Source organism: Bartonella japonica, assembly GCF_040545385.1.
GTDB lineage: Bacteria > Pseudomonadota > Alphaproteobacteria > Rhizobiales > Rhizobiaceae > Bartonella > Bartonella japonica.
The window spans coordinates 1-57,671 of record NZ_JBEPLT010000002.1; the positions used below are offsets into that span (position 1 = coordinate 1).

45 protein-coding genes and 3 pseudogenes (1 of these 48 running past the window's edge) are annotated in these 57,671 nt (G+C 37.3%); 21 read left to right on the plus strand and 27 right to left on the minus strand.

All coding sequences use genetic code 11. From position 1 onward, the window contains the following. A pseudogene (locus tag ABID39_RS01630) lies at positions 1 to 291 on the plus strand (hypothetical protein); the annotation flags it as partial. Between the two features lie 9 nt (positions 292 to 300). On the opposite strand, the gene ABID39_RS01635 reads toward ABID39_RS01630, so the two are convergent. After that, on the minus strand, positions 301 to 924 hold the full coding sequence (locus ABID39_RS01635; RefSeq protein ID WP_354185619.1) for a hypothetical protein: 624 nt from the start codon (positions 922 to 924) through the stop codon (positions 301 to 303). A gap of 206 nt (positions 925 to 1,130) precedes the next feature. Here ABID39_RS01635 and ABID39_RS01640 point away from each other — a divergent pair. Further along, positions 1,131 to 1,318 (plus strand): annotated as a pseudogene (locus tag ABID39_RS01640) (hypothetical protein); the annotation flags it as partial. 5 nt (positions 1,319 to 1,323) lie between these two features. On the opposite strand, the gene ABID39_RS01645 reads toward ABID39_RS01640, so the two are convergent. The 3 genes and pseudogenes from ABID39_RS01645 to ABID39_RS01655 all read right to left on the minus strand — a co-directional run. Beyond that, entirely contained in the window at positions 1,324 to 1,524 is a 201-nt protein-coding gene (locus ABID39_RS01645; protein ID WP_007346825.1) for a helix-turn-helix transcriptional regulator, read from the minus strand. A gap of 209 nt (positions 1,525 to 1,733) precedes the next feature. Beyond that, the gene (locus ABID39_RS01650; RefSeq protein WP_354185398.1) at positions 1,734 to 2,900 is read right to left on the minus strand and encodes a tyrosine-type recombinase/integrase; all 1,167 of its coding nucleotides are present in this window, start codon (positions 2,898 to 2,900) and stop codon (positions 1,734 to 1,736) included. A gap of 172 nt (positions 2,901 to 3,072) precedes the next feature. Then, a pseudogene (locus ABID39_RS01655) lies at positions 3,073 to 3,288 on the minus strand (TrmH family RNA methyltransferase); the annotation flags it as partial. Between the two features lie 761 nt (positions 3,289 to 4,049). On the opposite strand from ABID39_RS01655, the gene ABID39_RS01660 reads away from it, so the two are divergent. Next, positions 4,050 to 4,958, plus strand: a complete 909-nt coding sequence (locus tag ABID39_RS01660) for a cation diffusion facilitator family transporter (RefSeq protein WP_354185400.1) — start codon at positions 4,050 to 4,052, stop codon at positions 4,956 to 4,958. A 79-nt stretch (positions 4,959 to 5,037) separates the two neighbouring features. Here the strand turns inward: ABID39_RS01660 and ABID39_RS01665 are convergent, their stop codons facing one another. The 5 genes from ABID39_RS01665 to ABID39_RS01685 form a co-directional block, all read right to left on the minus strand. Beyond that, positions 5,038 to 5,940, minus strand: coding sequence for a metallophosphoesterase family protein (locus ABID39_RS01665; RefSeq protein ID WP_354185402.1), 903 nt, complete (start codon positions 5,938 to 5,940; stop codon positions 5,038 to 5,040). Positions 5,941 to 6,184: 244 nt separating this feature from the next. After that, complete coding sequence (locus ABID39_RS01670) at positions 6,185 to 8,281, minus strand: glutamine amidotransferase (protein WP_354185404.1); 2,097 nt, start codon at positions 8,279 to 8,281, stop codon at positions 6,185 to 6,187. Continuing rightward, on the minus strand, positions 8,278 to 11,082 hold the full coding sequence (locus tag ABID39_RS01675) for a DUF4159 domain-containing protein (protein ID WP_354185406.1): 2,805 nt from the start codon (positions 11,080 to 11,082) through the stop codon (positions 8,278 to 8,280). Before ABID39_RS01675 ends, ABID39_RS01670 begins: the two co-directional genes overlap by 4 nt. Beyond that, positions 11,079 to 11,990: a DUF58 domain-containing protein gene (locus ABID39_RS01680; protein ID WP_354185408.1), complete on the minus strand. Its 912-nt coding sequence runs from the start codon at positions 11,988 to 11,990 to the stop codon at positions 11,079 to 11,081. Before ABID39_RS01680 ends, ABID39_RS01675 begins: the two co-directional genes overlap by 4 nt. Before the next feature lie 2 nt (positions 11,991 to 11,992). After that, positions 11,993 to 13,024, minus strand: coding sequence for an AAA family ATPase (locus tag ABID39_RS01685; protein ID WP_354185410.1), 1,032 nt, complete (start codon positions 13,022 to 13,024; stop codon positions 11,993 to 11,995). A 247-nt stretch (positions 13,025 to 13,271) separates the two neighbouring features. Between ABID39_RS01685 and ABID39_RS01690 the strand changes: the two genes are divergently transcribed. After that, positions 13,272 to 14,525 carry a CCA tRNA nucleotidyltransferase gene (locus tag ABID39_RS01690; protein WP_354185412.1) on the plus strand — a complete coding sequence of 418 codons (1,254 nt, stop codon included), beginning with the start codon at positions 13,272 to 13,274 and terminating at the stop codon, positions 14,523 to 14,525. A gap of 323 nt (positions 14,526 to 14,848) precedes the next feature. Here the strand turns inward: ABID39_RS01690 and ABID39_RS01695 are convergent, their stop codons facing one another. Beyond that, positions 14,849 to 15,325, minus strand: a complete 477-nt coding sequence (locus ABID39_RS01695; protein WP_354185414.1) for a tRNA (cytidine(34)-2'-O)-methyltransferase — start codon at positions 15,323 to 15,325, stop codon at positions 14,849 to 14,851. An 829-nt stretch (positions 15,326 to 16,154) separates the two neighbouring features. Here ABID39_RS01695 and petA point away from each other — a divergent pair. The 4 genes from petA (at position 16,155) to ABID39_RS01715 (ending at position 19,385) form a co-directional block, all read left to right on the plus strand. Next, positions 16,155 to 16,703 carry a ubiquinol-cytochrome c reductase iron-sulfur subunit gene (petA, locus tag ABID39_RS01700; RefSeq protein WP_354185416.1) on the plus strand — a complete coding sequence of 183 codons (549 nt, stop codon included), beginning with the start codon at positions 16,155 to 16,157 and terminating at the stop codon, positions 16,701 to 16,703. A gap of 4 nt (positions 16,704 to 16,707) precedes the next feature. Beyond that, positions 16,708 to 17,964, plus strand: coding sequence for a cytochrome b (locus ABID39_RS01705; RefSeq protein ID WP_354185418.1), 1,257 nt, complete (start codon positions 16,708 to 16,710; stop codon positions 17,962 to 17,964). After that, positions 17,958 to 18,836 (plus strand): cytochrome c1, encoded by an 879-nt coding sequence (locus ABID39_RS01710; RefSeq protein ID WP_354185420.1) that lies wholly within the window; start codon positions 17,958 to 17,960, stop codon positions 18,834 to 18,836. The genes ABID39_RS01705 and ABID39_RS01710 overlap by 7 nt, the downstream gene beginning before the upstream one ends. Before the next feature lie 108 nt (positions 18,837 to 18,944). Next, positions 18,945 to 19,385, plus strand: a complete 441-nt coding sequence (locus ABID39_RS01715; protein ID WP_354185422.1) for a PRC-barrel domain-containing protein — start codon at positions 18,945 to 18,947, stop codon at positions 19,383 to 19,385. A gap of 750 nt (positions 19,386 to 20,135) precedes the next feature. Here ABID39_RS01715 and ychF read toward each other — a convergent pair. After that, on the minus strand, positions 20,136 to 21,239 hold the full coding sequence (gene ychF, locus ABID39_RS01720; protein WP_354185424.1) for a redox-regulated ATPase YchF: 1,104 nt from the start codon (positions 21,237 to 21,239) through the stop codon (positions 20,136 to 20,138). Between the two features lie 238 nt (positions 21,240 to 21,477). Here ychF and ABID39_RS01725 point away from each other — a divergent pair, with 238 nt between their 5' ends. Then, positions 21,478 to 22,218, plus strand: coding sequence for a L,D-transpeptidase (locus ABID39_RS01725; RefSeq protein WP_354185426.1), 741 nt, complete (start codon positions 21,478 to 21,480; stop codon positions 22,216 to 22,218). Positions 22,219 to 22,356: 138 nt separating this feature from the next. Here ABID39_RS01725 and pth read toward each other — a convergent pair whose 3' ends face one another. Together pth and ABID39_RS01735 are read right to left on the minus strand one after the other, a co-directional pair. Continuing rightward, positions 22,357 to 22,932, minus strand: coding sequence for an aminoacyl-tRNA hydrolase (gene pth, locus ABID39_RS01730; protein WP_354185428.1), 576 nt, complete (start codon positions 22,930 to 22,932; stop codon positions 22,357 to 22,359). A gap of 121 nt (positions 22,933 to 23,053) precedes the next feature. Continuing rightward, entirely contained in the window at positions 23,054 to 23,680 is a 627-nt protein-coding gene (locus ABID39_RS01735; RefSeq protein WP_354185430.1) for a 50S ribosomal protein L25/general stress protein Ctc, read from the minus strand. Between the two features lie 278 nt (positions 23,681 to 23,958). Here ABID39_RS01735 and ABID39_RS01740 point away from each other — a divergent pair, with 278 nt between their 5' ends. Further along, positions 23,959 to 25,470 carry a helicase HerA domain-containing protein gene (locus ABID39_RS01740; RefSeq protein ID WP_354185432.1) on the plus strand — a complete coding sequence of 504 codons (1,512 nt, stop codon included), beginning with the start codon at positions 23,959 to 23,961 and terminating at the stop codon, positions 25,468 to 25,470. Here ABID39_RS01740 and ABID39_RS01745 read toward each other — a convergent pair. The 4 genes from ABID39_RS01745 to lgt all read right to left on the minus strand — a co-directional run bounded on the left by ABID39_RS01745 (position 25,467) and on the right by lgt (position 29,530). Next, complete coding sequence (locus ABID39_RS01745) at positions 25,467 to 26,399, minus strand: ribose-phosphate pyrophosphokinase (protein WP_354185434.1); 933 nt, start codon at positions 26,397 to 26,399, stop codon at positions 25,467 to 25,469. The two genes, ABID39_RS01740 and ABID39_RS01745, sit on opposite strands and share 4 nt — an antisense overlap. A gap of 344 nt (positions 26,400 to 26,743) precedes the next feature. Next, positions 26,744 to 27,520, minus strand: coding sequence for a peptidoglycan editing factor PgeF (gene pgeF / locus ABID39_RS01750; RefSeq protein WP_354185436.1), 777 nt, complete (start codon positions 27,518 to 27,520; stop codon positions 26,744 to 26,746). 68 nt (positions 27,521 to 27,588) lie between these two features. Further along, entirely contained in the window at positions 27,589 to 28,677 is a 1,089-nt protein-coding gene (locus tag ABID39_RS01755; protein ID WP_354185438.1) for a class I SAM-dependent methyltransferase, read from the minus strand. Then, positions 28,652 to 29,530, minus strand: a complete 879-nt coding sequence (gene lgt / locus ABID39_RS01760) for a prolipoprotein diacylglyceryl transferase (RefSeq protein WP_354185440.1) — start codon at positions 29,528 to 29,530, stop codon at positions 28,652 to 28,654. The genes ABID39_RS01755 and lgt overlap by 26 nt, the downstream gene beginning before the upstream one ends. 253 nt (positions 29,531 to 29,783) lie before the next feature. On the opposite strand from lgt, the gene ABID39_RS01765 reads away from it, so the two are divergent. Both ABID39_RS01765 and ABID39_RS01770 read left to right on the plus strand, forming a co-directional pair. Then, positions 29,784 to 30,047 (plus strand): accessory factor UbiK family protein, encoded by a 264-nt coding sequence (locus ABID39_RS01765; RefSeq protein WP_354185442.1) that lies wholly within the window; start codon positions 29,784 to 29,786, stop codon positions 30,045 to 30,047. Between the two features lie 381 nt (positions 30,048 to 30,428). Beyond that, on the plus strand, positions 30,429 to 30,929 hold the full coding sequence (locus tag ABID39_RS01770; protein ID WP_354185621.1) for a type III secretion system chaperone family protein: 501 nt from the start codon (positions 30,429 to 30,431) through the stop codon (positions 30,927 to 30,929). A 49-nt stretch (positions 30,930 to 30,978) separates the two neighbouring features. Here the strand turns inward: ABID39_RS01770 and ABID39_RS01775 are convergent, their stop codons facing one another. Together ABID39_RS01775 and ABID39_RS01780 are read right to left on the minus strand one after the other, a co-directional pair. Continuing rightward, a complete protein-coding gene (locus ABID39_RS01775; protein WP_354185444.1) occupies positions 30,979 to 32,319 on the minus strand; it encodes a sensor histidine kinase in 1,341 nt (446 codons plus the stop codon). A gap of 8 nt (positions 32,320 to 32,327) precedes the next feature. Further along, complete coding sequence (locus ABID39_RS01780; RefSeq protein ID WP_354185446.1) at positions 32,328 to 33,032, minus strand: response regulator; 705 nt, start codon at positions 33,030 to 33,032, stop codon at positions 32,328 to 32,330. Between the two features lie 137 nt (positions 33,033 to 33,169). Between ABID39_RS01780 and ABID39_RS01785 the strand changes: the two genes are divergently transcribed. After that, on the plus strand, positions 33,170 to 33,820 hold the full coding sequence (locus tag ABID39_RS01785) for an MBL fold metallo-hydrolase (RefSeq protein WP_354185448.1): 651 nt from the start codon (positions 33,170 to 33,172) through the stop codon (positions 33,818 to 33,820). 70 nt (positions 33,821 to 33,890) lie between these two features. On the opposite strand, the gene ABID39_RS01790 is transcribed toward ABID39_RS01785, so the two are convergent. Further along, positions 33,891 to 34,520, minus strand: coding sequence for a BA14K family protein (locus tag ABID39_RS01790; RefSeq protein ID WP_354185450.1), 630 nt, complete (start codon positions 34,518 to 34,520; stop codon positions 33,891 to 33,893). A gap of 1,666 nt (positions 34,521 to 36,186) precedes the next feature. Further along, a complete protein-coding gene (gene uvrB, locus ABID39_RS01795) occupies positions 36,187 to 38,334 on the minus strand; it encodes an excinuclease ABC subunit UvrB (protein WP_354185452.1) in 2,148 nt (715 codons plus the stop codon). Positions 38,335 to 39,265: 931 nt separating this feature from the next. Between uvrB and greA the strand changes: the two genes are divergently transcribed. Both greA and ABID39_RS01805 read left to right on the plus strand, forming a co-directional pair. After that, positions 39,266 to 39,739 (plus strand): transcription elongation factor GreA, encoded by a 474-nt coding sequence (gene greA / locus ABID39_RS01800; protein WP_354185454.1) that lies wholly within the window; start codon positions 39,266 to 39,268, stop codon positions 39,737 to 39,739. Between the two features lie 22 nt (positions 39,740 to 39,761). Beyond that, on the plus strand, positions 39,762 to 40,820 hold the full coding sequence (locus ABID39_RS01805; protein WP_354185623.1) for a glycosyltransferase family 4 protein: 1,059 nt from the start codon (positions 39,762 to 39,764) through the stop codon (positions 40,818 to 40,820). A 1,035-nt stretch (positions 40,821 to 41,855) separates the two neighbouring features. Here the strand turns inward: ABID39_RS01805 and ABID39_RS01810 are convergent. Further along, positions 41,856 to 43,250 carry a TrkH family potassium uptake protein gene (locus tag ABID39_RS01810; protein ID WP_354185456.1) on the minus strand — a complete coding sequence of 465 codons (1,395 nt, stop codon included), beginning with the start codon at positions 43,248 to 43,250 and terminating at the stop codon, positions 41,856 to 41,858. 306 nt (positions 43,251 to 43,556) lie between these two features. Here ABID39_RS01810 and trxB point away from each other — a divergent pair, with 306 nt between their 5' ends. Then, complete coding sequence (trxB, locus tag ABID39_RS01815) at positions 43,557 to 44,504, plus strand: thioredoxin-disulfide reductase (protein ID WP_354185458.1); 948 nt, start codon at positions 43,557 to 43,559, stop codon at positions 44,502 to 44,504. Between the two features lie 44 nt (positions 44,505 to 44,548). After that, entirely contained in the window at positions 44,549 to 45,454 is a 906-nt protein-coding gene (locus ABID39_RS01820; protein ID WP_354185460.1) for a LysR family transcriptional regulator, read from the plus strand. A gap of 826 nt (positions 45,455 to 46,280) precedes the next feature. Here the strand turns inward: ABID39_RS01820 and ABID39_RS01825 are convergent. Next, positions 46,281 to 47,483, minus strand: coding sequence for a pyridoxal phosphate-dependent aminotransferase (locus ABID39_RS01825; protein WP_354185462.1), 1,203 nt, complete (start codon positions 47,481 to 47,483; stop codon positions 46,281 to 46,283). Positions 47,484 to 49,276: 1,793 nt separating this feature from the next. Between ABID39_RS01825 and ABID39_RS01830 the strand changes: the two genes are divergently transcribed. Then, positions 49,277 to 50,632: an L-cystine transporter gene (locus ABID39_RS01830; protein ID WP_354185464.1), complete on the plus strand. Its 1,356-nt coding sequence runs from the start codon at positions 49,277 to 49,279 to the stop codon at positions 50,630 to 50,632. A gap of 14 nt (positions 50,633 to 50,646) precedes the next feature. On the opposite strand, the gene ABID39_RS01835 is transcribed toward ABID39_RS01830, so the two are convergent. Then, positions 50,647 to 51,531, minus strand: a complete 885-nt coding sequence (locus ABID39_RS01835; RefSeq protein WP_354185466.1) for a methyltransferase domain-containing protein — start codon at positions 51,529 to 51,531, stop codon at positions 50,647 to 50,649. A gap of 185 nt (positions 51,532 to 51,716) precedes the next feature. On the opposite strand from ABID39_RS01835, the gene ABID39_RS01840 reads away from it, so the two are divergent. Beyond that, on the plus strand, positions 51,717 to 52,514 hold the full coding sequence (locus ABID39_RS01840) for a ComF family protein (protein ID WP_354185468.1): 798 nt from the start codon (positions 51,717 to 51,719) through the stop codon (positions 52,512 to 52,514). Positions 52,515 to 52,561: 47 nt separating this feature from the next. Further along, complete coding sequence (gene grxC, locus ABID39_RS01845) at positions 52,562 to 52,819, plus strand: glutaredoxin 3 (protein ID WP_354185470.1); 258 nt, start codon at positions 52,562 to 52,564, stop codon at positions 52,817 to 52,819. Positions 52,820 to 52,826: 7 nt separating this feature from the next. Here grxC and ubiG read toward each other — a convergent pair whose 3' ends face one another. Beyond that, positions 52,827 to 53,570, minus strand: a complete 744-nt coding sequence (gene ubiG, locus ABID39_RS01850; protein WP_354185472.1) for a bifunctional 2-polyprenyl-6-hydroxyphenol methylase/3-demethylubiquinol 3-O-methyltransferase UbiG — start codon at positions 53,568 to 53,570, stop codon at positions 52,827 to 52,829. 196 nt (positions 53,571 to 53,766) lie between these two features. On the opposite strand from ubiG, the gene ABID39_RS01855 reads away from it, so the two are divergent. After that, complete coding sequence (locus ABID39_RS01855; protein WP_354185474.1) at positions 53,767 to 55,023, plus strand: aspartate kinase; 1,257 nt, start codon at positions 53,767 to 53,769, stop codon at positions 55,021 to 55,023. A gap of 966 nt (positions 55,024 to 55,989) precedes the next feature. Here the strand turns inward: ABID39_RS01855 and nhaA are convergent. After that, positions 55,990 to 57,345, minus strand: a complete 1,356-nt coding sequence (nhaA, locus tag ABID39_RS01860; RefSeq protein WP_354185476.1) for a Na+/H+ antiporter NhaA — start codon at positions 57,343 to 57,345, stop codon at positions 55,990 to 55,992. Between the two features lie 153 nt (positions 57,346 to 57,498). Beyond that, positions 57,499 to 57,671 carry the 3' portion of an aq_1923 C-terminal domain gene (locus ABID39_RS01865; protein WP_354185625.1) on the minus strand. The gene runs 1,528 nt beyond the window's last position, so the window shows 173 of its 1,701 coding nt (coding positions 1,529-1,701); its start codon lies beyond the right edge, outside the window; it ends in the stop codon at positions 57,499 to 57,501.

A 57,671-nucleotide genomic window follows, 5' to 3' on the forward strand; every position in this document is an offset into this window, starting at 1 on the left:
TATCTACAGATAAGAAATAATTACCTTTGTGCAAAGGGCTTGCCAAGCGCTGTTTATGACGAAATGCCGTCATCTTCTGATGATCAAGCAAGAGATAAGTGGGTAAAATTTGCAACAGAACAGTTTATCAATATGCAAGAGGCACTAAGAGAAGCGCAATGCCTCTATAGACAGTATAATCTTTATGCAGCGCTACAGTATCTAGTTATAGAAGATCAGATGTTGCCACATCTTGTGAATTCATTGCGCGTTGCTCTTAATGTGCTTCAGAAACATTTTGATCGTAAATGACAATTTCTATTACGGTTTCATCATATTGTATATCGTTTGTAAGTCCCTGCAAAATCGAGCGACTTGTTCAGTGTTTTTATAATCGTGAGTGCTTACGTCAGATACTACAACTATCATTTGTGTTTGTGGGCTAATGCTATGGTACTCCGAAGTTTTAAGCAATCGTTTCGCATAATAAATCATTGGATCTTTGTCGTTCTTTGACATGTTGTATGCCCAAATAAAATCTCTTTCACTCCAATTATGGTCACGGCGTAAAATACTTATTACAGTGGGTAGCATTGCCCATGACATTTCCTCATTATACTCACCCCGCAATAAATTCACAAAGCGTCCACATAAAATAACGAATACGTGACGATGCAATACAGGATCAAATTTGGAAGGCATCTTATGATGGCCACGGCTGTATACAAATTCTTGTGCTTGGCTTAGCTTATTAAAATGCGTAAAGCCAGTATATTCTTTACTCGCGTATTTATTGTAAAGTTGATTATACTTCTCTATAGTATCTACACTTGTAAACATACGCGTCAATTTGTCTATAAATTCAAATGACGCTGATGCAGGTAGCGCTGATATAGAAAAGAAAGCTATAAATGTTATGATGCGTGTTATGGATAATGATTTCATCATTTTAAACCCTTAATTATTCATAAGCGCTGTTTAACCGATTCCCTTTGAATGTATCAATATGTGTTATTATTATGTTGACAAAATGTAGCAAATCGTATTTAATGACAGTACTGTACTAAGGTGTATTGTATCTAAGTGAGGGTGAAGTACAGTTAAAAATCCCTGCAAATGTGGTTTTTTTTATTATTCGGAGGGTGTATTTTATGACATCAGAAAATACGGAAAAGGCTCCACAACCAATTAAAAAGCATGTACCTCCAAGAGCCGGTTTGGGCGGGTAAAAGGCATTCCGAACAAAATGACTCGTATTTTAAAAGAAGCCGTTGTGAGGGCTGCTGAGAATGCGGGGAATAAAATTGGCAATGAGAGGCTGATTTCTTACGTGACAAGGTTTTTTTATGCCGCGTCATTTTGACGTTGCTGTTTTGCTTGCTCGATAACATTGAGAAGATCCGATTGTAACCAACGCGATAAAAAACCAAATTTTAAAGGTTTTGGTAAAGATCCATTGGTGACATGACGTCGGAAAGTTGAGACACTCATATGAAGCAATTTTGCACTTTCACGGTCTGTTAAAAGAATATCATTTTCTGTCATTTTAAAATCCTTTCATTCTCAAAAAATAGAAACAAATCATAAGCATTTATTAAGCACATTTTGGTTCATTTTTGAAGGTATTTTATTTATAGAAAACAGTATTTTATCATACAATTTCTTATGTGATGATTTATGAGTCTTATTGAGAAAGAATGAGAGAGAAGAGAGAGAAAGTTATCCACAGATGATGGGGTAAATTACCCCATATCTTAAGATTGACCAGTGACATAAGCCGCCCATTTATCCATATAAACGCGGCGCTGTTCTAAATAGTCAGTACGACGATAGGCACGCTCTACTTTACCGCCGACCGTATGAGCTAGAATGGTTTCAGCGACCTCATAAGGGGCATCGGTTGTTTCAGCGAGCCAATCGCGTAAACTAGAACGAAAACCATGCGGGCAGGCGTTTAGTCCAGTCTGTTGCATATATTGAGCCATACAATTTGCAGCGAGGGGACCGCGACCAGTTGCAGAAAAAAAGAAATCATTACGAGAAAGCAACCGCGCTTGTTTTAAAATATCTAATGCCTCTGATGATAGGGGTACACGAAACTCTTTTGTTGTATCACGCTTTCCTTTCATATTTTCAGCAGGGATAGTCCATATATTACCATCAACTTGATCTTTATGAATATGACGCAAAGGATTTGCGCGAACACCTGTCAGAATAAGCAACCGCAGAGCCAGTTGTGTTAAGGTTGTTGTTTGACAAAGCGTTTTATAAAAGGCAGGGACATCTTTCCAATTCATAGCTGGAAAGTTTTGTGTTTTATGGCGTTGTTTGCCTAAAAGAGCGCGTGCTTTTTCTACTGCTTGTAAATCAACATCCAACCCTAATGCAGCTGCATGTTTGAGACAAAGTTTGAGATGTATCAATGCTGTCCGAGCAGTATCAGCTTTTGTATGCCATATGGGGGCAAGGGTGTCGCGTATCTCTGTTTGTGTAATCTCAGAAACGGGAAAGCAGCCTAATTTGGGGAGAATATGAAGTTGTAAAGGCGCAAACCAACGCCCATCTTTACCATCATTTTTTAACTCAGCTTTCCGAGTTTCAAAAGTATCTAGTGCAATATCTTTTAAGTAATGGAGATTGCTTATTGCTTCACGCTTTTGTTTCTCACGTTCTTTAATGGGGTCACGACCCTCATGCAAAACAGAACGCCATTGGTTTGCCAATTCACGGGCTTTTTTTAAAGAGACATGTCTTAATGCCCCCAAGCCCATTTCGCGACGACGCCCATGAATGGTATAACGATAAAGCCATTGAGCACCTCCATCTTTACGCTTATGAAGTAACAAGCCAGCACCATCATTATATTTGCCAGCCCCCAATGTTGCGACAGATCTTGCACTAAGACGGTTCATAAGAGCCATTTTTAGTCCTTTCTTGTATAAATTTTACCCACACACCAGCCCCGCTTTTGACGTGCAAGGGTATAGTTTTAATTGATTCAACATACACAGACTTGAAATGAGAGAATCTTACGATATTGGGACTCTCATTCAACATACAAAACAGTGAATTATCATTATAAATCAATGTGTTGCGCTCTAAAAGAGGCATAAGTCTAGGAAGGCGTTCTGTTACTATGAGCACGGAGAGGGGAGAAAATTTTTTTGAATGCAGTAATGCTGACAATATTACTTTTCCCTCAGCAATAAATTGTTGTTTTCGTCCGACAAGATCTTTTTCACGAATATTGTGGTAGTCTTTCAGACATGGATCATTAGCTTCGTAGATTGTTGTGATATTCAAGTGCATATGGAGCTTTTAATGCTGTTTTTTCTAAATTGCCAGATGTTAAACTGTTGCTTTATTTTTGAATAAAAAGATAAAAAAAATATTATTTAAACTTATAGTAGAAATTATGTTGACAAAGCACAACTATAGGTATAATATAAAAATGCCGAGTGCGTCATAATGTATTGTGTTCGTATCGGTTATAGAGTCTTGGGTCCCCGCTATTTCCTAAGCTCTGTATATCCTTAGTTATTAAGGGAAAAGAATCTGGGTCCCCAATGCCCAGATTCTTTTTTATAGGGGTGTTTTTTCATTTCTAAAAATGGATTTTTATGTTGTTTTAGCGATCGTGTTTTTTGGTTCGATCGCGGTGTAGGGTTGTGGCAGTGCACTGGGAAACCTTTTTATGCTATTTTCACTTGTTCATTGATTTGATGATCATAAAAATTTTATAAGAAACGCATAAATGTAAGCTATTTGAATAAAAAAACAGGTTATTTTTCAATCATCGGCTAGGTGTTCTGTAAGCTATTCTATTGATAATGGAGGTCGTAGATTTGCTTTCTTTCAAAGGTTATTCATATCTTGTTTGCATAATATCTACGTTATATATCCAGTTTATTCTATCATATAACAGGGGATCTTCAGGAAATGATCATGGTGAGTTGTGAGAGTCACTTTGCTATATTCCAGAGTTTTTGTGATATTAGCAACATATCAAAATATTGCTCTATAGTTAAAAGTCTTATTCCTTGTTGCGTGAAAAAGAAGGGTGTGTAGTTATGGACGTAAAGATCAATCTGCAAAGCTTAACTCTATACTCTATTTTTGTTGCTTGTATCGTTTTTGCTTTGAAATATTGGGCATATACCATTACTGGTTCGGTTGCACTTTATTCGGATGCTTTGGAATCAATCGTAAATATATTTGCAACATTGGCAGCATGGTGGGCCATTAAAGTAAGTATGAAGCCGGCAGATCACGATCATCCTTTCGGACACCATAAGGCAGAATATTTTTCTGCGATTCTTGAAGGGATACTGATTATTATTGCGGCAGTGATCATTTTAAGAGAAGCATGGATTTCCCTTTCTACAACTCAATTGTTGCAAAAACCTGGCATATGGCTCGTTATTCATCTTGTTGCGAGTGTTATAAATTATCTGTGGGGTTTTGTTCTTATTCAGCAGGGGAAAATTCATCGTTCACCGGCTCTTAAAGCTGATGGAGTACATTTTATAACAGATGTTTTTACGTCACTTGCTATTTTAATTGGTTTAATTGCTGGCTTTGTCGGGGGATGGGGCATTGTAGATCCAATTTTAGCAATAATCGTTTCTGTTAATATTCTTTTACAAGGATGGAAGGTGATTCATAGTGCTGTTCAAGGATTAATGGATGTGGGGGTTGAATTGAACGAAACTATACGGATTCGTGAACTAATTTCTGCAAATGCACATGGTGCACTTGAAGTCCACGATCTGCTCACGCGTGTTGCTGGTAGAGTTACGTTTATAGAGTTTCATTTGGTTGTACCAGCGGTAATGTCTGTAGGAGAAGCTCACCAAATTTGCGATAAAATTGAATCTGTTCTTCAAAAAGAGTTTAATAATGTGCGTATTTCTATTCATGTAGAACCGGAAGATGAGGCTAAGTTGCCTCCAGGTACAACGATCATTCCTTTTATATAAAAAGGCTTTTTCAATAATATTGTTATTGAGGATTAGCTAAAAGATATTTTGTTTTTTGTATTTTTAGAAAAACAAAGTGTTAAAGATCGATTGTTTCAGTACAGGCTATTTCATTTTTTGGATTGATAAGACTATAACGGCGCAACTGGCAGTGCCATTGATGGTGAACACGCTCAATAGCAAATAAATTGAAGCTTGCTGGTGGTTTTTTGTCACCAAAAGCTTGAGATATAGAAGAAACACCAACAATAGGAATATTTTTCATTGTTTTTTCGAGACTATTCAACGTTGGTAAATGGGTATGCCCATGAAGAATAAGTTCACAACCGTAATCTTTGATAACATTTAAAAAACGCTCGATTCCCCACAATTTTTTATGCCAAGAGGTTGCATGATAAAAGGGGGGGTGATGTATCATGACGATACGAAAGAGATTGCGTTCCGCTGCTTCTTGTAAAAGCTGTGTTAAAGCTTGTGCTTGCTTTTTGCCGAAGTAACCAGATGCTTGAAAAGGTGGTGTTGCAATGGCTGAAGAAGCACCTATAATAGCGACATTATTGCGGATGCGCATATAGGGAAAGGGAAAAGAAGACTTTTGAGGGAAATCACCTGTAATCCAAGGTTGAAAGAAAGTACAGGCTTTTTGAAATGCTCCACAAACATAGGCATCATGATTGCCAAATACCAAGGAGATATTTTGGGGCTGTCCTTGGTTAAGTAACCAATGACGTGCTTGTTCAAATTCTTTATCAAGAGAAAGATTAACAAGATCACCAGAGATCACAAGATGATCAGGATTGATCTTTTTTAAGGTATCCATTAAAATTTCTAGGACATTTGTTGCCATTTGTCCTTTACGTTTTTTTTGCCAATTAAGATAGCCAGTAAAGCGTTTTCCACAAAGTTCAAATAAGGAAGGTTGTGGCAGAGGTGAAAGATGTACATCCGATATATGGGCAAGATAAAACATAGATGGTAGCATAGCGCTGAAAACAATTTAGGCAATAAGAAACTGTAAGACAAGCTGCTGTATTTGGAGGAAAGAGGGGGAGGAAATAAAAAAATGATTTGTCGAAAATATAACAAAAATTTTCGAAATGTCCATGTTTCATTGATTTTTACATACAAAAACTAGCATGATATTGCACGTAATTGCTCAAATTATTTGTGTTCATTTTTTTGTACAACGAGGTGCCTTTTAAATTATAGGATAAATTTTCAGGGTTTTAGCGACTTTCACGATACCACATGCTGTTCAACAGTAAAAGGCAAACGAATAATGCAAAAAAACCAGAAAAGACCGAAAAATAGAGGGTATCAATTAAGCGGGTTTCCATTGTTTCTTTGAGAACAATCGAGTGAGCAAGAGAGGATTTTGGAATTTTCTGTGATCGAACCAGCTTGAGAGGAGGGAGGTGTATATCTTCTTTTTCTTTATTGTGTAAACGCGTGGTGTATCCGCCAGTATGTTGACTGATAGGAGCAAGCTTTTCTTGCGTTGAAATTAAGTCAAACAATTCGAGATTATCAAGCATTCCTGTAGAAGAAAGTGTTGTTAAATCACCATTTTTGATGGTAAAAACTCCTGTTTCATCGGTATTTATAGCTGCCGTAAAGACGCCTTCTTGTTCTTTTTTAAGAGCAACTTTTTCTTTTTTTCCAGAGGGAAAAGTGATTTCAACGGGTTCTGGATAATCTTTGAGTGTTTGGCGACGAATTGTTAAATGGTGATGGTCACTGGTGGCACTTAATTTTTCTTCTTCAAGTTCTGGTTCTTTCATAAGCCAATGGGCAATGCGACGATAAAGAGCTGCATAAGGACCTCCTCCCTCAAAACCTCTTGCCCAAAGCCAACTTTCGTCGGAAAGCAACATACCTACACGTCCTTTACCAACATGAGAAAGAAGCAAAAGTGGCTGTTCATCAGCACCTTTCATGAGAGATATGCCTTTATGCGAGTCTTGAATGGCAATTTGCCGTAACCATCGTCCCCATTGAGAGGTTGGATAAGAAGGTGTTGCAAGACCTTTTGTGACAGGATGACGTTCACCTTCTTTAGTCAACTGCGGGCGAAAAGGCTTTTGAAGAATAACACCATTGGGTAATGCGGGAAGGATGCTGATTAAAGGTGTTCTTGCAAGTGAGTTTTGTTGAGTAAACTCAGGTCCTGTTACCATCAGCAATGCACCACCCTTTTGTACATATTGAGCGATATAATCGTAATAGATTAATGGGAGAACATTAGAATGTTGGTAGCCATCAAAGATGATGAGATCAAAATTATCAATTTCTTCAACAAAAAGCTTTTTTGTAGGAAATACGACAAGTGATAATTGACTTAATGGCGTATTATCTGCTTTGTTGGGAGGACGTAAAATAGTAAAATGAACAAGGTCGATATTGGAGTCACCTTTCAAAAGATCACGCCATGTTCGTTCTCCATTGTAAGGGGCACCTGAAATAAGAAGGACACGTAAATTTTCTCTGATTCCTTCAATAATAGCTATTGCACGGTTATTTTCAAAGCTTAACTCACCTTTGTGCGTATCGGTGGCAACTTGGATGATGTTTTTTTCAGCGTGAGGAAGAGTAATTTCAGTTTGAAAAACGTTGCCAGGGGTTACGGAATAATGGCCTACTTCCTGTCCATTAACGCTTACAGTAATATTTGCTTGCGTTGGTAAAGCTCCCTGAGGTTGTCCTTTATCTTCTACTAAGATGGAAAGTTTTTGTGGTTTATTGATAAGGGCAAAGCGAGGGGGAGAAAGAATTTTAATTTGGCGGTCAAATTCATCTACGTGCCCTGTTATAAGAGCATTGACAGGGGCTTGATGATGAAGGTCTGAAATTTGTGGAATGTCGTGCACTTGCCCATCGGTGATAAAGATTGTTCCTGCATAACGAGACGGTGAGATATCTGATATTGCTTGTGTTAAGGTATGAAACAAATTCGTCGAGGGCGCATATTGATTGTCGTCAAGCTTTCCAGCATCAATAAAGCGTGGTTCAAATTGTGGATAATGTGCTAAGGCAGCGGTTAATTGCGCGCGCGCTTCGTCACTATCGTTTGTACGTGTACCAAATGTTTGGCTTTTGCTGCGATCCATGACAATGCCTACAGTACTTTTAAGCGGTTCTCGCTGCTCTTTTATAATCATTGGATTAAGCAAAGTGAGAATGAGTGAGATCAATGCCATAAGACGTAATAGAGATCCTTGGCGCTGTGTTACGAGCCCAATAATGGCAAAAAGGATAGATACCCCCCCTAATAAGAGAATCCAAGAAAGAGGTAAAAAAGGCTGAAAAGTTAAAAATGGTATCATTGCCTTCTTTCTCTTTTAAAGCGTTCTAAAAGTGCTGGAACATGAATTTGGTCAGCTTTATAGTTTCCTGTGAGTACATAAAGAACAATATTCAATCCTGCACGAAATGCCCATAGGCGTTGCATTGAATCATTTGGAATAAGCGGATATTTCCACATACCTTTTTCGTTTAGTGCCCAAGCACCAGAAAAGTTATTCGCAGTGATCAGGATGGAACTTACATTATCACCGCTGGCAAGAGAGTTTTTGTTTTTTTTATTCGTTGATGATGATTCAACCCACAAAGGTGAACCGCGGTAGAGACCAGGAAAATCTGGCATAATGTAAAAAGAACGCGCAACAACATGATCTGTTGATGCTGGTTCAATAGTTGGAATATTTAATCCTTTTATGATGGCTTGTAATTTTTGTGTTGCTGGAGTGGCTGTTCCTTCAAGATCAAGGTTGGTATTTATCTGATCGCGTGTGTCAAATAAAATTGTGCCTCCATGTTTCATAAAGTGATTTATTTTTTCAAGGCTTTTTTGCGTTGGTACAGGGCTGTTTGCATCAATTGGCCAATAAATAAGAGGATAGAAAGCGAGCTCATCTTTATCGAGATCTAGTGCTATCACGGAGCCGGGTGAAAGCATTGTACGTTCTGCGATAAATTGGCTGAGAGCCTCTAAACCACTTTTACTTGTTGCATCAATTTCATGGTTATGGGTGATGATATAAGCAAGATGCGTAGCACCAGCTGCTTGTACTATGGTCTCATCGTGATTTTCTAGGCTTTGTGCGTGAACTGTTGGAACATGTGAAAATAAGACGATGAGACTTATGGTAAGAGGGAGGAAAAGGAGCGCATGATTCCGTCGGTTGAAGAAAAAAGCTCTTCCCATCCATAAAGCTAAAAAGTTGTCAAAGGCAAATAATAAAAGCACTAACCCTAAAAGTGGACCAATAAGATGCTTTTCTTTTGTGTCGTAGGATAAAGGATTCTTATTCGGAAAAGGCAGCGACGATTGTTCCAACAAGCGCGATGAAGGATTGAAGAGATTGAGTGCATAAAAATTATTTTTTACACCGTATAGTCCAGGTGGGGTACGATAGGAGGGAAGAGGTGGGGATTGAGCATCAAGGACCAAGGGAACAACGTGGGAGAAAGGTGTCTGTAATTGTCCATCTGTGGTTATTGTCCGCCAAGGATTTTGTATTGTCGTTTCTTTTTTTATGTGTGTTGGGTTAGTGTTTTCATAGGCACTTAATGTGATTAGTTTTTGTAACATTTGTGCAAAAAATCCAGAAAGAGGCAGATTTGACCATGTGGGGTCTGGAGAAATGTGAATCAGAATGAGTGTTCCTTTGCCACGTCTATCTGCTGTAATAAGGGGTGTTCCATCAGAAAGACTGAGCCATGTTTTTTCAAAAAGGTCTGGGCTTGGTTCTGCTAGGATTTGACGTGAGACAGTAACCTCTTCTGGAAAAAAGAGATCAAAAAATAAGCTATTTTTTGTAAAAGGTGCAAGTTTTTGCGGTTTTGTCCAAGACATAATACTTCCAAGCAAACGTTTTCCAGGACGTAAAGGAACTGGAAGTAGACTATCATGGTGTTCTGCGGTACTCAGATTTTCTCCTGCAAAGCGGATCAGTGTTCCCCCTTTATTCACGAAATCAGAGAGTTTTTGTTCTGCTTCTTCTGACATGTTCACAATGTCGCCCATAATGAAAACAGAAGGATTTTGTTTGAGTAAATGATCTATATCTGTTGAAAGTTCTTTTCCATCAGCTGTAATAAGTTGTGTATGATTTTGTAATGCTTTGATAATGTAATAAAATGGAGAAAGCAAAGGCTGTGCCATTTCATTGATATTGGGTGAAAGAAGAGCAACACGGTTTATTCTGTTATGGCTATCTATTAAAAAAGTTGCAGCAGCATGAGCTTGGTTATTGATTTTTATCCAAGCGATGTCATTGCGCAGTTCAAGCGGTACATTGAAGGGAACAAGCGCTGTTGTTTCTCCTTCAGAGAAGTTTGTTGTAAATTGACCGAGAAGCTGATTGGTTGAATCGTAAAGACTTAATGTGGTTGGAGTTGTGCCGTGTGTTGTTGAACGGATGATGCGTGCTGCCATGTTTCCATTGTCATTCTCTATAGCTGTTATGCCGGTTAAACCGGAAATATCCGATGAGTACCATAAGAATGTTTTTGGTTTTAATTGTTCAATCAGAGCGAAAGTTTGATCATCTTCATTTGTTTGTAATCCATCACTTAAGTAAGCAACGTCAAGGGGAGTGTCTTTGGTTATTTCGATCAGCTTTTTCAGTGCATCTATACGGTTGACAGGTAAGGGGCGGGGGGACAGATGCATTAACTGTTGCTTTATGACCTTTGCAGGATATGGGCCTAGATGAGAGGTATCATTTTCAGCGGTCGCAAGAAAATAAACATCTTTCTGATATTTTTCTGCTTGTGCAAGGAGGGTTTGGGCAACCAAAACACGTTTTTTCCATTCTTTCGCAGATGCCCATCCATTATCGATCATGAGTACAAGGGGTTGAGATCCGGAAAGTATAATTGGTTTTTGATTCCAAATAGGGCGCGCCAAAGCGATAATAATTAGCGCTGCCATAGTTAACCGTAACAGCAATAACCACCAAGGTGTATGCTTTGCAGTTTCTTGTTGATTGGTTGGTTTTGGCAGAAAGCGCAAAGGAGGAAAGAGTTCTTTACGCGGAGATGGAGGTGTTATGCGCAATAACCACCAAATAATTGGTAGAGATAACAGTCCTAGTAATAGCAAGGGAGAGGCAAAACTCACAGCAACCTCCTAACATGAGATGGAGAGTTTTCCATTTTGTTTGCAAGATGCAAAATGGTTTCTGTGAAGGGTTTGTTTGTTATGCTCACGTGATAGGTCCATCCTTGGCGTGCGCAAAAGTTGGCTAATTCTTGTCGTCTTGCTTGATACAGCTTGCAATAGCGCTCACGAAGAGTCTCTGCTTTTCCGAAAATATGTTTTTCTTTTGTTTCAGGATCAAAAAATTCTGTACGCCCTGTGTAGGGAAAATTTTCTTCTGCTGGATCAGCAATTTCAATTAAATGAGCAGTGACTTTTTTTGTAGATAAAAGAGTTAAATGTTGAATGATTTTTTCGGGATGATCGAGAAAGTCACTGATAATAATGGCTTGTGAAAAGCGCGTAATCGTTGAAAAATCTGGAAATGGATTTTCATTTTGGTGTTTAGTCAAAGCAAGCGCTATGCGTTCTATAACATTGGATGCCATTGTGGGGGGCATGAGGTTAGGGATAGCGATATGTTCGCTGTTTCGTGCAAGCAGTAATGCCAATGCAAGAGTAAGAATGATGGCATGATCACCCTTAGAGATTGGAGAAAAACGTGAACAGTAATGCATAGATGCACTTTGGTCAGTCCATAGCCAAACCGTTTGTGTCATTTGCCATTCATGTTCGCGCAGATAAGTATGTTCATCACGTGCTGAACGACGCCAATCAATGCGTGTGATGGACTCTCCTTCAACATAAGGACGAAACTGCCAAAAATTTTCTCCGCTCCCCTGTTTACGCTGTCTATGTTGTCCAGTGATTACTGTATTGGCAATCCGACGCGCTTGCAGAAGAAAATTCGGCATTTTCACCGTATCTTTATGCAGTTTAGCTGCAAGTGACATTGGGGAATTTGTTGAAATTTTTTTGCCAATGGTCATTTCTAAAGAGCGTCTTTCACAAGATTATTGATAATATCTTTTACGGTTATATCCTCAGTACGTGCAGAAAAATTGAGCGCCATGCGGTGTTGTAATACAGGGTAAGCTAATGCTTCAACATCATCAAGGGAGGGCGCTAAACGTCCATGATAAAGTGCACGGGCGCGGACACAAAGTGAAAGTGCTTGCGATGCTCGCGGACCAGGTCCCCAAGAAACATAACTGTTTGCAAGAGTGTTGTCTTTATGAGGGCGGGCAGAACGGACGATCTTTAGAATAGCTTCTATAACATTTTCAGAGACCGGCATTTTACGAACGATTTTTTGAATTTTTTGCAGTTTTTTGGTTGATAAAATTGGTTTTACGTTTTGTTTTTTTTCTTTTGTTGTTTCTAAAATGATACGCCGTTCTGTTGTAAGATCGGGATAGTCAATATCAATTTGCATCAAAAAGCGATCCAGTTGTGCTTCAGGAAGTGGATAGGTCCCTTCCTGTTCGAGAGGATTTTGGGTTGCAAGCACATGAAAAGGTTGTGGTAAATCATAGTGAGTACCAGCAACGGTGACATGATATTCTTGCATGGCTTGTAAAAGAGCTGATTGTGTGCGAGGGGAGGCACGATTGATTTCATCAGCCATGAGAAGTTGGGTAAAAATGGGGCCTTGAACGTAGCGAAAAGAACGTTTGCCATTCTTATCTGAATCCATAATTTCAGAACCGATAATGTCTGATGGCATTAAGTCTGGAGTAAATTGAATGCGTTTTTCATCAAGTCCTAATACTGTTCCCAAAGTTGCAACGAGACGCGTTTTAGCAAGTCCTGGAGCCCCGACAAGAAGGGCATGTCCACCAGCAAAAATAGTTATTAAAGCATATTCAATCACGTGATTTTGCCCAAAAATAACTTTGTCAATTTCCTGTTGTAGAATATCTAATTCTTTGTAGGCTGTATCAATATCATCAATGACTATTTGAGCTTCATGATTGAGATGGGCCTTTTTAAGAGATTTGGGTGATGTATCGGGTTGACTCATATTTTTTCCTTAAGGCGTTTGTAGCAAAATCGATAATTTTCTCTGCATGATAATGAACATTTTATGATTTGTAGCAGAAAATGAAAAGAAAAGAAGAGTAATATGTTGTTTTTTTTATATTCGCACACATACAAAGCAATTCATTTGGAATAAACAGATTGTTTTGTAAGGAGGAGGCGTGAGAAGTATTATTTTCATGATGATACCTATTTTAATACAAAGAGCAAAATTTTTGAAAGGTTAAAGAGTGAGTATAAGACAAAATTTTAAACAAGTTGAGTGGTTACAACAGAGTGATATACAAACACTTCTTCACGTTTTGTCTTTGGATGGTGAAGAAGCTCGTATTGTGGGTGGGGCTGTGCGCAATCAGCTGTTAGGGCAGCCTCTTCATGATATTGATATTGCTACAACTTGTTTGCCTCAGCAAATTATAGCGCGTGTAGAAAAAGCAGGATTTAAAGCTATTCCTACAGGTGTGGCATTTGGTACTGTTACGGTAGTTTCTCAGTCATGTTCTTATGAAGTTACAACGCTTCGCTCTGATATTGAAACGGATGGTCGTCATGCAAAAGTGGCATTCGGTCGTGATTGGAAGAAAGATGCTGAACGGCGGGATTTTACCATTAATGCACTTTATTGTGATGCTTCTGGTCGCCTTTATGATGATGTGGGTGGGTTGGATGATATTGCCAGCCGAACAGTACGCTTTATTGGTATTGCAGAAAATCGTATTTGCGAAGATTATTTGCGAATTTTGCGTTTTTTTCGCTTTTTTGCTTGGTATGGAGAGGGACGACCAGATGCGCAAGGGTTAAAAGCATGTGTTTGTTTAAAACATGGTTTGCAAAAACTTTCATCTGAGCGTGTTTGGGGAGAGATGAAAAAACTTCTCACAGCTTTAGATCCAACGCGTGCTCTTTTATGGATGCGCCAAAGTGGAATTTTAACATGCATTTTTCCTGAAACAGAAAAATGGGGGATTGATGCGATCCATGCACTTGTGAAAGCAGAACAGGATCTCGGCTGGAAAATCGATCCGTTGTTGCGGCTGGAAAGTCTTCTTCCTTCTGATCCTACACGTCTTCATAAAATGGCACAGCGTTTGCGGTTATCTAATAAGGAAGCAAGGCGGTTAAAGGAATGGGCAGAGCTGGAAACCATTAGCCAAAATTGTTCAGAGAATTTTGTGCAAAGACTGATTTATTTTCACGGTCGACAGCCGGTTTTGGATCAATTATCTTTTTCTATAGCAGCATCACATGTTGATGCGTTCGAGAAAAGTGGGGTTTCGCAAAAAGCAGAAAATTATATTAGATTTTATCAACTTGCTCAAAATTGGCAGATTCCTACTTTTCCTGTTAATGGAAAGGATTTGGTGCAGAAAGGTTTGACGAAAGGAGTTTCGTTGGGAAAAAAACTCAAAGAGCTAGAAAAAATATGGATTGAAGGCGGATTTTCGATGGATCGTAGTGCATTATTAGAAAAAATTGATTTATAATACTGATTTTTGCAAAGATAATTTGATTATTATCTTTAATAAAACCGTTCTCTTATTATTTGCAAATTAGGAGTGGAAATAACACGGCGGTGTGTTATGTGGTCCAACCTTCATTTGTCTCTCTAGAGCTTGATATTTTGTGTCCGTAAAAGAGACTTGAAGCCTATTCTAGAAGTATAGCTGAATGTTGCAATGCTCTGTAAAAATAGGGTAGGAATATTTTTTTTGCAAACTGTAGATTATGTACAAAAATGAGTGTTTTTATCCATATGTTGAATCCATTTTATCGATATACTTAATCCATTAAGGGGAGGTAATATTTTTTATGAGGTGTTTGTTTTTCCACTCATAACAATCTGGCGAAGCGCTTCTCCTGTTGTTATAGCCACACTCATTGCAAGATTTAAAGAACGTGCATGTGGTTGCATGGGAATTTTCAATGCAAAATCAATGGATTCATGAACATAATCAGGAACTCCTGCCGATTCACGACCAAAAAGTAAGACATCGTTTTTTTGATAGCATATTTGCGTATAACATGTTTTGGCTTTTGTGCTCAAAAGCAAAAGACGACGGTTGAAGTGTTTCATGGTGGATACAAAATGTTGCCAATCAACATGTCTCTCTAGTGAGGCATATTCGAGATAATCCATACCCGCTCGTTTAAGATTGCGGTCTGATAGATTAAATCCGGCTGGTTCAATGATGTGTACATGTAAACCAAAACAGGCGCTAAGACGCAAAATTGTTCCAGTATTACCAGCAATGTCGGGTTGAAAAAGAGCAATGTGAAGTGTCATATTCCATGTAGTATGATTTTTTATTTATATTTGTAAAGAAGCTCTTTGGCTTATTCAAAAAATATAAATGCAAAATATATAATTTTTGCATTTATCTGTTATTCACTCTAGATTTCATGGAAAAAATTCCGACCAAGGCTTATTATGAGGTAAGCGGAAAAGATGATCATGGTCTATTCGTTCTATATACGAATTTGTTTCTCTATATACGGATTTAGATGATTACGAGAATTGCTTCTCGTCAAGGGAAGTTCAGAATGACTTTTCTCGTGAAATTTCATGATAGACACTAGATTTTTAGCAGTGTGAGAAGTTGGTTATGTTGATAAAGTGGCTTGTGAGGTTGTTTGGGTATAAAATGGATTTATTGTTTATTTTTGCCAAGTTTCATGGTTTTAATAAGGAGTTGAAGCGATTATAGGTGGAATTTGGATATTAGAATAGAGATAATTTCTGTATAAATTATTTCCTATGGATGAAGATTTTTAATATGGCATAAATTGACTGAAAACTGTTGTTATATTGCTTATTTTGAAAATATTTTTGCTTTTTGCCATGGGTGGCATGGTAAATAACAGATAATAGATTTGACGGTATTCTCTTACGAAATTTAAAAATGTTTAAGTTAGGAAACATGGAGAAGGGATGTGCTATTGTTTGTTGAAATTTTGTTTAGTGAGAAGAGATAAGAAGAGAATAAATTACATAGATGGCAGGAAATTCTTTTCTGAAATGTTTTCTATGGGTTTGGGGAACTGAATGATCATGGATTGTACAATGAGGAAGGGTATGATAGAAAAAATATTTTAGAAAATAGGCTCTTAAGATAATGAGTGATCAGAAAAGACGGGATTTTTTGTTTTTGCTGACCGGTGTTACAGGAGCAGTTGGGGCTGGTATGGTTGCTTGGCCTTTTATCCAGCAGTTGCGTCCTGATGAGGATACTTTGGCATCTTCTTCCGTTGAGGTTGACCTTTCAGGTATTGAAGAGGGGATGTCCATAACAGTTAAGTGGCGTGGACAGCCTGTCGTTATTCGCAACCGCACTGCTAATGAAATTTTTGAAGCACGCGCTACGAAATTATGTGTTCTTAAAGATAGTCAAGCACGCAATCCCAATCTTGAAGGTCAAGAAGAAGCAACGGATTTTGCACGTTCGGCAGGAAAAGGGCGAGAAAATTGGCTTGTTGTCATTAATCTTTGTACACACCTAGGCTGTGTGACACTTGGACAATCAGGCAGTTTTGGTGGGTGGTTGTGCCCATGTCATGGATCTGTTTACGATACGGCTGGAAGAGTGCGCTCAGGTCCTGCTAACTATAATTTAGCTATTCCACCTTATCAGTTCCTTTCTGATACTTTGCTAAAAATAGGATAAGGCGATGGTGAAATCTTGTCCCTATATTCCTAAAAGTTCTCTTGCCCGTTGGCTTGATAAGCGTTTGCCTTTCCCTCGTTTTTTTCACAATGCATTTGGTGTTTTTTCTGTTCCACGTAATCTTAATTATTTTTATACATTTGGCGGTATTTTGACCGTTATGCTTTTATCACAGTTTTTAACTGGCATTGTATTAGCACTCCATTATGTGCCAGATGTTCACTTGGCTTTTGAAACAGGGGAACGTTTTAGGCGTGAGGGGCAGTTTGGTTGGCTCTTTCGCCCATGGCATTGTGTGGGTTCTTCGTTCTTTTTTATTGCTGCCTATATTCATTTAGCGCGCGGACTTTATTATGGTTCTTATAAAAATATGCGTGAAGTGGTTTGGATTACCGGCATTTTTATTTATATACTCATGATGGCAATAGCGTTTTTTGGTTATGTACTGGTTTGGGGGATGATGTCCGTTTCTGCGGCTTCAGTGATTGCTGGTCTTCTAAAAGCTATTCCTTTGGTGGGGGGGTGGTTACATGAGGCACTTCTTGGTGGTTATAGCGTAGGACAGCCTACACTTAACCGTTTTTATGTGTTCCATTATTTTTTATCATTTATTTTACTTTTTCTAGTAGGGATTCACATTCTTGCAATTCACTATGTTGGACAAGGCAATCCAACCGGTCTTACAATACAATCAGATGAGGAAACTGTTCCTTTTGCACCCTATGCGTTTGTCAAAGATATTTTTGCTATCACTGTTTTTCTGATTTTTTTTGCTTGGTTTTTGTTTTATATGCCAGATTATATGGGGCAGGCTGAAAATTATAGCGCTGCCGATCCTTTAAAGTCACCTCTTCGTGTGGTTCCAGAGTGGTATTTTTTACCTTTTTATGCAATGCTACGTGCCATAACTTTTAATATTGGTGCTCTTTCATCAACTTTTTTGGGTGTTGTTATATTAACAAGTTCGGTTTTCGTTTTGTTTTTTGTTCCATGGTTAGATCGCTCTAAAATATGTTCGGCAAGATATCGACCTCTTTATAAAATTTTCTTTTGGGCATTCGTTATCGATGTTGTTTTTCTTGGTTGGTTAGGATCACAAGAAATAAGTGATAGCATTCTCTTATGGACGCGATTGGCTACGGTTTATTATTTTACATTCTTTTTGATTGTTTTGCCGATCTTACCCATTTTTGAAAAGAGTTATTTGCTTCCTTCTTCAATAACTGAAGATATGAAAAAGAAAAAAAATAAACTATGGTGAATGCTTTTATTGGATTGATTATTATAGTAGTGATGAGCTTTCCTTTTCAGAGTGTTGCTGGTAATATCTCTGATCAAAAGGAGGAGTTTGTTTCTTTTCCTTTACGTACCCCTAAAAAACAGGAATGGAGTTTTTCAGGTCCATTTGGGGTTTATGATAAGGCGCAATTACGGCGTGGATTAAAGGTTTATAGACAGGTTTGTTCTAGTTGCCATGGGTTAAAGTATATAGCTTTCCGTGATTTAAAGGCTCTTGGTTATAATCAGGAGCAAATTAAGGAATTTGCTAGGCAATATGAAGTGAGCGATGGTCCTAATCGAGAAGGAAAGTTTTTTAAACGCTCTGGTGTCTCAACAAATTATTTTCCTTCTCCCTTCGCCAATGAAGAAGAAGCAAGATTTATTTTCAATGGTGTTTATCCTCCAGATTTGTCATTGATGGCACGTGCGCGCGCCGTATCTTTGCCGTTTCCTGCTGTTATTTTTGATGTATTAACTCATTATAATACTGCTGGTCCAGATTATATTACAGCTCTTTTAACGGGATATCAGAAGGTGCCAGAGAACACAAAGATTGCTGATGGTTATTGGTACAACCCTTATTTTGTTGCCAGTAATACTTTAGCTATGGCACCTCCTTTGAGAAATGGTATCGTTTCCTATGATGATGAAGCTTCAGAAACAGTTGAGCAATATGCGCGCGATGTTTCTGCTTTTTTAATGTGGGCTGCTGATCCTCATATGGAGATTCGTAAAAAAACAGGTTTTCGTGTTATCTTGTTTTTAATCATTTTTGGAGGGCTTGTTTATATTTTAAAAATTTGCATCTGGCGTGGTTTAGAAAAGGAGTTTGAGAAGGAAATGAAAGACTAAAAAAGAGAAAGATGAGGGCGCTGGTCTTGAAAGAGTATAGGGAACAAATCTTGTTATAATGCATTGAGACTTTGTCAAGTAAAAGCAAAGTAAAAATGGAGATTTAAAATGAAGAAAATCGTATATACTGCTCTTATGTCAGTTTTGATGGTTTCTAGTACTTATGCTCAGTCTTTCGAGATTCCTTCTATGTCTGAGGTGATTTCTGCAACGGGTATCGTACAGGTAGGATCAGAGATGTCTGTGCGTTATGTTACACCTTTAGAAACAGATTTTGTTGCTTCAAGTCTTATCGGTGCAAATGTATATAATATAGAAAATGAAAATATTGGTGAAGTAAAAGATATTATTCTGCGTGAAAATAATATTGCAGGGTTTGTTGTTGCTGTTGGTGGTTTCCTTGGCATAGGAGAAAGCTATGTGGTTGTTTCTCCAGAAACAATTCAGATGACAAATGATTATGGTCAGTGGAAGCTGATTACGAATGCTACAAAGAATTCCTTAAAGGAAGCTCCTACATTTAAATATGAAGGGCGTTGGTCACGCTAATTTTTCCTTCCTCTATTAGGATAAAACAGCTGTTGTCATGATGAATGATAGCAGTTGTTTTTGGTAGAAAGCATTCTTTGAAGATTTTTTCATAATTTACTTTAAAATGCTGTTTTATTTGTGCTGAGAAATATATAATATTTAAACAGCACACATGCGAGATATTCACGTTTAGCAACATGATGTTTTTGTTTTACACCATGTATTTATCTTAGATATTTTTTTGTTTGAGAAAGACGTTTCTCGTTGCTCCAAAGCCCATTTCATTATGGTGTTTTCAAGGAATATTGTAAAAGTCTTTATAAGAATACAATGTAAAATTTATTATGTACTATTTATTTGGCATTTGTGAAATGCTGAGGTACCGTTATATTTTTCAACTGTCAATGTCGTGATAGATTTTGCATTGAAACGTTAAAAGCTATTATTTAAAAGCAATTTTTATTCAATACATTAATTCTCCTTGTGATAAGTACAAAGGAGATTGATCACAAAAATGGTTCTAGATGAGACAAGCTTACAGTGTTTACTGCTCTCGTTCAAGTTTGCTGCTTTCGTTCAATATGTGCGATACATTATTTTTATAAAAACATGCTATTTGCTTTTTTATTTTTTTATTTTTGAAATAATTGCAATCATTGTGCATAAGGATGCTGTTTTTATGAAGAACATTTTTTGAAGTCTTGGTGATAATTTCATCACAAAAACCTATTATTGCACAAGATATGAGATATCGAGATGAAGTGGATATTAGGTATTATGTTTAAACAACATGATATCACCGTCTTGAACAATATACTCTTTGCCTTCATCACGAGCTTTTCCTGCTTCTTTTGCACCGTTTTCTCCACCTAGAGCAATATAATCATCATAGCTGATGGTTTGGGCACGGATAAAACCACGTTCAAAGTCTGAGTGTATAACACCAGCTGCTTGAGGTGCTTTAGTGCCACGTGTGATTGTCCATGCTCGTGTTTCTTTAGGACCACAGGTGAAATACGTAATGAGATCAAGCAGAGAATAACCAGCGCGAATGAGGCGGTTTAGACTTGGTTCAAGGAGTTCTAAGGCATGAAGATACTCTGAGGCTTCTTCTTCATTAAGTTGGGCGATTTCAGCTTCAATGGATGCAGAAATGATAATACTTTGAGCATTTTGCTTTATTGCCATTTTTTCGACCAATTGGGTAAAGTTGTTTCCATGAGCGGCATCATTTTCGCTTACATTGCACACATAAAGCACAGGTTTAGAAGTTAAAAGATTCAGGCTATCAAGGGTGCGGCGTTCATCAGAAGAGATATCCTTGAGTAATAACCGGACAGGATTTCCCTTCTGAAGTAAATTTAATGCTGCTTCCATAATGGGAAGAATTGTGAGAGCCTCTTTATCCTTTCCACTTACACGTTTACGAATTTGTATGATTCGTCTCTCAAGGCTTTCAAGATCTGCAAGCATAAGTTCCGTTTCAACAGTTGTGGCATCAGAAACAGGATCAATACGCCCCTCTACATGGGTAATGTCTTCATCTTGAAAACAGCGTAAAACGTGAATAATGGCATCAACCTCACGGATATTGGCTAAAAATTTATTGCCTAAACCTTCACCTTTTGAAGCCCCACGTACAAGTCCAGCAATATCAACAAAACTGATGCGTGTGGGAATGATTTCTTTTGAACCAGCGATAGAGGCAATTTTCCCCATCCGAAAATCTGGAACAGCGACTTCACCAGTATTGGGTTCGATTGTACAAAAAGGATAATTAGCAGCTTGCGCCGTGGCTGTTTTTGTTAACGCATTAAAAAGGGTTGATTTACCAACATTAGGTAATCCCACAATACCGCATTTAAAACCCATGAGTTGTCTTCTTTTCTATTGTTTTTGATTAAGGTAACGTTTTTTATATTTTTATAGCATATTTTAAGAACAGTTATAGCATCCTGTTGTTACAGAGAAGAAAAAAGTCTACCTTGAGAGGGATAATAGACTTTTCATTATCTTTCTCATAAGGTAATTTCAAATTAACGTTAATAATATGCTAAGTTTTTCATAATATATTAAGTTTGCGTAAGAATTAATTGGAGAAAATATAAGAGTGTTATCTCGTCGTGCTTTTTTAATCGCAGCACCTTTGGCTTTGGTTGGATGTGCTACGTATCAGTCAGATTTGTCGTTTATTTCTTCTCAACAAGTGCGACGCATTCCAGAAGAAATACAGGCATTATATGGTCCTGTAACGAATGAGCCTTATTTATTACCGGCTGTTGATCTTTTGACAATTGATCCAAAATTTTGGCGTCAAGAAGTGATTTATTATACCTCTTATCCACCTGGAACATTGGTTATAGATACGCAGGAATGTTTTCTTTACCTTATTGGTGAAAATGGAAAGGCTTTGCGTTATGGTATTGGAGTTGGTAAGGAAGGGCTAGCATTTGAAGGTGAGGCAGTTATACAACGCAAGCGCCGATGGCCAAGTTGGGTGCCTACAACAGCAATGATGGCTCGAGAACCAGAACGTTATGGTCATTTGGGAAAAGGAATGCCACCAGGACCTGATAATCCACTAGGAGCACGAGCACTGTATCTTTTCAAAAATGGGCAGGATACGCTTTTCCGCATTCATGGTTCAAATGAGTCTTGGTCAATTGGTCATGCTATTTCAAGTGGGTGTATTCGTTTACTTAACCAAGATATTATTGATCTTTATAATCGTGTTTCCGTTGGTGCACGCGTGGTGGTACAAAACAACGAGAATACATCCAGATTTTTAAGTCAACAGTCAGAGAGTTATGATCCACTGCAGTCAACTATTCGTCCAAATGGATTTTATTAATTCCCAAAAGAATAAGCTTGGTTAGCTTTATGTAATTACGTTGATTTTCTGTATATGCTTTTTCTTCTCAAAAAGAGTAGCTATGCATAGAAATTGCACAAAACAGTGTTGATTGTTTTGTGTTAGAGAAGAGTACTATTATTGTATGTTTTTCATTGTTTGTGAGATTTCATTGATAAAGAGAGATTTATCACCTTTTAAGAGGAGATTCATGTTTTTTGCAAGCGTCTTTAAAAGAAGGGGTAACCATTCTTGATCGGATTTTGTGAAATTTCCTAGAACATGTTGGTGGACAAGATCTTTAGAACCAGGATGTCCGATTCCTAAGCGTATACGGTAGTAATTAGTACCGCAATGGGCATCGATGGATTTTATACCATTATGTCCATTATTCCCTCCGCCGATTTTTACACGTATTTTTCCTAGTGTTAAGTCTAGTTCATCATGAATAATAATCAAATGATTTAAATCTGATTTATAAAATCGCAAGGCTTCACCGATGGCTTGTCCGGAGAGATTCATGAAAGTTTGAGGTTTGATAAGAAAGGTTTTTTCACCATTTATGAGACCATTAGCGATTTCGGCTTGAAATTTTTTCGACCATGGAGAAAAAGAGAAAGACTGGTAAATGGCATCAATAGCCATAAAACCGATGTTATGACGGTTATTTTGGTATTGTGAACCAGGATTGCCAAGACCAGCAATAAGCCACATGTGCACCTTCAGTCAAAATGCGAGAGGTTGATTAAAGTAAAAGAAATTACTTTAAAAACGTGAGAAATTAGTAAATGTCTCATAAGTTAAGGCGGGAATTTTTCCCGCCTAGTAAAATTTATTAATTTGTTTCGTTGTTTTTGTCATTCTCTTGTTCGTGATTTTCATCACTGACATCCATGCCTACAGGAGCAGCAATGGTTGCGATAGTAAAGTCTCTATCTTGGATGACCGGAGTAACATCCTTTGGCAGTTGCACTGCTGAAATATGAATAGAATCACCAATGGAATAGCTAGAGAGATCAATCTCAATGGCTTCAGGGATAGCATTGGCTGGAGCAGTACATTCAATTTCGTGACGAACAATATTAAGGACACCTCCCTTTTTAAGTCCGGGAGCTGTATCTTCATTGAGGAAGTGTACAGGAATATTCACTTCCACAACGGATTTTTCTGAAATACGTAGGAAATCTACGTGTAAGGGAAAATCACGCACGGGATTCAATTGGTAATCTTTCGGCAGAACCATAATTTTTTGTTTGCCAATTGCAATAGTTGCAACGGTGGTACGAAAGCCACCAGCATGAATTTTGTAGAAAATGTCTTTATAGGGAACTGCGATTGCCAAAGGTGGTTTTTTATCACCATAAATGACAGCTGGAATAAGACCGTTACGGCGAAGTTCACGGGAGGACCCCTTACCAACCCGCTCGCGTATTTCGGCCTTAAGAGTATAGCTTTTGCTCATAATTTAAGTCCTTTTACATGATTGGAGATCCACCAAAAACCAACAACAGTTTTTGTATGAATATGAAGATATGCGTTGCCTAAGCAGCGATCGCTCCATTCTGCGTTGCCTCCAAGGGTGTCTACGCAGAAGTTCGTTTTATAATTCAAACCATTCACAGATGCAAGAGTTGTGGGAAAAATCGATGATTTCTACCGTTAAGAAAGAGAAAATGTTACAAGTATAGTTTGTTTGGTAAAGATAGAGCTGATAATTCAAAAGCAAATACTGGAGATGTTATGAAGGTTGAGGTTGCCTTGGGTGAGATGGCAGAACGGAATTCTTTGCGTCAGCCGATGCCAGCATTCGTTGATCTTGAGGAATTATTGGCGACACGTCTTCTTGTGCAAGGAAATTCTGGTTCAGGAAAATCACATCTTCTTCGAAGACTTCTTGAACAAAGTGCTTCTTGGGTACAACATTGTGTAATTGATCCAGAGGGCGATTTTATCACGTTGGCAGATAAATTTGGTCATGTTGTTGTTGAGGCTCAACGCAGCGAACTAGAATTGACACGTATTGCCCATAGGATTCGCCAACATCGGGTTTCGGTTGTATTTAATCTTGAAGGCTTGGATACTGAACAACAGATGCGTGCTGTGGGTGCTTTTCTTGGCGCACTGTTTGATGTAGAACGTGATCACTGGTATCCCATGCTTGTTGTGGTTGATGAAGCCCAATTGTTTGCTCCAACTGCTGCGGGAGAAGTATCTGATGAAGCACGTAAGATTTCTCTTAGTGCTATGACCAATCTTATGTGTCGGGGGCGTAAACGTGGTCTTGCCGGTGTTATTGCTACACAGCGTTTGGCTAAGCTTGCCAAAAACGTAGCTGCTGAAGCGTCAAATTTTTTAATAGGACGAACTTTCTTAGATATTGATATGGTGCGTGCTGCTGATCTTTTGGGAATGGAGCGTCGTCAAGCAGAAATGTTTAGGGATCTTGAGCGGGGGCATTTTATAGCTTTAGGTCCTGCTTTATCACGACGTCCTTTGCCTATTATTATTGGTTCTGTTGAAACATTGGCGCGTTCTTCTAGTCCAAAATTAATGCCACTCCCTACTGAACGAGTTGATGCAAAAGAGCTCGTTTTTACTGCTTCGCCAGAGGAAGTTTTAACTCCATTTAAACAATCGCGAGAGCCAGCACGAGAGCTAGTGAAAGAAAAATCAATTCATGAGAGGTTAGAAGAGGCTGTACATAAAAAACAAGAATTGTTAGAAGAAGTACCAAGCTTATTCTCTGAACTCTCTGTGGTGGAGCGTGATAGTCAGGTAGAGCATATTATTCGGGAAATTCTTGATGATCCTGAGGCTTTTTATCGTTCAACAGCGGTGCTTTATCAAGATTTTTTAGTTCGTTGTCGTATCCATGGTTTGTCAGGAAATCTTTTAAATCTCTCACAATTTCGGCGTAAATTGGCTATTGCTCAGGCTTGTGTTGATAAAGAAATCGCTGAAAGTGAAAATTGGAAACGCATTTTGCGTCTATCAGAAAGTTTGGAAGATGATGTTCAAGGTGTTTTCTTAAATGTAGCACAGGCCGCTTTGAGCGGGAGCCCATGCCCATCAGATGCATCTTTGGCACGTCTTTATGGAACCCATTCTTTAAGTCGGGCACGTCGGCTTTTAACCTACTTTGAAGAACGTGGACTCGTTGTTATACACGCACATTTCAGTGGTCAGCGTATTGTCGCTTTTCCTGATCTTTCTATAGAAACAGCACCAGGAGACCCAAAAGGAGAAATCTAACCAAACAAGCTTGAAACAGATTGTTCTGCTGCTGTTCTTGCAATGGCTTCTCCAATGAGGTCGGCAATTGGTAAAACACGAATATTATGTGCTTTTTCAATTTCTTGTGTTGGCATAATTGAATCCGTAATCACCAATTCTTTCATCTCTGAATTTGTAATGCGTTCGATAGCATTTCCAGAAAGAACACCGTGTGTGATGTAAGCTGTGACACTATTGGCACCATTCTTGAGGAGTGCACTTGCTGCATTGCAGAGTGTTCCACCTGAATCAACAATATCATCGAGCAAAAGACAATCTTTTCCAGATACATCGCCAATGATATTCATAACTTCTGATTCACCGGGTTGTTCACGACGTTTATCAACAATAGCTAGCAAACTGTTTAGGCGCTTGGCGAGAGCACGCGCACGCACCACACCACCAACATCAGGTGAAACAACAATAACATTTTCAAGAGAATAATGCATCTTGACATCTCGAGCAATCACTGGAACAGCATAGAGATTATCCGCTGGAATATCAAAAAAACCCTGAATTTGTCCGGCATGAAGATCTAACGTCAAAACACGATGTGCTCCTGCTTCAGTAATCAGGTTGGCAACAAGTTTTGCAGAAATAGGGGTACGCGGTCCAGGTTTACGATCTTGGCGAGCATAGCCAAAATAGGGTATAACGGCTGTGATACGGCGTGCTGAAGAACGGCGAAGCGCATCAATCATGATGAGCAATTCCATTAAGTGATCATTTGCAGGATAAGATGTCGATTGCAAAACAAATACATCTTGTCCGCGTACATTTTCATGTAATTCTACGAAAATTTCTTGATCAGCAAAACGCTTTACGGTTGCTTTGCCTAAAGTAATACTTAAATAATTGGCAACATCCTCAGCAAGGCATGGATTAGAATTGCCGCAGAAAAGCTTCATAGCAGAACCTCTGAATAGTTATGGTAGAGTATGGTACGATTTTTAACTTCTTATTACCAGATTGCAAGGCAACAATTACGAAAGCCTTACAATTTTATGACTCATTGTTAAAGAGGGATGCGTTTTGTTTTTTCTTTTTCCAAAATTTTATTGTTTTTAAAGCAGAGCTTTTTAACTATATTGATTAAAGTTATACTTAACTTAATAAAAAACAGCTTAAATAATCATTTGATGTTTTATGTATGAAATACGTGAATAAAACTCATATTACAGGAGTTTACTTTGTTTTCTATCGTAAGATGAAAAAACAAAAAATTCATATAGGGTAAAAAAAATATTTTTCGCTATTTCAGCATAATGGCAGAAATTTGCCGTCCATCATCAGGTTCACTACGGTGTATAGAACGCCGGTAGGAAAAAAAGCGCTGTTCATTTTGGTAGGTGCAAAGTTCTACACAAGAAGCATGGACACCTGCTTCTTTTAATTTATCCATAATGAATGCCCATAAATTAAAGTGAAAATGATTTATTTTATCTGTTTTTAAAAAATATTTTTGAAATTTTTTATGGGAATCCATGAATTGGTTGTAAAATTCGCTTGTTACTTCGTAATGGCAAGGACCAATACAGGGACCAAGAACTGCTGTTATTGTGTGCCGTTTTGCACCTTGTTCTTCCATAACAGAAATTGTTTTTTCTATAATTCCATTGAGACTTCCTCGCCAGCCAGCATGTGCTGCAGCGATAACACCTGCTTGTGCATCGGCAAATAAAATAGGCCCACAATCTGCTGTAAGAATACCAATGACCAGTTCTTTTTGGGTTGTAACGAGAGCATCTACTTTAGGTGGTTCTTCGGAAAAAGATTGATGAACTGTGATAACTTCACAAGAGTGTGTTTGATTAACAGTGACTAAATTTTGTACACCAACACCAAAATAATTGGTCATTAAAATGCGATTTTGTGCAATATATGTTGGTTGGTCGTTTGAACTTTTTCCTACATTAAGGCTTTGATAAAAATTTTTTGAAACACCACTTTGACGTGTAAAAAAACCATGTTTTATTCCATGTTTGTGTAAAGAAAAAAGATCTTTTGCAAGGATAGGATCAGTCTTCATAGAAATTCCTTACATTTGCACCACGAAAATAATGTGTGGAGAGGTTTATATTTGTCAATAGACGTTATCTATAGGGCATCAAAATTAGGAGATAATGGTATATTTTTATCACTTATATGCAAGACTTTAAATAATTTGCCCATTTGATTTGGACCGGCTAGTCGTTCGATATCGTGGCAGATTTTTTCTTGTAGTGTTGCACTTTTATTGGCTCCAAGTTGTCCTGCGCGCTCCAGAATTCCCATTTTTATAAGAAAATCTCCTTGTTCTAGGATTTCAACAAAACAGCCTTGTTCAAGGGCAATTTTTTTTAAAAAGAAAAAACCAACATGTGATGTTAAATCATGTTCACCTGGAGCATCAAAAATATCACGAAACTTGTGTTTTGAGAGTGCTTGCAGTGTATCGCCAAATGCAAGTTCAGAAGAGCCATAATCAATCATTAATGCAGAACCTTTTACTTGCATTAAATGGTTGCTGATTTGTTGTATGAATTGATGTCGTAAGGGCGCATGTTCAAAAATCGTTCCATCAGGAATTTCAGAACAGTAGGATTGTAAACAAGAAGAGGGAAGTTTATGTGGAGAAGCAGTAAAAACGAAGTCTCCACTTTGATTGATTGTAATGCAGCGTTCTTTCCATTCTCCATTGATTTTAATATACTGGTTGATAGGGAGGGTATCGAGAAATTCATTGGCTATCAAGAAGAGTGGTCTTGAGGGGATCTGATCAAAACTTTCAATGATATGGATCTGTTTTTGATAAGAGGTAAGATGCTTTTTTTGTTCTTCTGCAAGATTTTTGCTTATTTCAATGAGAAAAATTTCAGCAGCGTTAAATGCCGTTGTACATAATTTTTGAATGGTACGTAAAATATCATTTATTAGGGTTCCACGTCCTGGACCTATTTCAGCAAGAATGAAAGGATGAGGACAACCATGAGCTTTCCAGTTGGCGAGAGTCCAAATGCCAATCATCTCTCCAAATAATTGGCTTATTTCAGGTGCTGTTATGAAATCACCAGTGCGTCCAAAAGGCGTTTGTGTGTGATAATAGCCAAATTGGGGATCTGTGAGTGCCAATTTCATATATTGACTGACAGTCATTGGCCCATTAAGCGCAATTATTCCTTTAATTTTTTCTTTGAGGAGAGCCATTTGAGGTCGATTTATGTTTGAAAGATGGAAGAAGAAGATAAATACCTAAAAGAAACATAGGAAGAGATAGAGCCATGCCATAGGTAAATCCAGTAGCATGAAAAAGGTTAGAAAACCATTCTGGATCTTCTTGAGGAGCACGGTAAATCTCTGAAATGCTGCGTGCTATTGCATAGCCTATAATAAATGTTCCAGCTACGGTGCCAGGGCGTTTTAATGCTTTGAAAGTAAAAATAAGTATGGATAAGATGGCAAAGAGGAAAAATCCTTCCATGAATGCTTCATAAAGTTGGCTTGGATGGCGCGGTAGATAATAAGGATCGAGGAGAAAGCAAACAGCCCAAGGTTGTGTGGTAACATTTCCCCATAGTTCTTGGTTAACGAAATTGCATATGCGTACAATGCCTATACCGATTGGAGCACCTGCAGCAATGATATCAAATAGTGTGCGTATGGGTATATTATTTTTACGAGCAAACCAGATCATTGCAATGATGATGCCGATGAGACCACCATGAAAGGACATTCCTCCATCCCATACCGCTATGATGCTGCTTGGGTGTCTAAAATAATAAGCGGGATCCCATACAAGCACTTGTCCTAAACGACCACCAACAACAATACTGAGGGTAGACCAAGCAACAAAATCGCCTATCTTTTCTTTATCCACAGGGGAATGGTTGGCACACCATAGAGATTGTTTTGTTAACAATCTTTGTGCATACCACCAAGCGAAGAGAATACCTACGACGTAACCGAGTCCATACCAATGAAGGGATATAGGGCCTAAATGGAAAATTACAGGATCGAGAAAAGATGGAAAAGCAATGGCTGGGCAAGAAAGATTGTTCATGAGCTAAGCATTTTATGTTGAGGTTACATGATAGTCAGGAATGACAGATGAATGCACAATGGTCAAGCTAAGAAAGTTGTAGGTTGCCACTAAAATTTGGGCGCTAAAATTTTTATGGTAAAAAAAGTGTTAAAATAAAGTTTGTATGGTTAGGTAAAATCTATAGGGTAAAAGGAACAAATACAGTATCCAAATGTTATGGAAATGCGTTATAATGTGTGGATCAATAATTAAAAAATTTAAGGAAAATGTTATGCGTAATGGATCAAACCGTATTCTTGATGAATTGGCAAAATTAGCAACAGATGCCGCCGATGTTGCACAAGGTATACGACGTGAAGCTGGAACAGTTTTTCGTTTGCAGGCTGAAAAGATAGCCAATAAACTTGATCTTGTTTCACGCGAAGAATTTGAGACTTTTAAAGATATGCTACTGAAAATTCATGCTGATAATGCTGATTTGAAAAAACGTCTTGATGATTTAGAAAAAATGCAAATACAAAAAAAAGGAAAATAATTTTTATAAAAAATATGGTCTTAGAAAAAATATCCCCAATTTTTCAGTATGATGCATAAAACTGAAAAATGCTTAATCCTGAATCTATTAGAGTAGATTTTTTATTTTTTTCGGTTTGTTTTTTATAAAAAATGCTTTTTTTGAATTAGGGGGACTAGTACTATGAAATTGTATCAATACACTGAAAGAGCTTGATGATTCGTTTTATTGTTATCAAGCTTCTGTGGGAAGCGTTATTGACTTCTTAGTGTTGTGTACTGTCCATGTTCTTAATGCGTATTTGTTTGGTGTAAAGTCTTTGATTGTAGCAAAGTATATTGTTACGGTTGGGGCAGTTTATATTCTATTGATAACTTTATTCATGTTATTTGAGGGTTAATGATGAGGCTTGCATATTGCGCCACGATGAGAGAAGAGCATCCTGTTGACTTTATCGAACAGATTGCCTGCAAATATGATTGGTCATTTGAGCGGGATGCGCAAGATGAAATTAGTGTTTGTGTAGAAGGAAAACGGACAAATTATCGTCTTGCTTTCTCATGGATGGAAGAGCATGAGGCTCTTCATTTAGCTTGTGCTTTTGATCTTTCTATTGAAAATGGTCGTACAGCGGAAGTGCATCGTTTATTGCTGGCAATTAATGAAAAATTGTTGCTAGGACATTTTGATTATTGGCAAAGAAATAATTCAGTTATTTATCGTCAGGGGCTTCTTCTAGCAGGGGGAGTACATCCATCTCATATACAGGTTGAGACATTGTTGATACACGCGCTTAGAGTTTGTGAAAGCCATTATGTTGCATTTCAGATGGTTGCTTGTTGTGGGGAAAGCGCTAGCAAGGCTCTCCAATATACTTTGTTTGAAACTGTGGGAAATGCCTAAATCGTCTCGTTCATTGAATGTTTTTTATAGATGATGTGTAAATATTTTCTCATAGAGGGATATCAATAATAGCACGCAAACCTCCTAGAGGACTATCATCTAATTGAATATTGCCTCCGTGGCTACGCGCTATATCTTGGGCGATAGAAAGTCCAAGTCCTGTTCCGCTTGCATCTTGATTGCGCGCTTTATCGAGTCTAAAGAATGGCTTGAAAACTTCCGTACGCATGTTTTTATGGATTCCGGGTCCATCATCATCGATTGTTATGATGAAGGATTCTTGTTGAGATATGGCTGTTAGTCTGACAGTGTTGGCGTAATAAAATGCATTTGATACAAGATTACTGACCAAACGAGTGAAGGCTTGAGGTCGTGCTTGTATTTCTGTAGAGCCTTCAATGGTATAAGAGAATTGACGTTTATGAAGATGAGCGTCAGCAGCAAATTTTTGCATAAGGGCGTTTAAATCAAAGGTTTTAACACTTTCACTCCCTTCGCCACGGGCAAAAGCAAGATAATCTTCTAACATATTTTGCATGTCGCTTACATCCTGCTCAAGCGGTTTAATATCAAAGTCAGTATTTGCTAATGCTAGCTGAAGTTTAAAACGTGTAAGAATGGTTCTTAAATCATGGCTTACGCCTGAGAGCATCATAGTGCGTTGTTCGATTTGGCGTTCAATACGTTCACGCATACGTAAAAAAGCAATGCCAGCACGACGAACTTCATCAGCTCCTTGTGGTTGAAATCCTTTTGGTAGGGGACGTCCGCATCCAAAACTTTCTGCTGCTTCAGCCAATTGTTGGATTGGTTTGATTTGATTGCGCAAGAAGTAAATTGCTATCAGCAATAAAACAAGAGCGGTTCCTACCATCCAGCTTAGAAAAATAGTGGTATTGGAAGCATAGGCTTGGCTGCGCAGTGCAAAGACGCGTAAAATGTTATGACCAAGATGGATGCGAATTTCAACAAGATCAGAATCACCCACGGTATCAATCCAGAAGGGGCGGTTAATTTGACGTGTGATTTCTTCACTTAGAAAATAATCAAGAATTGCAAAAAATGGTTTAGGACTTGGAGGTGGGAGGGGGGCAGGGGGAAGGATAGAAATATTTAATCCCATACGTTGTTGTGCAATACGTTTGATGTCGTCATAGTTATCTTGTTGTGGGTATGTTTCAATAATATCAATAATGGCTGAAATATCATGGACAACAGCGGTTGAAAGACGCTCGGTCACCATTTGCCAATGGCGCTCCATAAAGACGTAAGCAATGACTGTTTGCAAGAGGACCATAGGAGCAATAATGATGATCAAAGAACGGGCATAAAGCCGCTTAGGCATTTTCTTCGTCAACCATCGGATAAATTTTTTTGAGGGTTCGACCATTGTCATGCCTATTCAATTGAGAGTTTATAACCTATTCCTCGTACGGTTTGGAGCCATATAGGGAGTGCTGGATCTTTTTCTATCTTACGACGAAGTCGGTTAATCTGTACATCTATGGTACGTTCACCAATATTTTTATCATCCATTGTAAATTTATGGCGTGGAATGATATCGCCTGCATTTTCAGCAAAAATAATCATCATTTTTTGCTCGTTATCTGTTAACTTAATAACTTCTCCTCCTTTTTTGAGCTCGCGCCGTGCAAGGGAGAATATATAAGGTCCAAAGACTATCTGCTCGATTTTAGGTTGATTGATTGGAGATCCCCGTCGTAAAATAGCGTTGATGCGAAGAAGAAGTTCACGAGGATCAAATGGCTTAGAAAGATAGTCATCTGCACCTGCTTCTAAACCATGGATGCGGTCGTCTGTTTCGGATAAAGCTGTGAGCATGAGAATGGGAACATTCTTGGTTTGACGAAGTGAGTGAGTGAATGAAATGCCATTTTCTCTGGGCATCATGACATCTACTATGAGAAGGTCAAAATCTAAGCTTGCAAGTTGCCGTCTTGCTTCATCGGCATTGGCTGAGACTGAAACACGAAACCCATTTTTAATGAGAAATTGAAATAAAAGATTGCGAATACGGGTATCATCGTCAATAACAAGAAGGTGATGTGCATCGTCATCCAAAACTTGAACATGATCGGTCATTCTTTAAAACCTTGACAAAATTTAGCTTCTACAACACTTTAAGTTTACATAAGTTGCATAAAGCTGTCGAGCAGGCTATTTTACTTCATAAAGAAGAATTTTTTGAATAAGCTTAATTTATTTTTGAAAAGGATATCATGAGTCGTTTTAGTGCACATATTATTCCGGTTACCTCTCTTCAACAAAATTGTACATTGCTTTTTGATTCTGAACAAAAAGAAGGAGTATTAGTTGATCCTGGTGGTGATTGGTTTCGCATTCAAGAAGTGATCCAAAAGATGGGCGTTACCGTTAAAGCCATTTGGATCACGCATGGTCATTTTGATCATGTGGGAGCGGCAATGCAAGCTAAAGAAGCTCTTGATGTTAAAATCATCGGTTCACATTGCGATGATAAACCTGTGATGGATGTTGTGAGAGAAAGCGCGGAACGCTATGGCATCACTGATGTACGCATTTGTGTGCCTGATCAATGGTTAGAAGATGGCGATAGCGTTCATTTTGCTGGACATGTGTTTAATGTTTTTCATACACCGGGGCATTCTCCTGGTCATGTTATTTACTTCAATGAAAAACAACGTTTTGCTCTATTGGGTGATGTACTCTTTCGTGGTTCTATTGGACGCACAGATTTTCCTTTCTGTTCTCATGAGGAATTGATGAAATCACTTCGAGAAAAAGTTTTGCCTTTAGGTGATGATGTCCGTTTCATTTGTGGGCATGGTCCAGGAAGCCACTTAGGTTATGAACGCCAGTGGAATCCTTTTCTTCAGGACCTCAACATATAACCGAAAAAAACACTTTTTGAAAGTGTTTTTTTCGGGTTCTTAAAGCTTCTTTAATGAAGTGTTATGAAAGTTATTTTACTGGAGCATAACAAAAATGGTCTAAACCGTCATAACCTCGAAAAGTACCCGTTTGAGGGTTAAATGAACGGTATCTTTTTTTGCAATATTGAAGCCAGCCATGAGTCCATGGTTTCTGAAGTTGTTGATATGTTGTTGTTGACTGAACTTCATAAATAACTTGATCTTTGGGTATTTGTTGATAGACAACTTGTGGTTGTTCTCGTTTTTTAAAGACATTGACAAGAATTGCAGCTGCTGCAAGACCTAAAATGCCTGCGGCTAAAGTATCTCCAGAGTTATTACGAGTTTCACGGTGCTCTTGTACATAACGATGTACTTTATGCTCCACATGATGGTGATGATGTTCCCGCCTTTGATGATGAACATGACCACGGTTGTGATTACCATCAGAATAATAAGGGTGATGCTTACTCAGAATAGAATGGGTACTATAACTATCAGAACGGATGTTAGAATGATGAGAAGGAAACTGAGATTCCATTTTCTTTCTCATTCCTGCTATTTTCTTCGTAATCTCATCAGAAATGAACATTGTATCTGCAAATGCTGTACTTAATGGCGTCAAAACAGTTTCTATCGATATTGCGGATAATACCGCTAATTTGGTAAACTTTTTCATAGCTGCACTCCTTAGTAAATTTGTATTGTTCCCATTTTACACGCATGAAACTGAACACAATCTGAATGATTTTTGTTCTTATTTTGACAAAACGAATAAAAAGTTCTGTATTTGAATATATACAAAATCATAGAATAAAGTCGCAATATTCACAATATAAGAGTATGTTTTTAAAAATGTGTTTATTTGAGTTTCATTTATAAGCTAGTTATTATCTATGCTATAATCATTCAATTTGATAGAATATAATATTTTTAATATTTCTTTATTTCACAAGATTTACAATATAAATTGTAAAAGTATGAAAAATAAATATATGATTAAATTATAACAGATTTACGGAATTGTAGTAAAATTTTATTTACTTGGTATAATTCATTAAAATATTTGTCTTGTTTCTTAACTTTTTACATTGAGCTATGCATTATCTTATGCAGGTTATTTCTGATACTATAGGAAAATATATTCTTTATGTGATCTGCTTTAGAGATGAAATGTTTTTGCTTATTTTAAATGAATTTTCGATATTTTAGAAAAAATATGTCGAACCAATAAGTTATTGTACCAATAAGTTATTATAGAAGTAAAGCATTATATGCTTCATGATTCTATAGTATCTTTTAATTTTTATTCTTAGCTTTTTTAAAAATTATTGATTTTGAGAGAGTGAATGTCTTGCAATCTGTGTTCATTCGTATAATGAGGTGGCGTAGCATTATTAATTTAGATAAAATGCTTTCAATTGTTATCTCTTGTATTGATTGAGTAGCGTGTATTACGGTTAGCATTTTTCAAATGGTATGCTGACTTTATTTATACTTGTTTGAATACACGTTTGATAAAATACAATATTGAAGCTTTTTTTAGGTAGTTTTATCCGCATTTACTCCAAATAGATTGTTTCTTTAGTTCTCGTTGGCGATGTGGTTAGTTCTGGCAAACATGAAGAAAGATATCTGTTTGGAATTTACTTTTTATTTCTATTTTAAAATGAATAATATTATCTCTTACATTTTTTCAATCAATGAGAGTGGTGTTTATGATACAAGCTCGTATCAAAAAGATATTAATCCAGAAGTGTTCGTGGGATTATAGAAGATTATTGTTGATAAGGTTTCTCAAAACTTTCTTCTACCTAAAAAGGAAATTTTTCTTTATTTTTGAGAGATGGTTTTTGGGTGTCTAAAGTTAGATTATGTCATAAAAGCTTTTGTTTATTTGTATTGCTTTCGAAAATGAGCTCTCTATGGGCGCCATTCAAACTGTGAGTACTGTTAAACCGTGTGTGAATAGATATTCGAATGAGACGAATTCTGTGAAATGACTATATAAGAAGTATTTTCTTGTGTAATTTCTTTTTTACATTGCTTTTAGTTACCTTTTTTACGTTGTTTTTTGTGAAATTGGAGCATGCAGGTACTTATTTTATGAAATGACGGTATTTACTGGCCCTTTTATCAGATTTAGAAGGGCTAAGATTGATTTTGAACATTATGAGAGTTTGAGGTTATTGATTGAGTAAATTTTTTTTTGTTTTATTTAAGAGTATTTTTGTGCGTTTTTTTGATATTTTTATTCTTCAAGACTTTGGTGTCTATGATTGGGTCTGTTTGAGCAATATTTGGTTTGGCAAAAATATTTGATTGTATCATGAGTTATGGATGGGCTATTCGCTGTGATGTTTTAACGGAGCATCTGCTATTTCTAGTTCTATTTTCTGTAGCTGTTTGATTTCATCACGCAATCGTGCTGCTTCTTCAAAGTTTAGATCATCTGCTGCTTCACGCATTGCTTTTTCAAGATTTTGAATATGGATTGCTAAATTTTTTCCACTCATATTGTTTTGCATGATAAAATCAGGAATATTGGTAGGAGTATGGTGGCTTTTTTCTCCTGAATTGAGAATATCATCGATATTTTTTTTGATACTTGTTGGTATGATATGATGTTCTTCATTGTAGGCTATCTGTTTTTGCCGACGTCGTTGTGTTTCTTGTAAAGCTCGCTCTATAGAGCCAGTCATTGTATCGGCATAGAGAATAACGCGACCATCCACGTTACGCGCAGCGCGTCCGATTGTTTGGATAAGTGAGGTTTCGGAGCGCAAAAAACCCTCTTTATCGGCATCTAAAATAGCAACAAAACCACATTCTGGAATATCCAAACCTTCTCGGAGGAGATTGATTCCGATGAGAACATCAAAGGTGCCAAGCCGTAAATCACGGAGAATTTCAATACGTTCTAATGTATCAATGTCGGAATGCATATAGCGCACCCGAATAGCTTGTTCATGGAGATATTCTGTCAAATCTTCAGCCATACGCTTTGTTAAGACAGTGACTAATGTACGGTAGCCTTTTTGAATTGTTTTGTGAATTTCATTCACAACATCATCAACTTGGCTGGAGGCTGGGCGTACTTCTGTCTGTGGATCAACGAGTCCTGTGGGGCGGATAATTTGTTCAGCAAAAATTCCATGAGATTGTTCTATTTCCCAGCGTCCAGGTGTTGCAGAGACAGCAATCGTTTGTGGGCGCATGGCATCCCATTCTTCAAAGCGTAAAGGACGGTTGTCCATACAAGAAGGCAAACGAAATCCATATTCTGCTAAAGTTGCTTTGCGTCGAAAGTCACCTCGGTACATACCATCAATTTGTGGAATGGTTACATGGCTTTCATCGATAAAAACAAGAGCATTGTTTGGAATATATTCGAATAAGGTTGGGGGTGGTTCACCGGGTTGTCGTCCAGTTAAATAGCGTGAATAATTTTCAATTCCGGCACATGATCCGGTTGTTTCCAACATTTCCAAATCAAAAATTGTACGCTGTTCTAAACGTTGTGCTTCTAAAAGCCGTCCTGCTGCGTTCAATTCATCAAGGCGTTGAGCCAGTTCCATTTTGATAGACTTCATTGCTTGGTTTAACGTTGGGCGTGGTGTGACATAGTGTGAGTTGGCATAAATTTTAATCGATCCAAGCTCGTCTGTTTTTTGTCCTGTGAGAGGATCAAATTCAGTGATTGTTTCTACTTCATCGCCAAAGAGTGAAATACGCCAAGCACGATCTTCAAGATGGGCAGGGAAAATTTCGATTGTATCTCCTCGGACTCGAAAAGAACCACGAATGAAGTTAATATCTTGTCGATAATAATGTTGAGAAACTAAATCAGCTAATAATTTGCGTTGATTGAGTTTGTCTCCTTTTTTTATTTGCAAGGTCATGGCAGTATAGGTTTCTACCGAGCCAATTCCGTAGATACAGGACACAGATGCAACAATAATGACATCATCACGTTCGAGCACAGCGCGTGTTGCAGCATGGCGCATACGGTCTATTTGCTCATTAATGGAGGCTTCTTTTTCAATATAAGTGTCAGAGCGTGCAACATAGGCTTCTGGCTGATAATAGTCATAATAAGAAACAAAATATTCAACAGAATTATGGGGGAAAAAACTTTTAAATTCTCCGTAAAGCTGTGCAGCCAAAGTTTTATTGGGTGCTAAAATGAGCGCTGGACGCTGTGTCTTTTCAATGATTTTAGCCATTGTATAGGTTTTTCCTGATCCAGTAACCCCCAGAAGCACTTGCGTACGTTCATCATTTTCAATTCCCTCAACGAGAGTTTTAATTGCTTGAGGTTGATCTCCTGCAGCTTCAAAAGGGGTTTCGAGTTGAAATGGAATACCACCTTCGGATTTTTCAGGACGAACAGGGCGGTGAGGTGTCCACAATGCACCATTCTTAAAAAGAGGATTGCCTGAAGAAATGAGGGCAGAAAGAGCTTCCACTGTTGCTGTGACACCATTTTTCATTGTTGCATCCTTTGATAGATAAGTGTTCGTAATTTTAAAGGAAATCCCAAACTTTACAACGACATCATGATAACGGCACAACGTTACTGAAAAGCTTCATTTCACTTGATTACCTATTGTATAGAATATTTGATCAGTTTGGGGGATAAGATTAATGCGTTGGGGATTTTAAAGTAAGGTGCATTACGGTTAATACCATTTTATTTAACGCTATAACGATGCTTAACAGGGGGCTTGTACAATATTCATTATGGCTATTTTCACCGCTGTTTTTATAGAGAATGATTGTTTTTGATTATAGTTTGTTATTGGAAACATTATGTATATGGGGTAAAGATCGTTGCTACTTTAAATAAGAGATAACAAGATGATATCCAACCTGTTTGGGTGTTATATTTGATGTGGTATTAATTTCCTTGATATGTGTGGACAAACACCAATTCTCCACGGGAATTAAATCATGAAGAGCATGCTGAATGCTTGGTCTTATTCTAAAATGAAGATTTCTTGTGACAAAGGCATTCGTTGCTTTGGAGGTTGTCGCGGCTAAAAAGAGAGGACTAAATACAAAAAAATATTAACTTTTTCATTTTTCTGTAGAGGAGTCTTTAAAGTTTTTTTCTTTCTTCATACAAGATGTCTTTCTCTAAGTTATGATAGATTCTAAGTTATGATAGAACATAAAAAAAATACAATTATTTCTTCTTTAGGATGTTCATGTTGGGAGCACAGTTTAACACTTTAAACACCAAAATATTAGATGATTTAACATAATTGGTGAATGCTTTATTCTCTTTTTTATTTTTATATGGAAAACAGGAATACTGTACTATATAATAGGGAATGTTGGTTTTTCGGATTCCAAAAGCAGTTTTGGGAGCCATTTTTTGTATTTTTATTAAACCTTCCGTGTAACAGAAAGGGACGGATTATGGAAAAAGTTCCGATGACTACAGCTGGTTTTGAAAGTCTTAAAGAAGAATTACGTTGGCGTCAACAACAGGAACGTCCGCGGATTATTGAAGCAATTTCTGAGGCGCGAGCACATGGCGATTTATCAGAAAATGCCGAATATCACGCTGCTAAAGAGGCGCAAAGTCATAATGAAGGACGTATAAATGAGCTTGAAGATTATATTGCACGAGCTGAAGTGATTAATGTCTCGCGTCTTTCAGGCGATAAAATTAAATTTGGAGCTACTATAAAGCTTCTAGACGAGGATACTGAAGAGAAAAAGGTTTATCAGATCGTTGGTGATCAAGAAGCTGATGTAAAAGTTGGTAAAATTTCTATTTCTTCACCTATTGCTCGTGCACTCATTGGTAAGCAAGAGGGAGATGTGATTGAAGTGAATGCACCAGGGGGTGCACATAATTATGAAATTATTGAGGTTCAATACATCTAAATTATTATGCCTGTGAATTATGATGCTTGTATCTTTGGAAGACACTGAAGTTATTGCTCCTCACTTTAAAAAACGTTTGTCAGGAGTAACCTCTACGGTTGTTCAGCTTATTCCATTACAACGAGAACAGGGCGTGCGTATATCCACTTTTGGATTTGGGTTGTCGAAAAATTTGCCATTTATTACCTTTAAAGATCTTTTCGGGCTTTGGAAAAGCCCGAAGAATAGACCATTTCGTATTTGGCATGCACGGCGCAATATTGAGATGCTTTGTGGAGTTTTTTTGCGTGATGTATTGCGAATGAAGCTTAAACTCATTTTTACATCGGCTTCTCGTCGTCAACATAAGCCTTTTACCAAATGGCTGATTCGCCGTATGGATAGGGTTATTGCTACCAGCACGCGTACAGGAACTTATTTAGAGGTGCCTCATTACGTTATTATGCACGGCGTGGATACTAGGCGTTTTTCACCACCAAAAACTGTTGATGATTGCTTTTCTTCGTCCGGATTGCCGGGGAAATATGCGGTAGGGTGCTTTGGGCGTATGCGTTATTCAAAGGGCACTGATTTATTTGTGGATGCAATGATAGCATTACTGCCACGCTATCCTGAGTGGACAGCGCTTATTGCTGGGCGGACAACAGAACAACATTATAGTTTTGAAAAAAAACTGCATCAAAAGATTGCTAAAGCAGGCTTGAAAAATCGTATCATTTTTCTTGGTGAGGTGCTGAATATGCCTCTTTGGTATCGTCGTTTGTCACTCTATATAGCGCCTTCTCGTACAGAAGGTTTTGGTTTAACGCCATTGGAGGCAATGGCATCACAAATAGCTGTTGTGGCGAGTGATGCGGGAGCTTATACAGAATTGGTCGTAGAAGGAACTGGAACAGTTGTTAAAGCAGGAGATGGGCCAGCTTTAACGGCGGCGATTGAACCTTATTTTGCTGATTTAGAAAAAACAATGGCAGCAGGGAAAAAAGCTTTAGCGCATGTTCGAACTCATTTTCCTTTGGAAAAAGAAGCGAAAGAGATTGGAAGCATTTATGAAGAAATATTTGCAGAAAAAACACTTTAAAAGATATCAGGAAGTTTTCTGAAAAGTGGGCGAATATTTGTTTTTTGAAGATTTCTTATCATCATTTAAGCAAACAGATTGATAATGCCTATTATTTCATAAAATTGATCATGTCTTCGATAAATCATAAGCTCTCAAAGCTTTTGATAAAAAGATACAAATTTTTAGGATAATGGCGCTGATTGTGATAAGAAAGATAAAGGGAGCATGGAGTGATTATTTTTGAACAAAGCAATCATTTGGAGGGGGCGGACATAATATATTAATCATTTCAAATACATGATTTTATGCATCTTGGTTTTGTATATGGTTGTGTTGCTGCTTATGTAATACCAAGTGTATGGGTTCCTTTTTTCGTTTGAGGGTATAGTGTGATACTTTATGGAAAGGAGCTGTTCATGTGAACCTTAGGGTTATTGTACATTTTTTAATGAGAAGACTATTGGTAAGATCTCTTGAGATGTCATATAAATCCATTTCTGCTTTAAAGAAAAGGAGCATAAAACAGGGTGGTGAGAACTTGTTTTTAAAAATTTTTGAATAATTCTTAATTCTTCGCTCTCATTGTAACAGTTGATGTGGTAAAAAAATGGTGCAGGTTTTTATTTAACCAATGTCAATGTTCACTAATAATTTTTGTGATGAAGCTGCTTATAAGAAGTATTCGTAGCTTTTTTTTAAAAGTAATTTTTATCTATACATCTATTCCTCTTATGAAATTTGTAAGGAAACGGTTTTTATTGATTTATCATGAGGATGGCTTAAAGTGAAAGGATTTTACGACATTCAAGATTCTTATTTTATATGCCAAACGATAGATTGTCATGTTGAAACAATATATTGTCTATTTTAGAGGTCGCTTTATTGGTTGTACAAGAGATTGCACGGATACAGATGGAAAGAGCTTTGTATTGTTAATATTATTATCTGCTTGAAGCTCTTTTAAAATTCTTCTCATAGGTTGAGTAAAGGTCCGATTTTATCATGTATACTGTTTTTATCAATTTCTTACTTATTAAAACTAAATGTCATGTCTTAAAATTGTTCACGCCAAAAGGCGGGGATAAACAGTACAAATATAGTTATAATTTCAAGACGCCCAGCCAACATCAGAAAACTCAAAATCCATAAAGCATTATCATTGATTGTAGAGAAATTACCAGCAGGACCAATAATATGTCCAAAACCTGGACCGACATTTGAAAGAGCAGTTAAAACGCCTGTAAAAGCAGAGGTAAAATCAAGACCAGTTGTGAGTAAAAGTGCAGTACCAATGATAAGACAGAACATATAAAGACATACAAAAAACAAAACTGCTTTGGCAACATCACTCGATATGTTTGCGTGATCGTATCGAGCTTTTACAACAACATTAGGAAAAAGAAGTTTTTCTATGTTTGTTTGTGTAATACGCCAAAGAATAATTAAGCGATTGATTTTCATACCTCCAGAGGTAGAACCAGCACAGCCACCTGTAAAAGAAACAATGAAAAAAATCCCCAGAGCAAAAGGTCCCCAAAGTTGATAATCTTCAGCACTATAACCAGTTGTGCTAATGATAGATGTAAGATGAAAAATGACATCAAGAAAAACCGAGTGGAAAGCGCGATGATCATGAAACCGCAGCCATGCGGCTAAAGCAAAGCTAAAGAGGAAAACAATATGGAGGAAAACAATCACTTGTTGGTCAATAAAGCGCTTGTAGTGGCCAGGAAGTACTAATTTAACATAAAAAATAAAGGGCAACGCGGAGAGTAACATAAAAATTGTTGAAATAATCAAGATGGCGGGTTTATCGGAAAAATAGCCAAAAGATGCATCATGGGTTGAGAAACCAGCTGTTGCTATCGTGCTCATTGCGTGATTTATAGCATCAAACAAACTCATACCAGCAGCGAAATAGGAAAGCATACAAGCAAGTGTTAGTCCAACGTAAGCTATGATAATTCCATTGGCAATTTGATTGATGCGGGGCAATATTTTTTCCGATTTATCTGATGATTCCATGTGAAAAAGTTGTACTCCACCAACACGCAGTGAAGGCAAAAGTAATAAAGCTAAACCGATAAAGCCGATACCTCCAATCCAGCATATGATGGAACGCCATAGCAAAATACTTCGCGATAAATTATCAAGGCCGGTTATTACTGTGGAGCCGGTGGTTGTAATGCCAGAGACGGATTCAAAAACTGCTCCTGCTAGAGAAATTGAGAGAGGAGAAAGATAAAGAGGTAAGGCGCCTACGATGATTCCAGTGAGCCAAAGACAAACGGTGAGCATAAAGCCAAGACGTGCTGAAAAATGGCACGTAGCACCTCTGGTTGCTAAAAGAAGCAGTGTCGCTAACATGGTCGTTATGACACAAGAATAAAGGAAGGTTATCCAATTATGGTTTCTGTCATGCAAATCCACAAAGATAGGCAGAAGCATTGCTCCTCCCATAATTAAAGCAAAACGTGCACAGACATTGATAATAAATTGAAAAATGATCGTTCCCTATCTCTGTATTTGTTTTTCTTACGATTTCGTACGCATAAGAATTTACGTTTTTCTTTTTATAGGATAAAAGTTAATTTCTATATTAAACAGAACTTAATTAAATCGATAATCTAGCCTTTCTATCATAATTGGGAAGAAATACGTATACATCATAACTGAGGTGGTTGAAAAATATTTTTTTTAAGTCTGCTCATGATAATTTATGGAATAATTAAATAAAAAAATGAAAGGGGTTCTATGACACAATCGCATATTCGGTTGCTTATTGTTGGCTCAGGTCCGGCTGGTTATACAGCGGCGATCTATGCGGCAAGGGCAATGCTTGAACCGGTTTTGGTTACTGGATTACAGCAGGGGGGGCAGTTGACAATTACAACGGATGTTGAAAATTATCCAGGCTTCGCTGATCCCATTCAAGGACCATGGTTGATGGAACAAATGGAAAAACAAGCTAAAAATATGGGGACAAAAATCATTCGTGATAATATTGCAAAGGTGAATTTGTTGAAACCTCCTTTTGTTTTATACGGAGATTCAGGAACGTCATATTGTTGTGATGCGCTTATTATTGCAACAGGAGCGCAGGCGCGCTGGCTTGGTTTGAAAAGTGAACAGACTTTTATGGGCGGGGGAGTTTCTGCTTGTGCTACCTGTGATGGTTTTTTTTATCGTGATAAAGATGTCATTGTTGTGGGAGGGGGAAATACAGCTGTGGAAGAAGCTCTTTACTTAGCTAATTTAGCGAAGAGCGTAAGCTTAGTTCATCGGCACAGCGATTTGCGTGCGGAAAAAATTTTGCAAGATAGATTGTTTTCTTGCAATAATGTTCGTGTTATTTGGGATCATGTTGTAGAGGAGATCGTTGGTCTGCCAGCTCAAGATTCCAGAGGTGCTATTGTTACAGGTGCACGTCTTAAAAATGTTAAAACAGGGCAAGAAAGTAAAGTGGATGCGGAGGGAATATTCATTGCTATTGGGCATGCTCCCGCTGTTTCTTTGTTTGAAGGACAACTAAAACAAAAACGAGGTGGCTATTTATGGACAGAACCGGATTCAACAAAAACAAGCATTCCTGGGGTTTTTGCAGCAGGTGATGTAACAGATGAAACATTCCGCCAAGCTGTAACAGCAGCGGGGATGGGATGTATGGCAGCACTGGAGGCAGAGCGTTTTTTGGATAGCTAAATATAAAAGCGCATTGCAAAAGTAAAAAAGTGAGAGGTAAAATTGTGACATCACCATTGGATTGGGATAAATTGAGAGTTTTTCATGCAGCAGCGGAGGCGGGATCTTTTACACATGCCGCTCAAAAGCTTTATTTATCCCAATCAGCGATTTCTAGGCAAGTTTCATCTTTAGAACAGGATGTTGGTGTGTCATTGTTTCAGCGTCATGCGCGTGGGTTAATCTTAACAGAGCAAGGTAAAATTCTTTATCGTACAACGCATGATGTTGTGATGAAGCTTGAAAGTGCACGTTCGCAACTCAGTGAAAGTTATGAAAAGCCAACAGGAAATTTGCGTATTACATCGACCTTTGGGATGGGAGCAGGATGGCTTGTGGAGCGCATGCCTGAATTTATTAGTCTTTATCCGGATATACGGATACAGCTCTTATTTGATGATAAAGAACTCGATTTGACGATGGGACATGCGGACTGTGCTGTTCGTTTACAGCCACCGCAACAGCCTGATTTGATACAAAGAAAATTATTTACAATTCATATGCATGTTTATGCTTCGAAAAGCTACATTGCAAATTACGGCAAACCAGAAACATTATCTGATCTTGATACACATCGTATTATTTCATTTGGTGAATCTGTTCCACCTTATTTATCTGGCTTAAATTGGTTAGAAAAGGCTGGTAGAAGTGATGGATCTTTACGTCCTTCAGTTCTGCAAATCAATAATATTATTTCAATCAGGAACGCAATTATGCATGATTTGGGTATCGCTGTGCTTCCCGATTATATAGTGAATAATGATGAACGATTTGTGCGTCTTTTCCCTGATATGGTTGATATTCCTTCCTTTGATACTTTTTTTTGTTACCCTTATGCTTTAAAAAATTTGGCTAAGCTGAGAGCTTTTCGAGATTATATCTTTTTAAAAGCGCGTCAGTGGTCTTTTTAGTAATGTGATTTTTAAGCTATGAGCTTATTGCATAGCAGATGCGCTTAAGTCTTTATTGTGCTTTTCCTTATAAAATGACATAAAATACCATCTCTTGATTATGTTGCCTCCCATCGCATTTTCTTGAGTGTTCCCTTATGGGAATCCATCAGATTGATTTTATCTCTGGGGATTTTCTGAACTTGCCGGGCGAATTGTCCGGCTTTTTTTTATTTTTTTAGCAGTCTTCTAAAATACAGATATCTTGAAAGATGATAAGAAAAAAATCTTAAAAGTTCCCAATATATCCAACAATTGTCTGCTGTCTACGGACATTCAGCTGTGATAAGGTATTTTATGACAAATATTGGATTATAATAATGCTTGTGGAATAGAAAAGGTTTGACTGAAAGGTTGTCATATTCGTAAGTATTGGATTTTTTCTAGTGTAATAAATTCATTGAAAAATATAAGTTTCATTTTTATTAAAGTGTAAGTTTTACGAATGTATAAAAACGTTTTCAGTGATCATTGTTTAATGTAACAGTTACAATTTGAAAATGATTTTGATTATAGAATTAAAATAGTGAAGGATTCAAGTTTCAATGTTTAGAAAGAAGTGAGCGATATGCTTTTATGAGAATATTATATTGATAATTTCTTGTACTTCTCTCGTATGAAGAAACTTATTTCATTTTTCTGTTTACAGTATATGCTTCTATATAGTTTTCTTGTTGCATAGTTTCTGTAGAAACCAGTTGTTTATGTTATCATTCAAGAGCCAAAAATCTCTTAACAAAGTTGATTGGCAATGAAACTAAAATATTACCGGAGGTGCTTAAAGTTTTTACAGTAAATTATTGCAAAACCGTTGGATACGTGAGCAAGCTTCTTCAAGCAATTCTTCTGAGGTTGCATAAGAAATACGAAAAGCTGGTCCAAGTCCAAAAGCAGATCCATGAACTACAGCGACTGATTCTGCTTCCAGAAGTGTTATTGCAAATTCTTCATCATTTGTGATGATTCTTCCGTCAGGTGTTTTTTTTCCGATAAGATTTGCACAGGAAGGATAAACATAGAAGGCACCCTCAGGCGTTGGGCAGGTAATGCCAGGAGTTTTGTTTAACATGGAAACGACGAGATCACGGCGTGCTTGGAAAGCACTTTTGTTTTTAGCGATAAAATCTTGAGGACCATTAAGTGCTTCGACGGCTGCCCATTGTGAGATAGAATTCGCACCAGACGTCTGTTGACCTTGAATGATATCCATGGATTTTATTAATTTTTGCGGGCCACCAGCATAACCGATTCGCCAACCTGTCATAGCATAGGCTTTAGAAACACCATTCATTGTGAGTGTGCGTTCATAAAGTTTTGGCTCTACCTGAGCTGGGGTGACAAAGGTAAAACCTTCGTAGGTGAGATGTTCATATATGTCATCACTAAGGATATGAACATGGGGATATTTTACTAAAACATTTGTTAGTTTTTTTAATTCGTCATGGGTGTAAGCTGCGCCTGACGGATTTGAAGGAGAGTTAAAGATGAACCATTTGGTTTTTTGGGTGATGGCAGTTTCTAGATCTTGTGGTTGCAGTTTATAAGAAAATTCGGCTTTGGTTTCTACAAAGATAGGTCGACCACCGTTGAGGGTAACCATTTCTGGATAACTGACCCAATAAGGAGATGGAATGATGACTTCATCTCCTTTATTTAAAGTTGCCATCAATGCATTAAAAAGAATTTGTTTGCCACCGGTGCCAACAATAATTTGTTCAGGTTGATAAAGAAGGTTATTTTCTCTTTTAAACTTTTCTGCAATTGCTTGGCGCAATTCTGGAATACCAGATATCGGGGTGTATTTTGTTTCTCCACGTTGAATAGCTTCAATAGCAGCATTTTTAATATTATCTGGTGTATCGAAATCTGGTTCTCCAGCGCCTAAAGCAATGACATCACGACCTAGGGCTTTCAATTTACGTGCTTTTTGGGAGACAGCAATTGTGGCAGAAGGTTTGATAGGAGAAAGCTTGTCGGCGATAAAAGCCATAATTCCAATCCTTAATGAATGAGACAAAAAAAATGATTTTGAGAGCATTCTATAAAAGATTACATTGTATGCAATAAAAAATTGTAGAAAAAATTCGAAGTTTTGTGCACTTGAGCAAGATTTGAGAGGAAACGAGAGAAAAGTATTCTATTTACAGAAGATTGGAGCGTTGCCAAAAGGAATTTTGGTCTCAAGGGAAGAAATTGACAAAGAAGTGACAAGGAATTTACGGTTTATCAAGAAACATCTTGCGACTTCGTGCGAAAATTATTTTTCTTGATATTTTATTGAGGCTATTCCTTTTATGAAAAAAGGGAGCTCATGGTGATTTTTTTATGGAAGGACGGATTATATTTCAATTTTCTTCTGACTGAAAATGTTGGAGGTAAAACTTTGAAAAATTTTGTTCCAGTTATGAAATGTCTTAAATGAAACTGTAGTGGCGATATGGGCGGATATATAATGATGGTACTGACCTCTTTATAAGAGATGTTTTTAGTTTTTCTTTAAACTTGATCTACACACTCATTTTTCTTGTACGTGCCCGTAAATATTTTTTGTTCTGAGTAAAAGGGATAGGAACAAAATATTAGTATGATTTCAATTTAATATGAAAAATTATCCTTATAAATAGATATGTTATGCTAAAGTAGCAGAGCATCCATAAGAACAAATATTACATGATAATATTTTAAATTATGAAGAATCAATTTGCAACTCTTAAATATATCTAAAACTGTCCATTATTATATTCTCTCTATATAAGAATATATTGATTCCTAACAATAAATTATTGTTTTGTACGCTGCATGAGAGTTCTGAAAATTGTATAGTTCCTTCGTTTCAAACCTTTTTTATAATGAGGCAATCTAAAACTATTCCTTTATATGTATGCCAAAAATGGAATCAGTGCCTATATAGAGCAACTCAGAATAAGAATTCAAAATTTCTCTTACAAGCTGTATGAATGCAAGAGTTATAGCAACATCGGATGTAAGCAAATAAATTGGGAGCTGATAATAGAATAATGATTCTGTCTTGTTCTTTGCGGGGGCAAAGATGATGATATATAACGAATGTTTCTTTATACGCTTCATGGAAACTGTTGCAAAATAGATTGGAGAGGAATGAGAGAAGTTTCTTTAAAAAGCTACGTGAATGAGCAACCAATGGTATTTTGTATTTTGTGAGGGGAGGTTTTTATTAGGAACATAATCAACAAAAGTGTAAGCAGCGTGTAAAACAAGTTCTATAGTTTTATTGAATGTTTTTATACATTTTCTTGCTATTTTCATTTTTTGTAGGGAATTCTAAATGCTTACAGTTTTTATTTAGGTTAGCTTTTATAAAGCTATTGAAAGGATACAGGTAATAAAATGACTAATATGAATAATGATCGTTCAATATTGTACTGATTATAATGAGCTTCGGGTGTGAGCTGACAGTATTTCTGTTATTACCAGAAAAGATTTTCCAAATAGCATAGCGAATAATAGCATCATACATATAATAATGATCTCCCCATAGGAGATGTTTGCATTTTATTTTGCATTGTAAATATTTTATTTGAGAATAGAATCTTATGGATAGTAAGAAAATGATGGCATTTGATTTTATCCTATTTAAAGGGCTCGTAAGTGGCAAAAAATTCTCTTTTAATCGATCAATTTAAAAAATAATGATTTTTGTAAAAGCTTGATAAGCTTTATATGCTATATCTAAATATTGCGCACTTATTTTCAACTTAAACATTTCTTTTCGTTATCTAGCATAACAAATAGTAGGCATAAACAATGACATTTAATTTTTTTATCAATCTATTTTTATTCGTTATTTTTTTGTTATGTCTTACTCAAAGCAATAAGTTGAAATGGAGCCTTTCAATACGCGTTATGCTAGGGCTCATTCTTGGTTTGGTTTTTGGAAGTATTTTACAAGTTATTTATGGAGAAAGTGAAGCCATTTTGTTGAAATCTGTTGAATGGTTTAACATTGTTGGTGATGGTTATATCTTGTTATTACAAATGATTATTATACCATTGGTTTTTACTTCTATTGTTTCAGCAGTTGCTCATTTGCATTCTGTTTATGCTGTGGGAAAAATGAGTATAATAACAATTTCAATATTACTTTTTACAACTGCTCTTGCAGCATTGATTGGCGTTTTGGTGGTTAATATTTTTGGATTAACAGCGGATAGTTTATTACGTGAAGGGCAAAATGTTTCTGCTGCTCTTGAAGATCATATTTCTCGACTTGGAGATATGGATGTTCCAAAGATGATTTTATCCTTTATTCCTAAAAATCCTTTTGCTGAGTTAAGTGGAACTAACCGTACTTCCATTATTAGTGTTGTTATTTTTGCGGCATTTTTAGGAGCTGCGGTTCTTCTTTTAAAGAAAGATGATCCAGAAAAAGGGGAAAAAGCGCTTTTATTTATTCAAGTGGCTCAATCTTGGATTATGCGGTTAGTCCGTATTGTGGTTTCTTTAACACCTTACGGTATTTATGCACTTATGACCAAGGTAGGAGCGACCTCACATATTTCAGATATTTTAAATTTACTGCTTTTTGTCATCGCTTCCTATGTCGGTATTATCATTATGTTTGGAATTCATGGTGTATTGCTAGGTATATCAGGGATTAATCCACTTCGTTTTTTCAAAAAGGTTTTGCCAGTTTTGACATTTGCTTTTAGCAGTCGTTCAAGTGCTGCAAGTATTCCTTTGAATATTGAGGTTCAAACACAATGGATTGGTATACCACAATCAATTGCGAGTTTTGCAGCCTCTTTTGGTGCAACGATTGGACAAAATGGTTGTGCAGGTCTTTATCCTGCGATGCTTGCGACCATGATAGCACCATCCGTAGGAATTAATTCTCTTGATCCTACTTGGATTGCTATTCTTGTTAGTGTTGTAACGTTGAGTTCTATTGGTGTTGCTGGTGTTGGTGGTGGTGCTATTTTTGCTGCATTGATCGTTTTACCAATTATGGGACTTCCTGTTTCTTTGGTTGCTGTACTCATTTCTATTGAACCGTTAATTGATATGGGACGTACAGCTTTAAATGTAAGTGATTCAATGTTGGCTGGAACTATAACCAGCCAGATGTTACGGACAACGGATAAAAGCATCTTTGAGAAATAATTTGCATGTTGAATCTATGTTTTTTTCGGTTGTTTTACTAAAACATCTGCAAGAGATATTTGTGCTGAGCCTGGTTGTATAGGTTTTTGCTGATTTGGGTGTGGAGCCCAGCCAGAGAGCCAAATGAAAGAAAAATGCGCGCGAATGCGTCCGTCTGGATCGCTAAATCGTTGTGCATAGATTTCAGCTGCGCGAAGAAAAAAGCGCTTGGATACAGGACGCCGTGAGCGATTGATAAGCGCATTTTGCATTCCCATAGCTTTAAGATCATTCATGAGATCAAACATTGTATTGTAGCGTATTGTGACATTTTCAATATCTGCTACAGGTAGGGCAAAGCCAGCATACTGTAAAAGAGCACCGACCTCACGAATATCGACAAACGGGTAGATTCTAGGGCTTGCACCACCATAAATTTCTGTTTCAGCGTGTAGGAGGCTTTCATATAATTCCACAAGTGTACCAGCTCCAGCCATAACAGCTAGAAATAAGCCATCTGGTTTAAGGATATGTCTTATTTGTTTCAGAATACCAGGGGTATCATTTGTCAATTGTAGTGAAAGAAGCGAAACGATAAGATCACAATAATCTTGAGGAAAATCAAGAAACTCTCGATTACGCAAATGAAATTTTTTATTATGGCTTTGATACAGTATATCTGTCTCAACGCGTTCTATGGAATGAACTTTTCCAGATTTCAGTAAAGCTTGTGCAGCAAGATCTGTATGGCTGTGTAAATCGAGAGCTAATGAAAAGATCCGGTCAACAGGACTGAGACGTTTATAAAGATCTTCAGCCATGTGAGACAGTAAAAAATCATACCCTTCTTTTGCTTTTTGAAAAGCACGTTTGCGGAATTGTTCAATGCGGTCGTGATCAAAAATTAAAGGATGCGACATATTGTCAAAGTCTTTCAATTGGTAATGTGTGCATCTTGAGAAGGTTTATTTTTGTGCAAGTTTTGTCAAGCTAATGATGTGAAAGAAAAACAAATTTATAAAAAGTAAGGGTTTTTAAAGGAATTAAAGTTAAAAAATACAAAATATTTTTTTGTAGAGGGAAGCTATAAAAGTCTTAATTAACCATGTTATGCTTTCAAGAAATAACTTTAAATGGCGCAAAAAATGGTGTAAATATATTTAGTAAGTTTTTTGAGCACTTGCTAACAATTTTATATCCTCCTATTTGCTATGGGTGTAAGAAAAGAGTTTCTGCTTGTGGTACGATTTGTTCTGAGTGTTGGAAAGGTCTTCAATTTATCACAAAACCTTATTGTCCTGTTATGGGAACCCCTTTTGTTTGTGATATGGGGGATGGTTTTTTCAGTGGTGAAGCTCTTAAAAGTTCTCTTCCTTTTTCGCGTGTTCGCTCGGCTATTGTTCATAAAGGGTTAGCTCAATCTTTGATAGCACGATTAAAATATGGTGACCATATAGAACTAGCATCTTTTATGGCAAATTGGATGGTATCTGTTGGGCACGAGATTATTGATGATTGTGATGTTATTATTTCTGTCCCATTGCATTTCCGCCGTTTTTTGAAGAGACGTTATAATCAATCTGCTGAGCTTGCTCGTTATATTGCAGGAGCAAAGAAAAAAAAATTTAAACCCGGCTGGCTTGTGCGTCGTCGGCATACTCGTCCGCAGGTTAGTTTATCTTCTCAGGAACGAAAACTCAATGTGCGGAATGCTTTTGAAGTGCCGCATAAAGTGAAAAAATATGTAGAGGGACGTTCTATTTTATTGATTGATGATGTTTTCACAACAGGTGCAACAGTGACATCTGCAGCTGAAACATTAAAACGTGCAGGTGCGCAGAGGGTTGATGTACTCACATTTTCACGTGTCCTCAAAGAGTCTTCTATTTTTCCTGTTTCTTGAAGAACTTAAAGTTGATATTATGTTTAAGTAAATCGGAGAATAATACTATGAAAGAGGTAACACTTTATACACGTCCTAACTGTCCTTATTGTACAAAAGCACGTGATTTGCTTGATAAAAAAGAGGTGAAATATACGGATATTGATGCATCAACGTCTCTTCGCCAAGAAATGGTGCAGCGAGCAAATGGACGTAATACATTTCCACAAATTTTCATAGGTGATTATCACGTGGGTGGTTGTGATGATCTTTATGCTTTAGAAAATGAAGGGAAACTCGATGCTTTGTTACAAGGTATAAAGTAGATATCTCTTAAGATCGTTTTGCAAGAAGCAGATAGTTAACATCCATGTCTTTTGAGCGGTTCCAACTGTCTTTTAATGGATTGTAGGTAATACCTACTTCATCAATGACAGTGAGAGTGTTCTTTGACAAGAGATTTTTAAGTTCTTGGGGTTTGAGAAACTTTTTATAGTCGTGGGTTCCTTTTGGCAACCAACGTAAGATGTATTCAGCACCTATAATGGCTAGTCCCCATGCTTTCCATGTTCGATTAAGTGTTGAGACGAACATCAACCCTTGGGGTTTGAGCATTTTTGCTGTGGTTTCTATAAAGAGATTTACATCAGAGACATGTTCAATAACTTCCATATTGAGGATGATATCAAATTTTTCTCCTTCATTTGCAAGTGCTTCTGCAGTAGTGGCGCGGTAATCAATTGAAAGTCCGTTTTGGGCTGCGTGAATTTTTGCAACTTCAATATTTGTTTGCGCAGCATCAGCTCCTACAACTATAGCACCAAGACGTGCCATTGGTTCGCATAACAAACCACCTCCACAGCCGATATCAAGGATTTTCAAATTTTCAAAGGGTATAAGCGAAACAGGATCGCGATTAAATTCTAAACAGATTTTTTCTCTAATGTAAGCAAGACGTGCGGGATTGAATTGATGAAGTGGGCGAAACTTCCCTTGCGGATCCCACCATTCCGCAGCAATACGTGAAAAGTGATCAATTTCATTTTGATCAATGGTGGTACGCGTTTCATTTATCATGTTGCTATCCTTTTAATTTTTTATGATAAAGTCAGGTGGATTTTATTCTAAAGTCAAGAAAAATTAATATAAACATAATTAAATTTGCACAAATTATAGATATTCTGTATGTGGAAAAATAATTTGTTAATATGCTAGCATAATCTTATTCTCATTGTCGTGTGAGATAAGAAATATAAAGGTAAGAGTGTTATTGATGGCGCGGATTGTCATGAAATTTGGCGGAACATCTGTAGCAAACATTGAGCGTATTCATAATGTTGCACGGCATGTCAAAAGAGAAGTAGATGCAGGTAATGAGGTTGCTGTTGTCGTATCCGCGATGGCTGGAAAAACCAATGAGCTTGTTCAGTGGACGTGTGATGCTTCACCAATATATAAGAATGCCTATGAATATGATGTCGTTGTTGCTTCTGGCGAGCAAGTAACAGCAGGGTTGTTAGCTCTTACACTTCAATCAATGGGAGTAAATGCTCGTTCATGGCTTGGTTGGCAAGTTCCTATTCGTACGGATAACGCCCATAGTCGTGCACGTATTACAGATATTGATGGATCTTTTTTAATACAGAGTTTTCAAGCAGGGCAGGTGGCAGTTATTGCTGGTTTTCAGGGATTAGCTCCAGATAATCGGATTTCTACTTTAGGTCGTGGGGGATCAGATACGAGTGCCGTTGCGATAGCAGCAGCCATACAAGCTGATCGCTGCGATATTTATACAGATGTGGATGGTGTTTATACAACAGATCCACGTATAGAACCTAAAGCACGCCGTTTGCTAAAAGTTGCTTTTGAAGAAATGCTGGAAATGGCTTCTCTTGGAGCAAAAGTTTTACAGGTTCGTTCTGTTGAATTAGCAATGGTTCATAAAGTTCGTACCTTCGTGCGTTCAAGCTTTGAGGACCCTAGTGTGTTAGGTATGGGAGATCCAATGAGTTCTTCTGGAACACTTATTTGCGATGAGGATGAAATCGTGGAACAACAAAATGTTACTGGTATTGCTTTTGCTAAGGATGAAGCACAAATTTCTCTCCGTCGATTGGCTGATCGTCCAGGGATCTCCGCGGCAATTTTTGGCCCTTTGGCGGAAGCGCAAATTAATGTTGATATGATTGTGCAAAATATTTCTGAAGATGGTTCAAAAACTGATATGACTTTTACTGTACCATCAGCAGATGTAGATAAAGCGGTTGCACTTCTTGAGAAAAATCGTAAAGAGATTGGATTTGATGTTATCCAATTTGAAAGAGATCTTGCCAAGGTTTCTGTTATTGGTATTGGAATGCGCAGCCATGCAGGTGTTGCGGCTACAGCATTTAAGGCTTTAGCTGAAAAAGGTATTAATATTCAAGCAATTACAACTTCAGAGATCAAGATTTCTATTTTGATCGACAGTGTTTATACCGAGCTTGCGGTTAGAACATTACATGCTGTTTATGGGCTTGATAAGGGTTAAGTATTTTTAGCTATAAAAGAATTTTCAAATAATATAAAATTTTCATATATGGGGGAGCGGAGTACTTATCCTATGAGCGTTAATGGAAGAAGAGAAGTTCTTAATCGCTCAAATACGCTATTTCATAGAAAACTTTATCAATACTTGGCTAAATGAACTCATAAGATTTAATTTATTAGATTGTTTTCACGCCGTTGGGTAAAGGAGAATGAATAATATATATATCGTTGATATTTTGCATTTTTACAAATGATCTCTGAGCACTGTATGCGTGCTTTGTGGATTTAATTTTATTGCTTTATTATGTGCTGAGCAATCAATGTATTAGAAGATCATATGATAATAAAGTAAAGGATGAAAAATCCAAAGAGACAAACAGATACAGTTTTAGCCTTAAACCGATTGATGATCTGTCTTTTATGTAAAGCTTATTAGTTTATAAAATTTGTCCAATCAATATCGATAGGAAGAAAGTTTGTATGCTATCTTCATTCAATACAAGTCATACAATGGCGGGAAAATACAGATATTGGTTAATGGCAGTATATTTATGTTAATGGCAGTCTATTTATAAAGTATAAAGCTTTTTATAAACGCTTGATTTTAATAATGCTATAGGGATGTATAATGGTATGATTTTATGGATCTGCACATATTACGAATGGTATTCCTTACAATCTTATTAAAGGGTCAGAAACATCTATTTGTTACGCTGTATTTTGGGGGTACGTAAAAAAGTATGGCTATGGCTATGGCTTTTGATAAAAATAATAACACAGTACAGCGCGTGAGGGATAGATAAAAACCGGAATGACGCATCTGCACAGAAATTTCTTGCCGAGAGATATATCAATGTACGGAATGTATTAAACTCTCTCTCTCTTTTGCAGAGAGAGGTATAGTTTTTTATTTCTCTTCTCTTATTGGTATCAAGTTCAGTAAAAAACTTTCATAGTTTTTAATAAATCAGCTAACATGCGTTTTTTTATTGCGCTTAATGTAAATGAAGCCATATCCGAGACCGAGCAAAGCAGATAAACCAGATCCACAAAGTACACCAATTTTTGCAGAATCAAGTAGAACAATATCTTTAAAAGCAAGCATTGAAACAAAAATAGACATTGTAAAACCAATTCCTGCTAAAAAACCAATAAGTAAAATGTCTGTCCATGTCATTTGAGGAGGCAGACGGCATAGTCCTGATTTTACAGCTAAATAGCTGGCAGCAATAATACCAAAAGGTTTACCCATAAAAAGACCAATAACAATGCCAAGCACAACTAAGGATGATCCATGAGAAGAAAGATCAAAGTTTGCAAAACTAACACCAGCATTTGCAAAGGCAAAAATTGGCATTACACCATATGCAACCCACGGATGTAATGCTTTCTGAACACGTATTACTGGTGCAATCATATCACGTTGTCCTTTACGCATTTTCTTCAATGCAGTTGAGATATGATGTAGGTCTGTTTTTGTGTTTTTCTCTTGCAGAACCTGCATTGCATTGCTTAACATGGTAAGTGGTGCGACAAGAGTGCGGGTAGGGAAAACGGGAGTCATCATACCTAAAATGACGCCTGCAAGCGATGGATGAACACCTGTTATCATTAAACCCCACCAGATGACTGCACCAGGCAGAATATAAAGCCATGCTGATGCGAGTCCAATCCATTGAAAAAAGATCACTAAAGCAATACCTGCAGCTGCAATAACTAAACCACTAGGATCAATGTTCGTTGAGTAGAAGAAAGCAATAATAAGAACAGCAATAATATCATCAATAATTGCTAGGGATAAAAGAATGATATGTAAGTTAGAGGGAATTTTTTTTCCAAGAAGAGCAAGAATGCCAAGTGCAAAAGCAATATCTGTTGCTGTTGGTACAGCCCAACCATGTATATGTCCTCCGTTAAAGTTAAAGCTAAGATAAATAATTGCAGGAAGACAAACACCACCTATTGCTGCAACAATTGGCAAAACTGCTTGTTTAAAATCAGCAAGAGCTCCTTCATGAATTTCACGCCGGATTTCCATTCCTGCAACGAGAAAAAAAACAGTCATGAGAGCATCATTAATCCAGAAGTGTAAATCCCATGAAAGGGTGAAATGTCCTAAGTTAAAGCCAAAAGATGTATGCCATAGAGATTCATAAAGAGAAGAATATTGAGAATTCGCAAAAATGAGTGCAGCAGCAGCAGCTAATAAAAGGACAATACCGCTGAGAGCTTCAATATGAAGAAAACGCTCGATAGCGGAAAGCGCTTGATTTGTGACACGAGAAGCGCGATTAGGCAGGCGATTTGAAGATAAATCAGACATGAACAACTCCAAGTATCGGCAATTTTATGAACATATATCTTTTAGTGTAAACCACTTTGTATGACACTCTCTTGTATCATATAAAAGAAAGAAGAGGAATAAAGCTCTTAAATTTATAGACAAGATCATTATGCTTAAAGTGAAATATGTTTTTTAAGGTGATGCCTCATTCTTTATGCTTAGGTGTATTTTGCTTAAAGCTGTGGACAAATCATTTTGTAGGGCTAATTCTAAATCGGATATTGTGAGTTTTTCATTGTCTTTCGCTTTAATTTTAATAGTTAATGTTTGAGGATTTTTAGCGAAGTCACCTAAAGATTTTGAAA

What these genes read in the sequence shown, in the direction of transcription:
- ABID39_RS01765 (WP_354185442.1), top strand. Translation starts at nt 29,784, where the DNA reads ATGCGTAATGGATCAAACCGTATTCTTGATGAATTGGCAAAATTAGCA.
- ABID39_RS01770 (WP_354185621.1), top strand. Translation starts at nt 30,429, where the DNA reads ATGAGGCTTGCATATTGCGCCACGATGAGAGAAGAGCATCCTGTTGAC.
- ABID39_RS01825 (WP_354185462.1), bottom strand. Translation starts at nt 47,483, where the DNA reads ATGGCTTTTATCGCCGACAAGCTTTCTCCTATCAAACCTTCTGCCACA.
- ABID39_RS01710 (WP_354185420.1), top strand. Translation starts at nt 17,958, where the DNA reads ATGGTGAATGCTTTTATTGGATTGATTATTATAGTAGTGATGAGCTTT.
- ABID39_RS01745 (WP_354185434.1), bottom strand. Translation starts at nt 26,399, where the DNA reads ATGAAGCTTTTCTGCGGCAATTCTAATCCATGCCTTGCTGAGGATGTT.
- ABID39_RS01755 (WP_354185438.1), bottom strand. Translation starts at nt 28,677, where the DNA reads ATGGCTCTCCTCAAAGAAAAAATTAAAGGAATAATTGCGCTTAATGGG.
- ABID39_RS01650 (WP_354185398.1), bottom strand. Translation starts at nt 2,900, where the DNA reads ATGGCTCTTATGAACCGTCTTAGTGCAAGATCTGTCGCAACATTGGGG.
- ABID39_RS01740 (WP_354185432.1), top strand. Translation starts at nt 23,959, where the DNA reads ATGAAGGTTGAGGTTGCCTTGGGTGAGATGGCAGAACGGAATTCTTTG.
- ABID39_RS01715 (WP_354185422.1), top strand. Translation starts at nt 18,945, where the DNA reads ATGAAGAAAATCGTATATACTGCTCTTATGTCAGTTTTGATGGTTTCT.
- ABID39_RS01645 (WP_007346825.1), bottom strand. Translation starts at nt 1,524, where the DNA reads ATGACAGAAAATGATATTCTTTTAACAGACCGTGAAAGTGCAAAATTG.
- uvrB (WP_354185452.1), bottom strand. Translation starts at nt 38,334, where the DNA reads ATGAAAAATGGTGTCACAGCAACAGTGGAAGCTCTTTCTGCCCTCATT.
- pgeF (WP_354185436.1), bottom strand. Translation starts at nt 27,520, where the DNA reads ATGAAGACTGATCCTATCCTTGCAAAAGATCTTTTTTCTTTACACAAA.
- ABID39_RS01810 (WP_354185456.1), bottom strand. Translation starts at nt 43,250, where the DNA reads ATGCTTCTGCCTATCTTTGTGGATTTGCATGACAGAAACCATAATTGG.
- petA (WP_354185416.1), top strand. Translation starts at nt 16,155, where the DNA reads ATGAGTGATCAGAAAAGACGGGATTTTTTGTTTTTGCTGACCGGTGTT.
- ABID39_RS01790 (WP_354185450.1), bottom strand. Translation starts at nt 34,520, where the DNA reads ATGAAAAAGTTTACCAAATTAGCGGTATTATCCGCAATATCGATAGAA.
- grxC (WP_354185470.1), top strand. Translation starts at nt 52,562, where the DNA reads ATGAAAGAGGTAACACTTTATACACGTCCTAACTGTCCTTATTGTACA.
- ABID39_RS01670 (WP_354185404.1), bottom strand. Translation starts at nt 8,281, where the DNA reads ATGATACCATTTTTAACTTTTCAGCCTTTTTTACCTCTTTCTTGGATT.
- ABID39_RS01680 (WP_354185408.1), bottom strand. Translation starts at nt 11,990, where the DNA reads ATGACCATTGGCAAAAAAATTTCAACAAATTCCCCAATGTCACTTGCA.
- ABID39_RS01685 (WP_354185410.1), bottom strand. Translation starts at nt 13,024, where the DNA reads ATGAGTCAACCCGATACATCACCCAAATCTCTTAAAAAGGCCCATCTC.
- trxB (WP_354185458.1), top strand. Translation starts at nt 43,557, where the DNA reads ATGACACAATCGCATATTCGGTTGCTTATTGTTGGCTCAGGTCCGGCT.
- ABID39_RS01805 (WP_354185623.1), top strand. Translation starts at nt 39,762, where the DNA reads ATGCTTGTATCTTTGGAAGACACTGAAGTTATTGCTCCTCACTTTAAA.
- ABID39_RS01855 (WP_354185474.1), top strand. Translation starts at nt 53,767, where the DNA reads ATGGCGCGGATTGTCATGAAATTTGGCGGAACATCTGTAGCAAACATT.
- ubiG (WP_354185472.1), bottom strand. Translation starts at nt 53,570, where the DNA reads ATGATAAATGAAACGCGTACCACCATTGATCAAAATGAAATTGATCAC.
- ABID39_RS01705 (WP_354185418.1), top strand. Translation starts at nt 16,708, where the DNA reads ATGGTGAAATCTTGTCCCTATATTCCTAAAAGTTCTCTTGCCCGTTGG.
- ABID39_RS01635 (WP_354185619.1), bottom strand. Translation starts at nt 924, where the DNA reads ATGAAATCATTATCCATAACACGCATCATAACATTTATAGCTTTCTTT.
- ABID39_RS01695 (WP_354185414.1), bottom strand. Translation starts at nt 15,325, where the DNA reads ATGACACTTCACATTGCTCTTTTTCAACCCGACATTGCTGGTAATACT.
- ABID39_RS01775 (WP_354185444.1), bottom strand. Translation starts at nt 32,319, where the DNA reads ATGGTCGAACCCTCAAAAAAATTTATCCGATGGTTGACGAAGAAAATG.
- ABID39_RS01835 (WP_354185466.1), bottom strand. Translation starts at nt 51,531, where the DNA reads ATGTCGCATCCTTTAATTTTTGATCACGACCGCATTGAACAATTCCGC.
- ABID39_RS01785 (WP_354185448.1), top strand. Translation starts at nt 33,170, where the DNA reads ATGAGTCGTTTTAGTGCACATATTATTCCGGTTACCTCTCTTCAACAA.
- pth (WP_354185428.1), bottom strand. Translation starts at nt 22,932, where the DNA reads ATGTGGCTTATTGCTGGTCTTGGCAATCCTGGTTCACAATACCAAAAT.
- ABID39_RS01780 (WP_354185446.1), bottom strand. Translation starts at nt 33,032, where the DNA reads ATGACCGATCATGTTCAAGTTTTGGATGACGATGCACATCACCTTCTT.
- nhaA (WP_354185476.1), bottom strand. Translation starts at nt 57,345, where the DNA reads ATGTCTGATTTATCTTCAAATCGCCTGCCTAATCGCGCTTCTCGTGTC.
- greA (WP_354185454.1), top strand. Translation starts at nt 39,266, where the DNA reads ATGGAAAAAGTTCCGATGACTACAGCTGGTTTTGAAAGTCTTAAAGAA.
- ABID39_RS01735 (WP_354185430.1), bottom strand. Translation starts at nt 23,680, where the DNA reads ATGAGCAAAAGCTATACTCTTAAGGCCGAAATACGCGAGCGGGTTGGT.
- ABID39_RS01665 (WP_354185402.1), bottom strand. Translation starts at nt 5,940, where the DNA reads ATGCTACCATCTATGTTTTATCTTGCCCATATATCGGATGTACATCTT.
- ABID39_RS01830 (WP_354185464.1), top strand. Translation starts at nt 49,277, where the DNA reads ATGACATTTAATTTTTTTATCAATCTATTTTTATTCGTTATTTTTTTG.
- ABID39_RS01660 (WP_354185400.1), top strand. Translation starts at nt 4,050, where the DNA reads ATGGACGTAAAGATCAATCTGCAAAGCTTAACTCTATACTCTATTTTT.
- ychF (WP_354185424.1), bottom strand. Translation starts at nt 21,239, where the DNA reads ATGGGTTTTAAATGCGGTATTGTGGGATTACCTAATGTTGGTAAATCA.
- ABID39_RS01840 (WP_354185468.1), top strand. Translation starts at nt 51,717, where the DNA reads ATGTTATGCTTTCAAGAAATAACTTTAAATGGCGCAAAAAATGGTGTA.
- lgt (WP_354185440.1), bottom strand. Translation starts at nt 29,530, where the DNA reads ATGAACAATCTTTCTTGCCCAGCCATTGCTTTTCCATCTTTTCTCGAT.